The following is a 53,410-nucleotide window of genomic DNA, read 5'->3' as shown; positions in this document are numbered from 1 at the left end:
GCACCCGTGTTACCTCGAGCACCTTGAGGTCCGGTAGCGCCAGTAGCACCCGTGTTACCTTGAGCACCTTGAGGTCCAGTGGCACCGGTAGCACCCGTGTTACCTTGAACACCTTGAGGTCCAGTGGCACCAGTAGCGCCAGTGTTGCCTCTAGGTCCGGTAGCACCAGTAGCGCCAGTGTTGCCTCTAGGTCCGGTAGGTCCAGTAGGTCCTTTGCCGAACGAAGCTGAATTAACTAGGGTGGTTTGTAATTCGGCTATTAGTTTAAGGAGTTCTTGGAGTGTACACGGGTCAATTCGGAATAGTTTGGTAATGTATAGTAAATAATTAATTAGGTTTTGAAGTTCAATAAATACGGCGCTTGCTACGAAGTTTGGATTTTTTAATATAGTTATTAAATTTTTAATAATGGCCAATCCTTGTGCTTTCAGAGCGGAAGTGGCGTCTAGTGAACAGATGAATTTGCTTAGTAGTTGCAATGTATCTATTAGATCCTCTATGTTTTTTTGGGATGGATTAGCGAAAAGTTTTGGAATTATTTTTATTAAATCGTTAATGATTGCTCGAAATGTTCTAATTTGTGCTTTAGAAATTGGGATTGATGGGGTATTTGGGATTCGTCCGGCGCTACTTGGAAAGCATGGCTTGGAGTATTTATTTTCATTGTCGTTATAACGAGACATTAAATCTCTCCTTTCTAATGAGAATGTGAACGAAACTCATCATAGTAGATGCAAAAAATAGTTAAATGGTCATAATAAAATTGTTTGTTTAAAGAAAAAATAGAAAAAACGCCTTAATTTAAGGCGTTTTTTCTATTTTCTGCGTATTGATAATATCGTTTTAGTGAAATTTTTGATTTGAATCCAGCTAGTTTTATAATTTCTGACTCCGGAGTTTCTTTTTTTATTAAGTTTAAAATATAGGTGTTACGAAAGTGTTGTCCTGAGATTCCTTTTCGTAAATTAGCTCTAGCTACTTCGAGGCGAATCATTTTTTGGATAGCGATTTCTGTTAATCCTTTCGGCGCATCATTTTCGTATACCCATCTGTATGTTCCGCGATTAAAATCGAATGCGACAAACAGTGGGTCATTACTATGGTATTTTGGACGAACGGGTTCGGGAATGCTTTTGTAGTAAGTGTACAGTTGTTTTTTGTCTTCTTTCGTTAATGAAATTGTTCTTTCTACCCCTGCGGTTGCTGGGATAGATAATGTGTTAGTTTCAAAGTGAACGTGATGCATAGTTAATGCTGTAAGTTCCTGTAAGGATAAACCATAGTCGATTAATAAGTTTAAAATAGTGATATTACGATCCATTAATAAAGGGCGCACAGGACGTTGTTTTTCTGAAAGGCCTTCCAATGAAGTGACTATGTGTTTTAATCTTTTTTCTTCATCAGATGAAATGAAATCTTCGTTACGTAGTGTGCGATCTGGTTGAATGGAAATTTCCATATTCTTCAATGGATTGGGAATGTTAAGAAAATGATGCATTCTATTTAGTACAATAAATACACGGTGCATTGTTTTCTCTGAGTAGTGTCGATTCTTTTTTAAGTCGGAAAAGTAATCTTCATAGTCTTTTGTACAAAGTGTCGCCCATATATTACTGGAAGGGAGCTTTTTGTTTTTTTCTAACCAATGTCCGAAATCTTCGATGTCATAAACATAACGTTTAATGGTTGAAGGCTTTCGACCTTTATTCAATAAAAAAATAGAAAAGGCTTGTATTGTATCATGGAATTCCGTTGTTTCCATAGTCCCACCACCTTAATTATTTCTTATATTATAGCAAACTTTTCTGAAAATAGGCATTTGAAAGAGAGACTGGAATAATAATATTTGGTGAGTGGATAAAATGAGGTGATTGTATGGAACAATCGATGCGTAAGAAAAATAACAATCAAATTAATATTGTATTAAACCATCGAAAAAAAATTTCGTTACCGGCATCAGAAAATAAAGCAGTAATTTCAAGTGAAACCACTACTAAACATGAGATGTTGCAGAGAATTGAAGAAGAGATGGGAAAACTTGTTGGGATGGATGATATAAAAAAGATAATAAAAGAAATTTATGCTTGGATTTTTGTGAATAAAAAAAGGCAAGAGGTGGGGTTGAAGTCTGAGAAGCAAGTGCTTCACATGTTATTTAGGGGTAATCCCGGTACTGGGAAGACAACCGTTGCTAGAATGATAGGGAAATTGTTGTTTGAGATGAATATTTTATCGAAAGGGCATTTAGTTGAAGCTGAACGTGCTGATCTTGTAGGTGAGTACATCGGTCATACAGCACAAAAGACAAGGGATTTAATAAAGAAGGCTATGGGAGGGATTTTATTTATTGATGAGGCGTATTCATTAGCGAGGGGTGGAGAGAAGGATTTTGGGAAGGAAGCTATTGATACACTTGTGAAGCATATGGAAGATAAGCAACACGGCTTTGTATTAATTTTAGCTGGATATTCAAGAGAGATGAATCATTTTCTTTCATTAAATCCAGGGTTACAATCTCGTTTTCCGTTTATTATTGAATTTGCGGATTACTCGGTAAATCAGTTGTTGGAAATTGGGAAGAGAATGTATGAAGAGCGTGAATATCAGTTGTCGAAAGAAGCAGAGTGGAAATTTAGAGATCATTTACACGCGGTAAAGTATTCGTCACAAATTACATCGTTTAGTAATGGGCGATACGTACGGAATATTGTTGAAAAATCAATTCGCACACAAGCTATGCGATTGTTACAAGAGGATACGTATGATAAATATGATTTGATTGGGATATCAAGTATGGATTTGATGCTTGAAGAGGAGACGCACAGTACGTAAACTGTGCGTCTGTTTTTGGTGTATAAGTGTATTTACTCTTTTTTCGCTTTTTCTTGGTAAGATTTATGGAAGCGCTCCATTTTAGCGCTTTTTTCGTGTGCTGAATTAGGATCGTGTTCAATTTGACCTACTGAGCTTTTTTGAGCACCTTTATTAACGTGGTTTGTCATTTGTATTCACCTCACTTTAAAAATTAGTATAAACATTATGTGAAGAAAAACTCGTTAGAAAAGAAAAACCTCTTTACGATATGTAAAGAGGTTAGAGTGCTATTTATGCATTGAACGTTCATTTGTATCGATGCGTCGATGCGGTAAATGCCATTTGTAATGAATAGAAATCATGCGGAAGCAAACAATTAAAATGAATAAGGTGTATAGAGCCCAATCGCTAACGATAATTTTAGCGCCAATTAAGAAACCTGCTAAAATTGTCCAAAACGCATATACTTCAGCTCGAAGGACAAGAGGTTTTCTGCGAGCTAAAAGATCACGAATAATACCACCGCCGATGCCGGTTAAAACTGCAGCTACAATTGTAGCGCTAATTGGTAAATCTAGTTTTTGAGCATATAGTGCTCCTTGTACAGCGAATGCTGATAAGCCGATGGCGTCCGTGATGTTTTCCCACTTTTTCCAATGTCTAATTAATTTATTTGGAAAAAGAAAAATAATCGTCATTGATAAAAGTGCGATTTGGAATAACATGTCTTGTTGCCAAAATGCGACGATTGGATAACCGATTAATAAATTACGAAGGGCACCTCCCCCAAATGCGGTTGCCATTCCTAAAATATATACCCCGAAAATATCATAATCTTCTTCCATTGCAACAATGGCTCCGCTTAGTGCGAAGGCGATTGTGCCTATGATGCTAAAAATCTCCCATGCCATGAATTTTCTCCCCCGCTAACTAGATGAAATATGCTTCCTCTGCTATTATATTAGAAGGTTTAAATTTCGAAAAGGATGAGTGAACATATTTGATGGAAGAAAAAGAAAAAGTCATATTAGTTGGCTGTCAATTGTCGCAAGATGATGATGAAAAATTTATGCATTCCATGAAAGAACTTGCATCGCTAGCGAAGACTGCTCGAGCGGAAGTGTTAGTATCAACGACGCAAAAACGTCCGAAGTTCCATCCGGCGACTTATATAGGGAAAGGTAAATTAGAAGAGCTTGCTGCTTTAACTGAAGAATTAGACCCAGCTGTTATTGTATTTAATAACGAGTTAACACCGAGTCAAATTCGGAATCTATCTTCAGTGTTAGATGCGAGAGTAATTGATCGAACGCAATTAATATTAGATATTTTTGCGCAACGTGCGAAATCGAGAGAAGGTAAGCTTCAAGTAGAATTAGCTCAGTTGCAATATACAATGCCGCGCCTTATGGGGCAAGGTTTGTCTTTATCTCGTCTGGGTGGCGGGATTGGTACAAGAGGACCGGGAGAGACAAAACTTGAAACAGATCGTCGTCATATTCGATCGCGTATTGATGAAATAAAGAAACAACTTGCGGTTGTTGTGGAACATCGGAAAAGATATCGTGAGAGAAGAAAAGATAATAAAGTATTTCAAATTTCATTAATAGGATATACGAATGCAGGGAAATCCACGTTGTTTAATAGGTTAACGGAAGCGGATACGTTTGAAGAAAATTTATTGTTTGCAACGTTAGATCCGACAACGAGGAAGATGCCATTACCTTCTGGTTATACAGTGCTACTGACTGATACAGTTGGTTTTATACAAGATTTACCTACGTCACTAATTGCTGCTTTTCGTTCTACGTTAGAAGAAGCTGGTGAAGCGGATGTGATTTTGCATGTTGTTGATTCGGCAGACCCTAATTACGTAGGGCATGAGCAAACGGTAAAAGAATTATTGTCAGACCTTGAAATTAATCATATTCCTATTATTACGCTTTATAATAAAAAGGATAAGTTGCATCAAAATTTTATTCCATTTCCGAAAAGTGACTTCTTAATGACTAGTGCTTTTGAAGAAAGTGACTTATTACATATAAAAGAAGCGATAGAAAAACAGATGAAGGAAGAAATGGATCGTTATCAAGTGGAAATTCCTCCGAGTGAAGGTAAGTTGTTAATGCTATTAAAGACAGAGACGCTATTAACAAAGATGGAGTTTTTGGAAGGGAAATTTGTATATGATTGTACAGGGTATATATTTGCTCATTCATCGCTTAATGGGCAATTAAAGAGATTTTTAGTGGAAGAAGGAGAAAATAAAAATGATTGATCGTTTGAAAAATGGAGAAAAAATTGCTCCAATCGTAAAAGAAGTAGAGAGTCAGATTACAGAAGTACATAAACGTGCGGATGAAGTTATTGAAAGTAATCAGTTTCGTGTATTAGAAAGTTTTCGTAAACATAAAATTAGCGATTCGCATTTTATTCCGACGACAGGTTATGGTTATGATGATATTGGCCGTGACACGTTAGAGAAAGTGTATGCTGATGTATTTGGAGCGGAAGCTGGTCTTGTTCGTCCGCAAATCATTTCAGGAACTCACGCTATTTCAACAGCTTTATTTGGTATTTTACGTCCGGGAGATGAGTTGCTATACATAACGGGGAAACCGTATGATACGTTAGAAGAAATCGTTGGTGTACGCGGAAAAGGTGTAGGTTCATTTAAAGAATATAATATTGGCTATAATGCAGTTCCGCTTACTGAAGAGGGGCTTGTTGATTTTGAAGCTGTTGCAGCCGCGATTCATAGTAATACGAAGATGGTTGGTATTCAACGCTCGAAAGGTTATGCTACTCGTCCGTCATTTACTATTTCTCAAATTAAAGAGATGGTAGCGTTTGTTAAAGAAATTAAGCCTGATGTTGTTGTATTTGTAGATAACTGTTATGGCGAGTTTATTGAAGAGCAAGAGCCATGTCATGTTGGTGTAGATTTAATGGCAGGTTCGCTTATTAAGAACCCTGGCGGTGGAATTGTTAAAACTGGTGGTTACATTGTTGGTAAAGAGCAGTATGTTGAAGCGTGTGCATATCGTTTAACATCTCCAGGAATCGGTGCGGAAGCAGGAGCGTCTTTATACAGTCTGCAAGAAATGTATCAAGGTTTCTTCTTAGCGCCGCATGTAGCGGGACAAGCGCTAAAAGGTGCGATTTTTACAGCTGCATTTTTAGAAAAGTTAGGAATGAATACATCACCAGCATGGAATGCGCCAAGGACGGATTTAATTCAGTCTGTTCAATTTGACGATAAAGATCGTATGATAGCGTTCTGTCAAGCGATTCAATACGCATCGCCGATTAATTCTCACTTCACGCCGTATGCGAACTATATGCCAGGTTATGAAGATGATGTAATTATGGCTGCGGGAACGTTTATTCAAGGTGCGAGTATTGAATTGTCCGCTGATGGCCCGATTCGACCACCATATGTTGCATATGTGCAAGGTGGATTAACGTATTCGCATGTTAAAATTGCGATTTGTTCTGCAATCGATGCATTAATTGAAAAGGATTTATTAACAATTTCTTAAAGGGAAGCTGTCGATTTCGACAGCTTTTTTTCGTGTGAAAGTAATGATTTGTGCAATTAGAAAAAAGAATGAAAAAATGTATAAAAAAATCATGTAAGAAAAGCTAACATCTATTGACACTAAACATAACATGGTATAAAATGAGAAGCAGTTAAGGCGAAGGAGGAACTGAAACGATGAAAGAAGATAGACGTTCTGCTCCGCTGTTTCCTATTGGTATTGTTATGGATTTAACACAATTATCTGCACGTCAAATTCGCTACTATGAAGAGCATAATCTTGTTTCTCCAACCCGTACAAAGGGGAATCGTAGATTATTTTCATTTAACGATGTAGATAAGTTGTTAGAGATTAAAGATTTATTAGATCAAGGCTTGAATATGGCTGGTATTAAACAAGTGTTACTAATGAAAGAAAATCAAACAGAAGCAGTGAAAGTAAAAGAAGAAACGAAAGAAATTTCAAAAACTGAGCTTCGCAAAATACTTCGAGATGAACTACAACATACAGGTAGATTCAATCGAACTTCATTGCGACAAGGTGATATTTCAAGATTTTTTCACTAAAGATAACTGATTCTGAAGGCGATTAGAGGGACTAAGGAGGAATTTATAATGTCTAGATACACAAAAGAAGATATTTTCCGTTTGGCGAAAGAAGAGAATGTAAAGTATATCCGTTTACAATTTACGGACCTTTTAGGGGTAATTAAAAACGTAGAGATTCCAGTGAGACAATTAACGAAAGCTCTTGATAACAAAATGATGTTTGATGGATCTTCGATTGAAGGTTTCGTACGTATTGAAGAATCTGATATGTATTTATATCCTGATTTAGACACTTGGGTAATTTTCCCTTGGACTGCTGAAAAAGGTAAAGTTGCTCGTCTAATTTGTGACATTTACAATGCGGATGGCACTCCATTTGATGGAGACCCACGTAACAACTTAAAACGTGTGTTAAAAGAAATGGAAGCTTTAGGATTCTCAGATTTCAATCTTGGACCAGAGCCAGAATTCTTCCTATTTAAAGTAGATGAAAAAGGAAATCCAACATTAGAATTAAACGATAACGGTGGATACTTCGACCTTGCGCCGATGGATCTAGGGGAAAACTGTCGTCGTGATATCGTTCTTGAACTAGAAGAGATGGGCTTTGAAATTGAAGCGTCTCACCATGAAGTTGCACCAGGTCAACACGAAATTGACTTTAAATATGCAAATGCAATTCGCTCATGTGATGACATTCAAACATTCAAACTTGTTGTAAAAACAATTGCTCGTAAACATGGTTTACACGCAACATTTATGCCGAAACCATTATACGGTGTGAACGGTTCAGGTATGCACTGTAACTTATCATTATTTAAAAATGGAGAGAACGTATTCTTCGATCAAAACGGTGATTTACAATTAAGTGATGATGCTCGTCACTTCATCGCAGGTATTTTAAAACACGCACCAGCATTTACAGCGGTAGCAAACCCAACTGTAAACTCTTACAAGCGTTTAGTACCTGGATATGAAGCTCCTTGTTACGTAGCATGGTCTGCACAAAACCGTAGCCCATTAGTACGTATCCCTGCATCTCGTGGTATTAGTACACGCGTAGAAGTACGTAGTGTTGACCCAGCTGCAAACCCATATTTAGTAATGGCAACATTATTAGCGGCAGGTCTTGACGGAATTAAAAACAAATTAACTCCGCCAGCTGCAGTAGATCGTAACATCTATGTAATGACAAAAGAAGAGCGTGAAGAAGCGGGTATCGTTGACTTACCAGCAACATTAGCGCAAGCGTTAGTTACTTTACAATCTAATGAAATCGTATGTGGCGCATTAGGTGATCATTTACTTGAGCACTTCATCGAAGCGAAAGAGATTGAGTGGGATATCTTTAGAACTCAAGTTCACCAATGGGAACGCGATCAATATATGTCTCTATACTAAGAGAGAAAAAAGCCCTAATACTACGGTATTAGGGCTTTTTTATTTGTGGGCAACATAGGTGCTGGTGAAATAAATTGAATAGGTGTCCGCAAAATGCCCGGAAAAATCAAGGAGATTATTTAAAATGCTATTGTATTTCTTCGATATTGTATGTTTTGCTCAGTGTTTGATGTTGTGGGTGTGTTTGATAAATAAAATTGCAAAAATATAGTACCTTGCAATAAATAGTACCTGATGGTATATTATGGATATAATAGGTACTGTTTATTGAACGGTACTGAAATAAGAAAGGGGGGATTGTCCTTGAACGTTCAATTTAAAAAAGGTGTGTTAGAACTGTGTGTATTGGCGCTTGTAAAATGTAAGGATTGTTATGGTTATGAACTTGTTCAGCAAATTTCAAATAAATTTTTAATATCGGAAGGCTCTGTATATCCGCTATTACGTCGTTTAACGAAAGAGGAATATTTTCAAACATATTTAAAAGAATCCACGGAAGGACCGCCCCGTAAATATTATCAGTTAACAGAGCGAGGAGAGATGCAACTTACGTTATTAGTAACAGAGTGGCGTGATTTTGCTAAAGGTGTTCAAGAAATTATTGAAGGGGTGGAATGGGATGAGTAAAGAACGGTTTCTTAAAGAATTATCAAGTCATCTTAGAAAGTTACCAGAAGAAGAGCGACAAGATATTTTATTTGATTATGAAGAGCATTTTCAATTTGGGATAGAAGAGGGGAAAACTGAATCAGAAATAATAAAAGGACTTGGCTCTCCGAAGGTAATTGCGAAAGACTTGCTTGCTTTGTATCGCTTTGATGAGATGAAAAAAGATCCATCGACTTCAAATATAACAAGAGCTGTCATGGCAGCGGTTGGACTTAGTTTGTTTAACTTTATTATTGTGTTAGGCCCATTAATTGCAATTATAGCTTTTATATTTTCCTTTTGGGTGGGTGGTATTGCTAGTGTAGTGACACCATTTTTCGTTATTTTAAAAGTGTTCATGGGTACTTTTATATGGTTGGATCTTTTCGTTAGTATAACGTTTGTTGGAGTAGGTTTGTTGTTATGTATTGTAGCTTATTATAGTACGAAGTGGTTTAAAAGATTATGTGTGCGCTATGTAATATGGAACTTCAAAATGATAAAAGGGGAGTAGATGATGAAAAAAATATTATTAGTAGCTATCGCTTGTATCATTATTGGAGTAATAGGGATTTCACAAACATATAAAAAAGCAGTAGAAACTGTGGAGAAAGGAAATAAGGAAGAAGTTATTAAAAACGAAACGCTAAAAAATGTAGAAGTTAAGTTAGATGCTGGAGATATTGTTGTACAAAAATCTCCTGATTCCTCTTTTTATGTAAAGCAAACAGGAGACATAAGTAAACAGGAGATTCGTATTGCTGAAGATGGTGACACATTAAAAGTTATAGGGGAAATAGAAAAAGGTGTTTCATTTGATTTTTCATTTTACAATTTCGGATTTCAAGCGCCTGCATTGACTATATTAGTACCTGAACGTTCTTATCAAGAGATAAAAGTAAATTCATCCGCTGGACAAATAGAAATAAGTAATGTGAAAAGTGACCGCGTAAGTGTTGAAACACTAGCTGGAGAAGTGGATTTGAAACATGTAACAGCAAAGAGTGTGGAGGGATATACAAAAGCTGGTGAGGTGAATTTTAAAAAAGTAATAGGGAAAGCAACAGCCAAAACGGCTAGTGGGGATATAGATATTATTGATCATGATTCTAAATATGATTTAGAGGCAAGTTCAACCGCTGGAGATGTAGATATTACTTTATTGGAAAAACCACAAGATGCAGTTGTAACTGGGCAAAGCGCTGCCGGAGATGTGACAATTTTTAATGAAGAAAATAAAAATATAACGATCGGTAATGGAAGTAAAAAGATTAGCGGTAAAACCGCTGCTGGAGACGTTACTATTGAAACTCGTTAATAATTAATGTAATGTATTCTTTTGAGTGAACGGAAATCTATCAAAATATAAAAGAAGATAACGCCCTATATAAATAAGGGGATTATCTTCTTTTTATTATTTTTAATGTAAATCACGATATACGCCAATTACTTTTCCGATAACTGACACTTGTTTTAAAATGATAGGTTCTAGAGAAGCGTTTTCTGGTTGTAGACGGAAATGGTCTTTTTCTTTGTAGAAACGTTTAACAGTTGCTTCGTTATCTTCTGTTAAAGCAACTACAATTTCACCGTTGTATGCAGACTGTTGTTGGCGAACAACAACTAAATCACCATCAAAGATACCAGCTTCAATCATGCTATCTCCAGAAATGCGTAACATAAACACTTGATCTGCTCCAGCAACGATACTAGCTGGAAGTGGGAAGTGATCTTCTACACTTTCGACTGCTGTAATCGGTAAACCAGCAGTAACTTTTCCGACGATTGGAACTTGAATAACAGATTGTGTTTCTGTCTCCATTCGGTTGTCACCTAAAATTTCAATTGCGCGTGGTTTTGTTGGATCGCGTCGAATATATCCTTTTTCTTCTAGTCGTGATAAATGTCCGTGCACTGTAGAACTAGAAGCGAGGCCGACTGCTTGACCGATTTCACGTACGGAAGGTGGATATCCTTTTTCTTGTACTTTTAGCTTAATAAAGTCGAGAATGTCTTGCTGGCGTTTCGTTAACTTTTCCATGTTTTCTAACACCTCGTTTTCTTTCGTTTTTCTTATTAATAAGTATAACATGCGAAAAAACATTCTACAAACATAAGTTCGAACGATAGGGAGATTTATGATACACTAGAGGGAAAATAAAGCGAGAAAGAAGGGTTCAAAATGAATGCAATTGTTTATGCGCGTGTCAGTACAACAAAAGAAGCGCAAGAAACATCATTATTGCGTCAAAAGGATGAATTATTGCATTTAGCTGAGCGCTATCAAATGAATGTGATAAAAGTGATTGAAGAGCAGGCTAGTGGCTATACAATTGAACGTGATGGTATATTAGAAGTATTAGATACAATTCGAGATGAACAAGTTGATGTACTTTTAATACAAGATGAAACGCGTCTTGGTAGAGGGAATGCGAAGATTGCATTAATGCATTGTTTACATAAAGAAGGAATAAAAGTGTATACACATACGCATAATGGTGAATTACAACTTTCGGATTCTGACTCGATGGTGTTGGATATAATTGGAATTGTGGAAGAGTATCAAAGAAAGATTCACAATTTAAAAATTAAGCGTGGCATGCAAAGGGCGGTAGAGAAAGGATTTCGTCCGGAGAATAATTTGAAAAATCGTCATTTAAGTATAGGACGTGAGAAAAAAGAAGTGCCAATTGAGGAAATTGTACGTTTACGCCGGAATGAATTAACTTTTGAAGAAATTGCAGCAACACTTCGTGGTTTTGGTCATGATGTTTCAAAAGCAACTGTACATCGAAGATATGTAGAATATACAAAGCAATTGCTTGATAAAGAGGACTAACTATTGTATGATAATAATCAGTTTTGAGTAGAAGGGGGATTCGAGATGCCAAGTCACGAACTCATTGAACGCATTAACTTCTTAGCGAAAAAAGCAAAAGCTGAAGGCTTAACTGAAGAAGAACAACGTGAGCGCCAATCGCTACGTGAACAATATTTAAAAGGATTTCGTCAAAATATGTTAAACGAATTAAAAGGAATTAAAGTCGTTAACGAAGAAGGCACGGATGTTACACCGACGAAATTAAAAGCTCTAAAAAAGCAAGATAATGCAAAATTAAATTAAAAGATGGGCATAGCCCATCTTTTTTGATATTAATAGAAAGATACATGAGTAATAGCTTTCCAGTTGTAATACTACTTCAATCGTTTCAGTACATAGTGAATGATGAATTTAGACATATCTATTGATATGTCTTTTATTATGCGCTTGTTTAGAAGTTAATAAGTGAATAAACCGAATCTGTTGATCCGGTTCCAGTAGAAGTAATGATTACGAGAAGGGTGTGTATGTAGTATAAGCATATTGAGGAGAATATACGCGTGATGGTTATTTTAGAATTAGTAGGAGCAGGTGGAATTGATATGCTTTTCATTTTTATCCTGCTATTTGTGGGCAGTAAAACTCCCACCTCAAAATTCAGGTGGAGCAAAGAAGTTAGGTGGAAGCCCTGCTGCCCGTAAAAGCTCGATTGGTGAGGGCTAATAATCAGTGGGGGATGAACAAAACCCCCACTGATTAAAGTTTCACTTTATATTAAGCAAATGATCTCGTGGAGGTATTATTTTGATGACAATTATTATTGATCGTATTTCGGTTCAAAATGAGATTGTCTTAATGAGGATGTTCTTTATGTTCAGTTAGAGCGTTGTATTCATTTGTTTCGCAGAGTAATGGAAGATGGATGATATATTTTTTATTTGTGAATTTAATGTTTTTGCATAAAAATACAGATAATTCCCTTTCTTCCTAAAATAAAAACAGTAAAAAAGTATGTCATATTGAATACCCATACATTCCCGGAAACATTGATTTTTTTATAAAAAATCAAAAAAACATCAACATATTTGTCGATACATGTTGTATAATCTTGCGTGGGAAGCTATCATATAAATGTATAAAACGTTTACTAACATACGCGAAGGGAAGAATAGCATGTCACATTCAATCGAACAACTTTCTATCAACACGATTCGCACATTATCCATTGATGCGATTGAAAAAGCAAACTCTGGTCACCCAGGAATGCCAATGGGTGCAGCACCAATGGCTTATACATTATGGACTCAATTTATGAAACACAATCCAAATAACCCAACGTGGTTTAACCGCGATCGTTTCGTATTATCTGCAGGTCATGGTTCAATGTTACTATACAGCCTACTTCATCTATCTGGTTATGACTTAACAATGGATGATTTAAAGAACTTCCGTCAATGGGGAAGTAAAACTCCAGGACATCCTGAGTATGGTCACACAGCAGGTGTAGACGCAACAACTGGTCCACTTGGACAAGGTATTGCAACAGCTGTTGGTATGGCGATGGCTGAAAGACATTTAGCAGCAAAGTATAACCGTGATGCGTACAATGTAGTGGATCATTTTACATACGCTATTTGCGGTGATGGCGATTTAATGGAAGGCGTTTCTGCTGAAGCATCTTCATTAGCTGCACACTTAGGCTTAGGTCGTCTTGTAGTGCTATACGATTCAAATGATATTTCTTTAGATGGCGATTTAAATCGTTCATTCTCTGAAAGTGTAGAAGATCGTTATACAGCATACGGCTGGCAAGTTATCCGTGTTGAGGATGGAAATGATATTGAAGCAATTGCAAAAGCAATTGAAGAAGCGAAAGCTGACGAAAAACGCCCAACGCTAATTGAAGTAAGAACGACAATTGGTTTCGGTTCTCCAAACAAATCAGGAAAATCAGCTTCACACGGTTCTCCGCTTGGTGTAGACGAAACAAAATTAACGAAAGAAGCATATGCTTGGACTGCTGAACAAGATTTCCATGTAGCAGAAGAAGTATATGACAACTTCCGTAAAACGGTACAAGATGCTGGTGAGACTGCACAAGTTGCATGGAACACGATGCTAGGTGAATATGCACAAGCATATCCAGAATTAGCAAACGAGTTGCAAGCAGCAATGAATGGTCTTCTTCCAGAAGGTTGGGAACAAAGCTTACCAACTTATGAATTAGGATCAAAAGCAGCAACACGTAATTCTTCAGGTGCTGTAATTAATGCTATTTCAGAGTCTGTACCATCATTCTTTGGTGGATCAGCTGACCTTGCTGGTTCTAACAAAACATACATGAATAACGAAAAAGACTTCACAAGAGCTGATTACAGCGGTAAAAACATTTGGTACGGTGTTCGTGAGTTTGCGATGGGTGCAGCAATGAACGGTATTGCACTACATGGTGGTTTAAAAACTTACGGTGGTACGTTCTTCGTATTCTCTGACTACTTACGTCCAGCAATTCGCCTTGCAGCATTAATGCAATTGCCTGTAACGTATGTATTCACACATGATAGTATCGCTGTTGGTGAAGATGGTCCAACACATGAGCCGGTTGAACAATTAGCAGCACTTCGTGCAATGCCAAACGTTTCTGTTATTCGTCCAGCAGACGGTAACGAATCAGTTGCAGCTTGGAGACTAGCTCTAGAATCAACAAAAACACCAACTGCATTAGTGTTAACTCGTCAAGATCTTCCAACATTAGAAGGTGCAAAAGACGACACTTATGAAAAAGTAGCAAAAGGTGCATATGTAGTTTCTGCAAGCAAAAAAGAAACTGCTGATGTAATCTTAATTGCAACTGGATCTGAAGTAAGCTTAGCAATTGAAGCGCAAAAAGCTCTAGCAGCAGACGGCGTTGATGCAGCTGTTGTTAGCATGCCATCTATGGATCGCTTTGAAGCTCAAACTGCTGAGTACAAAGAATCTGTACTACCAAAAGCAGTAACGAAACGTTTCGCAATTGAAATGGGTGCTACAATCGGATGGCACCGTTACGTAGGTCTTGATGGAGATGTACTAGGTATCGATACATTCGGTGCTTCTGCTCCTGGTGAGAAGATTATGGAAGAGTATGGATTTACTGTAGAGAACGTTGTTCGTAAAGTAAAAGAAATGCTTTAATGATTTTAGAAAAATCTCTCCAGCATGGGGAGATTTTTCTATGTAGTTGAGTTTTTTCGACAGAAAAAGTTTTTTCTCTCTCCGTAGTCAGACAATCATTGCAAATTTTCTCTTATATAATGTAGGGAAAAGGTTGTCCAGATTGGGAGGGGAAAAATGAAAACGTATGAATTGTATTTAATTCAAGAGGATATTGCGAAAGCTTACTTTGGTCGTGAATATTTGTTTTTTGATTTATTTGCTCGATTTTCAGAATCTGGGTCCCTTTCGGAGAAAAAAGTATTATATAAACAAATGACGTATATTACGATGCCGTTACAAGTAATGAAAATTCATCATAAATTAGAACAAGCTTTGCGTGTTCTTGGCAAATATGAAAGAACGAATTATACTCATACGCTTTATACAGGAGCTGAATACGGCGAAATAGTCGTGAAATCACAATATATTCGAATGAATACTTCTGGAAATGTATCCATGGAAACAACTTTCTTTGAGGTGCTTAGAAAGTGTGAGTTAACATTTTTAGCGATGGATTATGAAAATAAAAAGTACGGCTGGTTAAATCCTCTCAAACAAGTACGAACATATGTGTAAAAAATGTCGAATAGTATCTTGTCTTATTGAAAAGGTTTTAGTACACTGTAAGGTAGACAACATGAAGGAGGAAAAGATATGCCAATGTGGTTAGGTATTCTAGTGGGCGTAGTAGCACTAGTAGCAGGCGTGGCGTTAGGATTTTTCATTGCCCGCAAATATATGATGAATTATTTACAAAAAAATCCACCAATTAACGAACAAATGCTAAAAATGATGATGATGCAAATGGGGCAAAAACCTTCCCAAAAGAAAATCAATCAAATGATGAGCGCGATGAACAAGCAACAAACGAAATAAGCGCTAAAGGGCACTCTTACCGAGTGCCCTTTTCTTTTGGATATAATAAGTGTTTAAAACTTTTAAAAATTCTGTGTTTTTGGTAAACTGAAAACATCGCTCATTTTAAGGGAGGAGGATAAATATGAAAGTGTTTTTTAATTTAGCTTGGTTTTTTAAGCAAGAAAAACGAGCGTACATAATCGGAATTATTATGTTATTTGGTGTCGCGCTTCTTGAACTTGTAGCGCCAAGAGTACTAGGGATTGTAGTAGATGAAATTAATAATGGAACATTAACGTCTGAAAAATTGTTGAACTGGGTTATTCTATTAGTAGTTGTAGGAATTACGATGTATATATTACGTTACTTATGGCGTATTATGATTTTTGGATCTTCTTTAAAACTAGCTCGTCAACTGCGAAAGAATCTATATGAACATTTTACTAAGATGAGCCCATCCTTTTATCAATCACGTCGCACAGGCGATTTGATGGCACATGCGACAAATGATATTCAGGCGATTCAGCAAACTGCGGGGTCAGGTGTTTTAACACTTGTTGATTCATTAGCTGTTGGAGGATGTGTACTCGTAGCGATGGGATTTACAATTAGTTGGAAGTTAACGTTATTAAGTTTAATTCCGATGCCAATTGTAGCTATTTCTACAAATTATTATGGAACTTTATTGCATAGAAGATTTCATAAAGCACAGCAATCGTTTTCTGAAATCAATGATAAAGTACAAGAAAGTATGAGTGGGATGAAGGTAATTCGCTCACTTGGACAAGAGAAAGAGGATTTACAAGCGTTTCGGAAAAAATCTGAAGATGTCGTACATAAAAATATGCTAGTTGCACGTATTGACTCGTTATTCGATCCAACGATTTCCTTAATTGTCGGATTTTCATTTTTGATCGCAATTTGTTACGGTTCATTATTAGTCGTACGGGGAGAATTAACTGTAGGGGAATTGGTAACATTTACAACATACTTAGGGACACTTGTATGGCCAATGTTAGCGTTTGGATGGCTATTTAATATTATGGAGCGTGGACGTGCTTCGTATGATCGTGTGGAGAAAATACTTTCACAAACTTCAGATGTAGTGAATAGGGACAATGCTATAAACACTATAGCAAGTGGTGATGTTTCGTTCGCTGTTGATTCGTTTTCTTATAAAAAAAATGAACTATTAAACTTAAAAGATATTTACTTTAATTTAAGAAAAGGTGAAACGTTAGGAATTGTAGGACGTACCGGTGCAGGGAAGACGACGTTGTTAAAATGTTTAATTCGAGAGTATGATCATTTTAATGGTGAATTAAAAGTTGGGGAGCGGGATATTCGAGATTTAACACTTCACGGTGTGCGTTCTGCAATTTCATACGTACCGCAAGATCACTTTTTATTTTCAGCGAGTATTGGGGAGAACATTGCTTTTGGAAAGGCCGATGCTACATATAAAGAAATTACCCGGGCTGCTGATATTGCTTGTATTCATAATGATATATTTCAATTTCCAGAAGGGTATGACACTGTAGTAGGTGAAAGGGGCGTTTCACTATCAGGAGGTCAAAAACAGCGAATCTCTATTGCGCGTGCATTATTAACAAATGCTGAAATTTTAATATTAGATGATTGTTTATCAGCCGTAGATGCAAAAACAGAAGAAACTATTTTAACTGCATTGAAACGAGAAAGGGCAGAGAAAACGACGATTATTACTGCCCATCGTTTAAGTGCTATTCAGCATGCAAATCTTATTCTTGTTATTGATGAAGGTAGGGTTATGCAGCGAGGGACACATGAGCAATTAATGAAAGAAAATGGTTGGTATAAAGAAATGTACGAAAGCCAGCAGTTAGAGGCATTAGTAGAGAAAGGAGGCGTATGATGGCTGAGAAAAAACGGAGTGATTTAAGAAGGTTGCTTTCTTATATGAGGCCTTATAAAGGGTTATTAGCGTTAGCATTTTTATTTCTAGTTGGTGCAACTGTAACTGAAATGATGGGTCCTTTTTTAATTAAACAATTTCTTGATGAACACTTAGTGCCAGGTAACTTTGAACAATCAGCACTTGTAACTCTATTTGTAGTGTATATTATTGCTCATTTGTTAAAAGTATTATTTACTTATTTAGACTTATTGTACTTTCAAAATATCGCTTTTAAGATTGTCCAAGATATGCGAGTTGAAGTGTATGAACATGTTCAAAAATTGTCATTAAGCTTCTTTGATCGTACGCCGATTGGTACGCTCGTATCCCGCATAACGAATGATACAGAAGCGATTAAGGATTTTTATGTTAGTGTACTATCAACATTCGTGAAAAATGTAGTCTTTTTAGTAGGGATTTTAGTAGCGATGTTTTTATTAGATGTAAAATTAGCGCTATTTTCGCTCATATTAATTCCGATAATGTTTGCAATTATGGTGTTGTATCGACGGAAAAGTGCAGCTTTTTATTTAGAGGTACGTAATCAGCTGAGTGTATTAAATGCAAAGTTAAATGAGTCCATTCAAGGTATGAATATTGTTCAGGTGTTCCGGCAAGAAAAGCGGATGAGAAAAGAATTTGAAGAAGTGAACAATAAACATTTTAGTGCTGGACGTCGTACATTGAAACTAGATGCATTACTTTTACGTCCAGCAACAGATCTTGTTCATATTGTAGCAATTGCGTTAGTACTTGGTTTATTCGGAATCGATGCTTTAAAGAGTCCTGTTGAAGTAGGGGTTTTATATGCTTTCGTTAACTATATTCATCGTTTCTTCCAGCCGGTCAATGAGATGATGATGAAACTATCCTTCTTCCAGCAAGCGCTTGTTTCATCATCGCGTGTATTTCATTTAATGGATGATAAAGATTTAGCTCCTGTTCAAATGGGGAGTGAACAGCCACGAGTAGCTAACGGGGAAATTCAGTTTAAAGATGTTACTTTTTCATATGATGGAAAGCGTGACGTTTTAAAAAATGTATCTTTTCACGTAAAGCCAGGGCAAACGGTTGCTTTCGTAGGGCATACTGGTAGCGGAAAGAGTACGATTATGAATTTATTAATGAGATTTTACAATATTAAATCAGGAAATATTGTAATAGACGGAGTAGATTTAGAAAAGTTTGAAGAACAAGAAATTCGAAAGAAAATTGGCCTTGTGCTGCAAGATGCATTTTTATTTGCTGGAAATGTAAAGCAAAACATTCGTATGTATAATGAAGAGATTACGGATGAAGAGATAGAGGAAGCGGCAAAATTTGTGCAAGCGAATACGTTTATTGAAAAATTACCAGAGCAGTATGATACAGAAGTTGTCGAAAGAGGAGCTGCATTTTCTAGTGGTCAAAGGCAATTAATTGCTTTTGCTAGAACGATAGCAACCAATCCGAAAGTATTAGTGTTAGATGAAGCGACGGCAAATATTGATACAGAAACAGAGGAGGCTATCCAAACGGCATTGCAGCAAATGCGAAAAGGCAGAACAACGATAGCGATTGCACACAGATTGTCTACAATCCAAGATGCGGATCAAATATTTGTTATGCATGAAGGGGAAATCATAGAAAGAGGAACACATCAGGAGTTACTTAGTAAACAAGGGCTATACTATAATATGTATTTATTGCAAAATAAAGGGAGTTTACAAAAGGCCTTGTAATTACAAGGCCTCTTTTGAGATGTTAAAAGTGTATTAATGGAGTTTATGATGGACGGTGTAGTTTCAATTCCACTTTCTTCTTAAACATCTCGACAAAATAAATATATTAGAACTTTATTACTATAGCATAAACGTCGTGTCCACTAACTTAAGTTGTACATATTGTATACGGAATAAAAAATTTGATAGGAGCTTTTATATGCAAAATAGATCCAGTTCAAATGTTACGTTTATCGATGTGTCTCATTGGGAAGGGGACATTAATTGGAATGCTGTGAAGTCATCAGGTATTCCAGCGGCGTATGCAAAAGCGACGGAAGGCGTGAACTGTATTGATCCTACTTTCGTTCAAAATGTACAAGCTGCAAGAAATGCGAATGTATTAATCGGTGCATATCATTTTGCGCACCCAGAACAAAATGATGCCATTTCAGAAGCGAAATATTTTGTGAATATATTACAGAGTAATCAGACGGACTTAATTCCTGTTTTAGATTTAGAATCGCCAACGGATACTAGCAATAGTAGTTTAACGGGTGCGACTATATCGAATTGGGCAAGAAGTTTCGTGAATTATGTGAAACAAGCTACTGGGAAAAATGTAATGTTATATACAGGAGTTTGGTATATTAGTGAATTTGGAATTAACGGGTTAAGTGACATTCCACTTTGGATTTCCAGATATTCTAGTACACCGCCTGCTGATGCTGGCGGATGGACAGAGTGGACAGCATGGCAGTACACAGATTCTGGTCAAATTTCAGGTGTGGGAAATTGTGATGTATCAGCAGCTGTTTCATTAGAAGCTTTACAAGAAAATGGAGCAAGTGGTGGAGGTAATGTTTCCGCGCCTAATAATGCAACACCAGTATATGGAGTTGCTGTAATTAATGGAGATAATGTGAATTTACGAAGTGGACCATCTTTACAGTCTAGTGTAATTCGCCAATTGAATCGTGGCGAATCATATGAAGTTTGGGGAGAACAAAATGGATGGCTCTGCTTAGGGACAAATCAGTGGGTATATAATGATTCAAGTTATATTCAGTATAAACATTATGTGGCAACTATTACTGGCGATAATGTGAATCTGCGAGACGCTCCATCATTAAACGGGAATGTTATAAGACAGTTACATCATGGTGAATCATATCGAGTATGGAGTAAGCAAGATGGATGGCTTTGCTTAGGGACAAATCAATGGGTATACTATGATTCAAGTTATATTCAATATGGTGTGTAATAAAGTAAAACTTTAATTGATGAGGATTGTCCACACTGATTATTGGACAATTGACCAATACCAATGGGTTTTTACCAGCAGTTTTACTATAAAAAGGTATCTTACTTGAGATGCCTTTTTATAAAAAATATATAATTTTTACAAAGTGTATATTAAAAGCATAGTATAATATAATCGAAATATTTATAAAAATAATCGGACGTGAAATAAAGGAGAAAAAATATGGAGTATGTGCTAATAGGTGGAATTTTAATATTATTAGCTGCAGTGTTTGTACTGTTTTATAAAAATAAACAGTTAGAATCAGAGAGCCAGCAAGTAGAATTTGAAAAGAAACAAGCGATTGAAACGTATGAAAGTGAAATTGCAGCTACGATTACAGAGCATAAAGAACAACAAAGTACTTTAAAGAATATGGAACAGAAAAAATATAATGATTTACAAGTTAGTACAGCTAGAGAACTTGAAAATATGCGTATGATGAAAAATCAACTAGCTGTTCAACATAGTAAAGAACGTAGTGAAATGCAAGATAGGCATAGTAATGACCTACATATGTTTCAAAATTTAATTGCGGATTTACGAGAGTATACCAAAAATGGTGCTGAAGTGAATACACATGAAACATTACATTATATGAAACGAGGTTTTGTTGAGCAAGGAATCATACTAGAAGATGAGTTTCATATTGTGCCGAATATCTTTATGAGAAGTAATAAAGATAGACATAAACGTGACGTAAACGATAATCGAATCCATCATCTCATCTTATGTAAAACTGGTATTTATCTACTGGAGACGAAAGAATGGACAGGGAAATTAATCCATGGCTTAACGAGAGAAAATGCAGGTATATATTCATTTATGATTGAGGAAATTGGCAAGTATCAACATGAAATTGAAAAAGAAGAGACATTTGAATTTATTACGGATGGAACTTCATTAACTTTGCAAGTACGAAATGAAGGGAATCCAGCGTATAAAGCGAAAATACTATCTCAAACTTTATATAATTGTTTGGAAGAAATGCAAGTAGATATTGTAAAGGAAAAAATAAAACCGATTGTATATTTTGAAAATGAAAGTGGAAAAGAAGTTATTGATCTTTCTAATGAAGAATTGCCGAGATTTAAAGATAGAGAGCAAATTGTAACGTTTTTCAGAAATGAAGTTTTAACAAGTAAAGTAATATATACTGCTCAAGAACTACGAAAGATTAGAGATATGATTGGCCAGATGAATTATGTTGCGAAGTGAAACTTTAATTAGCAGAGCTGTTATATGTAGCACGACTTCCACCTAACATAGTAAGGCTTGAAGTGGGAGTTTCACTGCCTGTAAATAGCGGGATAAAGTAGGTGAGTTAGGTGGAGAAAGGTAAAAGCTCTATATTGTGGGGAATATTGTACATTTATTTTTGTTTGTATATATTAATGTATCTTGTGTTTATCTTTGTTATTGATATGGTTCATGTGTCATTGAGTGTAACGAGTATTTTTGTAGTAGCAATGCCTTTTATTCTACTAGTTATTATTCAAAAGGCTGTTTTACATGTATCAGCAGGACGTGATAAAGATAAGAAACAGCTGTTCATTGTAATGATGGTTGCTCTCATTCCATTGATAGTATGCACTTTACAATTAAGTTTAAATAAATACACTTCAAACTTTAATCAGGATCGGTGGTTAAATGATGAGGAAAAACGGGTATATATGATAGATGACTTATTAAAGCGGCATAAATTGATAGGGAAATCAAACGAGGAAATCATAAAATTGTTAGGGGTCCCTACGAAAACAAGCAGTTTGGAAACGGGAATTACTACACTATACTATCTTGGGAATGAACGTAGTTTCATTCCTATAGATAGTGAATGTCTTGTTTTGCAATTTGATAAAGATGGTAGAGTTATAGAGTATAAGGTACAACGAGATTGAAATAGTGAGAGGAGAAGCTATATCTTTTATAGCTTCTTTTCTATATTCCAATATAGAAAAAACAGGCAAATAGTAGTCATTCCTATCTATACGAATGAGATAGAGTTTGTTATATTGTAAATGGTTATTTAGTTTAGAAGTTTACTAGATAGTATTAAATTTTTTAGATTAGGGAGGGAAGTTAACACGAATTTCGATATAAGCGTGTTAAATAATTATTATGAAAAAAGGATTTTATAATGTTTTAGCTGCATCAATTGTATTTAGTATGGTGACGATTCCAACTTTTTCCTATGCTGACACAGTAGAAAAGACCGTAACAATTTCAACTGACGAACAAGCTTTAAAAAGTATTGAAAACCATATGAAAGATGAAGATGGGCGTGGAGAGGACAAAGGAGTAACAACTGAAGCGCAAGGAGATTTTCTTGTACATATAATAAGTTCAGCATCTTTATTTGATTCTGCTGATTTACAAAAAGCGACAGGTGTGCAGCTTTCTAATCAAGTAGTGAAAGCCGAAAAACGAAAAGGGAACGCTTACTATGTTGAAACATCATCTGGAGCTGGATGGATACAAAGTAGTGAAGGAAATGTAGAGGTTAAGGAAGTTTATCGCTTGGCAAACGAAAAGTTAGTAATTAATGAAGAGACAGCTACATATTCCGCACCATTTAATTCATATAAAGATGAGAAAGTGTTACAACCGCAAACAATTATTGCAATTGGACAAGTTGGAGAGTGGTTCCAAGTCCAAATAGATAATGAGGTGAAATGGATTTATGCACCTTCAGCAAAATTTGAAGGGACAAAGGCCTCGCTTATTCAAGACACAACACCAACACGTACAAAACGTGCAGCTGTTATGTATGCAGCGCCATCAGCAGAGAAAACAACGAATATTTACGGTGTACCATTAAAGGAAATGATTGTACCAACAGGAAATGAAAATATTCGTCCAGGCAATGCGATGAAACCAAAATACATTACAATTCATGAGACAGATAATTATAGTGTCGGAGCAAATGCTAGAAACCATGCACAATATTTATACAGTCAAGCAACAGGAACGACTGATCGTTCAGCATCTTGGCATTTTACAGTAGATGATAAAGAAATTTATCAACATCTACCATTAAATGAAAATGGTTGGCATGCTGGAGATGGAGCAGAAGGAACTGGTAATAGAGAATCAATTGCAATTGAAATTGCTGTCAATCAAGATGGTGATTATAATAAAGCTGTGGAAAATGCTCGCAAACTAGCAGCCTATTTAATGGGGGAATTAAATATTCCTTTAGAAAATGTGAAAAAACATCAATTTTGGAGTGGAAAGAATTGTCCGGCTATTATGATAAAGAATAATGCATGGGAACCATTCTTACAGGGAACAAAAGCTTATTATGATGCAAATCATAAAGATGATATTACAGGTGGTTGGTATGAAGCGGATATTCGTGAATTAGATAAAAGAGGTATTATGGTTGGAGATGGAAAGGGTTCTTACTGGCCAGAACGCCTTGTAACACGTGGTGAATTTGCGAATTTAGTTTCAAGATCATTGCAATTACCAGAGGGGAAATCGAATTTCAAAGATTTAAGCACAGCTCATTCATCACTAGTAGATGGTATTAATCGTGCAGCTAGTGCTGGGATTATAAGTGGACGAGGAAATGATATATTTGCTCCGAATGATACGATTAAACGTGATGAAGCTGTCATTATGATTGATCGTGCATTGCAATACAAAAATATAAAAGGTAGTTTAGTTTCATTACCATTTACGGATCAAAATTTAGCGTATGATAAACAGGCAGTTCAGCGTGTTTATGGATTAGGTATCGTAAAAGGGAATGAGAATAATGAGTTTATGCCAAAAGGTTCTGCAACACGTGGGGAATCCGCAGCATTTATTAATAGGATGTTAAAAGTAATAGAGAGTAAATAATGGAAAGGCATTCGCTTTGGCGAGTGCTTTTTTATTTTTCAATATGTTATAGAAAGGGGATGTGAATTTTGACTGGAATAAGGAATGAAAGTGGAGGTGATGCATATATTTAGAGGCATTGGGTAGTTTTTTGTATAAAATGAAAAGGAGGTAGGACGGTGAAATCAATACCGACTGAAGTCCTGAGTAAGGAATTGATGGAAAGAGAAGGGGTTATATCTATTACAGTGATGGAATTTGAAAAGATAGAAGTGGCCGGAGTAGTTGTTTCTGGTCCCGCTGTTATTTTGATTAATCAAGAGTAAGTACATATTATTAATATAGAAAAAGTAGAAAGAGCATCCATTTAGGATGCTTTTTGTTTGTATAGAAGTGCGCATGTGATAGATAATTGGAATATTGGAGGGGGAATATGTGGCAATTATTATAACAATGTTATTAATGGGAGTTTTATTAGGGTTTGTCGGAGCAGGAGGAGCAGGATTTATCATCGCGATACTCACTTTAGTATTCCATATCCCTATTCACGTTGCTCTTGCAACATCTCTAACTGCTATGGCATTTACGACATTATCTGGGGTAGTAAGTCATTATAGAGAAGGGAATGTTGTGTTTGTAATAGGCGGAATTGTTGGGGGATTTGGAGCGATTGGTTCCTTTATTGGTTCGAAGTTTGGTTCGCTAATACCAGCGAATCTTCTACACTGGTTTACAGCGGGAATGTTATTTTTATCTGCAATTTTTATGTTTATTCGATTAATTATATTTCAAAAAAAGGAACGGTCGTCTTTAAAAGGGCATAACGAACTTTCGAAAGATAACTTGATTAAATGTATATGTCTCGGACTGGTTACTGGAATGTTAGCTGGTTCATTTGGGATTGGTTCAGCACCCTTTATCCAACTTGGATTAATAGTTCTATTAGGATTAACAATTCAGCAATCTGTAGGGACGACAATGCTTGTTATATTACCAATCGCAATTGGAGGTGGGCTTGGATATAGTTCGGAAGGGTATTTAGATTATGTATTATTAGTACAAGTTTTAATCGGGACAATGTTAGGGGCATATATAGGAGCTAAGTTTACAAATTATGCACCTCGGATGCTTTTAAGGTTTTCAATGATTATGACACCGATACTAGCTGGATGTATGTTGTTAGTAGAGTAAAGAAAACTATTAATATATTTTACGAATGAATTATGTAAGTAATTCATATTTCCCATATAAAAGAATTTGTTTTAATATAATGAGTGTAAAGTTCGAGTATTCGAAGTATTACTTGAATTATATCCCTATCCCTTTTCTAAAAAATGCGAACAAGTTTTGCCCTATTCTATTCAATAGTTTATTGTATAGAAATATATTGTTCGATGACCATTATGGAACGTACATAATGGGTAAATCCCGATCCTTAAAGAGGATGCCCCTAATCTTCATGTGAAAATATGATCGGATAAGAAAGCTGGCCAATTTATGGTCAGCTTTCTTTTTGTTCAATGAGTAATTCTTCTTTAATTTCTGTTTGCAATAATAAAGTTTTTCCGAAGCGCCGTGTGCATTCAGCCCGTACCTTTTGGATTGCTAGTAGCTGCGAAGTGGCGGGTACTGTGACGATAGCCTGCCGAGGTTTTCGATTTTCTTCACAAAAAACACATTCCACAACATATTTAGAAATCATAATTTCATCCTTCCTGTTTGAATTTCTAAGAAGGGACTGCTCATGAAGTTGATGTAATCTTTCGTCATCGTTTTACTTTATTCCTCTTTTTTCAAGGATATATATAGAAAGATCGAAATTTAGTATGGGGGGAGATAGGATGAAAAGATGGATTGGTACGGCAGCTATATGTATGAATGAAAAGAATGAATTTTACAAGGAAAAGTAGATGAAGAAAAACGATGGACTGTGCCAAGCGGGGGACAAGAAGAGAGAGAAACACTTGAGGACTGCTGTGCTCGTGAAGTGTGGGAAGAAACGGGTTATGAAGTAAAAATTATAGAAAAACTATGTGAAAAGAAAGGGATAACATATGGGGTGCCAGTTCATGTGCATTACTATATTGTAAAGTTAATAGGCGGTAACATGAAAATACAAGACCCTGATGAGTTAATACATGAAATAGCTTGGAAAGGAATTGATGAAGTAAAAGAATTATCTTTATCTTTTCCAGAGGACCAGGAGCTTTTAAATAAATATATAAATAAAAAAGCAAGTGTTTAAACACTTGCTTTTTTTAGTGTAACCAAGATAAAAAAAGCGGAACGATAACTAAACTAGCTCCAGCTGTTAAAAGCATTGATAAACTTGCAATTGTACCTTCTATAGGACCGATTTCAAATGCTTTTGATGTTCCGGTTCCATTCGCGCTAGTACCTAGCATTATACCTTTTGCGAGCGCTGTTTTAATACGGCATATGCGTATGAGCGTAGGACCGAGTAACGCTCCAGTTAAGGCAGTTAATACGACGAAAACCGCTGTTAATTGTGACATGCCGCCAATCATTTCTGAAATAGCCATTGCAATAGGTGTTGTTACAATGTGCGGTGCTAAACTTTGTTCTATTGTAGAGTCAATTTGAAAAAAATTAGCTAGTAGTGCTGAAGTAATAACTGAAAGAAAAGAACCGACAATGACATTAATTAAAATAGCAGTGCCATGTTTTTTTAATAGATCAAAATACTTATAGATTGGCCACGCGAAAGCAACCGTTGCAGGCTTTAATAATTCTGTTAGCCAATGACTACCAGATTCGTAGGTTTCGTATGGTGTATCTAATCCGAGCAATAAAGTAATTAAAATGATTGGGCATACAAGCAGGGGAGAAAGTAAGCTCCAATTCCAGCGTTGATACATTTTTTTAGATACCCAATATGTGAATAGTGTTAATAGCAAACAAAGAAAGCCGATCATTGTGTTGATCCTTTCCGCTTTAATAGCAATTCTGTTAATAGTCCTGTTACGAGAGTGACACAAAGTGTACTAATCACGATAATTAAAATGAGATCGATTCCATACTGTGATAATGTATCTTTGTAACGAATGACAGCGACTGCAGAAGGGATGAAAAATAAAATAAGTTCTTTTAATAAAAAGTCTGCACCGTCTTGTATCCATTCTTTTTTCACTATGTTAAATTTTAATGAGATTAATAATAGAAAAATACCGATTATACTTCCTGGAACTGGGAGGTGTGCCTGTTTTGCAATCCATTCACCTGTCCAAGCGAAACAAAATAATAATAATATTTGTCCGCTTAACTTCCACCATTTCATACAGTAACCACCTCTTTCTTTTTTTACATAAAAATTGTAAAAAAGAATTAACAATTTCTACTATACGTTCATTCGAAATATTTGTCTAATATATAAATTATATGTTATTAATATATTAGATGTATTAATCGAAAGTGAAAAGGGTGTCCAAAATGGAATTACGGCATTTGCAATATTTTGTTGTAGTGGCAGAGGAATTACACTTTGGACGAGCAGCTGCTCGTTTACAAATGACACAACCACCGCTTAGTCAACAAATTCAGCAATTAGAAAAAGAAATGGGAGTTATGTTATTTTCAAGAACGAAGAGAAAGGTTGAATTAACAGAAGCAGGAGAAATGTTTTTAAAAGAAGTAAAAAAAGCGTTTGAACAAATTGAAAAAGCAGTAGAAGTTGCACAAAGTGCGCAAAGGGGAGAAGTTGGATCACTTTCAATTGGTTTTGTAGGTGCGGCAATATATGATATTTTACCGTCAATCGTCAGAGAGTATAGAAAGAAATTTCCGAGAGTGTCTGTAGCATTACATGAATTGTCAACACCGGATCAGGTGCATGCACTTCATGATAATCGAATTGATATTGGATTTTTACGTCCGCCAATTCCAACGCAATTACTTGAGTTAGAACCAATTCAAAAACTTTCGTGTACGTTATGTTTACCAAAGGCACATCCGCTTGCTGAAAAGGACGAAATACATATCGAAGATTTAAGGGATGAACCGTTCGTATTTATTACGAGACCAGTATGGCCAGCGTTATATGATACAATTCTATCACTTTGCCGTGATGTAGGTTTTAGTCCGCACATTGTACAAGAAGCAACGGAGTATCAAACTGTCATGGGTCTTGTAGCAGCAGGTATTGGAATTACGGTAATACCTGTATCAGCAAATAAATTGTATAAAACAGAAGTTGTATATAAGGAACTATGCGATTCTAATTTTGTAGCAGAAATGTCGGTGGCTTACAAAAAAATGAATAGTAATCCAGAGCTGTTAGAGTTCTTAAAAATTGCAAGAGAGAAAAAAAGGATTGAAGTGGAAGATGAGAAGGGTGAGCAGTAATCATGACGGAGAAGGGATTTAATTAAGATACACAAAACTACACCTTGTTAAACAATAAAGCGGAAATGCACCTAAATTGCATTTCCGCTTTATTGTTTTTTTAGCTCGATACTAAATAGATAAACATGTTCGTTTTCTTTTAAGAGTAGATCAATACCCGTTTCTTCATCAATTGTAGGGACGCTTATAGTTTCTTTATTTGTTGGGATTACAGCGGCTAAAATCGTTTTTTGATTGTATTTTACGTTTTTAGTAGATTGAATTGTAGTAGTTGCAGAACTATTTACGATTGGAGGGGACTCTTCAGGAACAAGCGTTGAACCACCGTCGATATTAATATACCATTGGCCTTTTTCTTGTACATCTTTATCAAATTGGAGATGTGGTGCTATGCATGAAAGCCTTATGTTCTTTTCTGAAAAATGTGATGAAGCTATGTTAGCAATTTCTTTTACTTTTTTACCATTTTGATAATAGTCAATTGTAGCATGGAGTTCATCTTTATTATTTTTGATTGTAACGTTATAAAACATTCTATTTCCTTCTCCTATAGGAGTCATTTGTAAAATATCAGATTGCTCTTTTGTTAACTTATATGGTTTAACAGTGGCACCTTCATTGTTTTTTAGTGGGATACAACTAGTGAAAAGTAACAAAGAAAGAATAAACAGTAATTTTACACGCATATAACCCCTCCTTTTTACAAATATAGTATATAAATGGTTTTATTCCTATTTTATTTTCTAGGACTAAAGGCTTAGTAAAGATTCCGATTGAAGTGCGATGTTTAAAATGTCATATTTTTATACACTAGTATTATAGAAGGAGTATGTTATGAAGTGAGGTAGGGGAAGAAATTTATGTCTTTATTTCGGTTGGCGAGAAAAAATATACAAAAATTTGCTATCAGAAGGTCAAAACAATTTATGTGGATTGCTATGAATACAATGGTTTGTTTTTTTATGATATCATTCCGGTTCAATGAAGATGTAATAAGTAAAGCGGAATATACACCTATATTTGTAAAGTGGTTTTATGCAATGTTTCTATTTGTAATTTTTTTGTGTATGTTCATTACTTATAAAATGACAGCCTCTCTTTTACAGAGTAGGAGAGAGGAGTTTAGATCGTATGAAGTAGTGAATATGAAGAGAAAAGAAATGTTATGTTTATTATGCCAGGAGCAATTATTAACTTACGGAGGAGCTTTCATTTTCGGATTAATTCATGGTATGTTATTTCTGAAATTATTTATTATTATTTTTATGAAAGTAGTAGGAATCCAAGGAGTAACAAATGCACCAATTACGTTATATGCGATAATGGTAACAGCAGTTGTTATGATAACCGTCATTATAATATCGATGTGGCAATGTTGTAGATTTATACAAAGGTTAAAAAGTGAAAAGTCATATGAAACGAGGAGAAAGGCATGAGAAATCATGGCTTTTTCTTCATTTTACACATGTTATTAATCATGATACAGTGGGAAGAACTGAAAAAAAGAGTTAAGAAGAAAGGTTGTATGGAATGATAAATGAGCAAGCGATCGTAAAAGTTGATCGATTAACAAAGCGAATTGGTTCAAAGACGTTAGTAGAAAATATTAGTTTTGAAGTGAAAAAAGGTGAAGTAGTTGGCTTATTAGGACCAAATGGTGCTGGGAAAACGACATTAATGCGAATGATGGTTGGAATGATTCGTATGACAGAAGGAGAAGTATGGATTGATGGTCAATCTGTAAAACAGCAATTTGAAAAAACTGCTGCGAAAATTGGTGCTGTAATTGAGACACCGGAATTTTATCCTTTCTTAAGCGGCTATGAAAATTTAACATATTTCGGAAGAATGAATGGCAATGTGACCGAAGAACGTATCGATGAAGTAGTGCAATTGCTAGGGATGGGACAAGTAATTGATCGTAAAGTAAAAGCATATTCACTCGGTATGAGACAGCGTTTAGGAATTGCTCAGGCGCTTATTCATGATCCAGACGTATTAATACTAGATGAACCAACGAACGGATTAGATCCTAGTGGTATACATGAAATGCGGATGTACATAAAGAAAATTGCACATGAACAAGGAAAGGCGGTTCTTGTATCTAGTCACTTACTTTCAGAAGTAGAATTAATGTGTGACAGAGTTATTATTATTCAGCACGGAGAATATGTCGCAACACAAAATATTCAAAGTGACAAAAAGGAAGAAACGGAAAAAATACATATACGTGTAGATGATGTGAATAAAGCGAAAGAAGTTTTAGAATACGATGTTTTAGTAGAAGAAAACGAATTAGTTATAAACGTGAAAGATGAAGAAATTCCAAATATTATTCGTACATTGATGGAGAAAAACATTCAAGTTTATCGTGTATATGAAGAAAGAAAAACGCTAGAAGAGCAGTTTTTAGAATTAACAGGGGGAAAAGATATTGTTTAATTTAGTTTATAACGAGTTGTATAAAATATTTAAGCGAAAGCGAACGATTATTCCTTTTGCAGTTATTGCAGTATTAATTGTTGGATTAGGATGGGTTACTGTCAAGTATTTAGAGCCAGAAACAAAAGGGTGGAAAGTGGATTATACAGAACGTACTGTAGAAATTGAGAAAAAACTCGGCATGAAAAAAGCGGATATTTTAGCAGAAAAGTCAGGGGACGAGCTTGTAAAGGAATATCAGCTTAAAATGAAGCATTTAGATACGGACATAGCACCGTCAAGTAGTTCACCGCTTTCATTTATGAGAGATACAGGTTTTATCGTATTTCCAATTTTGCTTCCGTTTATTCTCGTGTATGCAAGTACAATTTTTGCGAATGAATATAGCTGGGGAACATATAAGTTTTTAACGATCCGTCCGGCAAATCGATTTAAAATTTTAACAGCAAAATTTTTAGCGATCGTGTTATTTGCAGCGTTATTGTTTATATTTAATATGATTTTCTCAGCTTTATGTGGACTTGTTATTTATAAATTCCAACAGCCTGCATGGAGTGAATTTATTTTCCGAGATGGAAATATAATAAAACAAAACATTTTTATGGAAGTAAGTAAGTATTATGTTTTATCGTGGTTGCCAACTATTGTGTACGCAGCGTTTGCGTTTATGATTTCTGTTTTAACGAGATCTAGTGGCGGCGCAATTGGTATTTCGCTATTTCTTGCTTTATCAGGAAATATTGCGTTAATAGCAGCAACTAGATATGAATGGGCGAAATATTTATTGCCAGCAAACACAGATTTATATAGTATTTCAAAGAATGGAAGCTTTATTGATGGAGTAACATTCCCATTCGCTTCTTGTATACTTCTTCTGTATTTAATTGTATTTCTAGGGATTTCTTATACAGTATTTATAAAACGAGATTTAACCGCATAGGCAAAAGCCGTTAAGGATTAACTTAACGGCTTTTTGTATGTGCTAATTGATGAATAGCCTCTTCGGCTAATAAGGAGAAATACTCCGCGCTAATAGGTAATGCTTTTTCATCTACTGTAAAAGATGGATGATGCCATTCATGTGTACCACTTGTTCCCATAAAGACGAATGAACCTGGTGTTTTTTGTTGGTAAAAAGAAAAATCTTCTCCGGCCATTGATGGTGTAGGAGAGATAACGTTTAGATTCATTTGCTCTGCAATTTGAATAGAAAGATTAGTGAGTGTTTTATCGTTATGAACAGCAGGAGGACCTGGGTAAAATCGGAATTTTGTTTTTACACCTAGTGCATCAGAAACCCCTTTAATAATACGCTCCATTAATGCTGGAATCTTTTCACGTGTTTCAGCTTGGAATGTACGTACAGTTCCTTCTAACGTAGCTTTTTCAGGAATAACGTTCCACGTGTTTCCTGAATGGATGTTTGTAACACTAACAACTGCATTATGAGATGAACTTATATTTCGACTTACAATTGTCTGCAGTGCCATAACAATTTGAGAGGATGCGACAATAGGGTCTACGCCAGCATCTGGTACAGCTGCATGTGTACCAACTCCGTGAATTTCAATTTCAAATCGATCAACTCCGGCCATTAGTGGCCCATCTTTAATACCGATTGTACCTACTGGTAAATCAGGTTTATTATGCATACCGAAAATAGCTTGTACGCCACATAAATGTCCAGCTTCAATAACTTTGCAAGCACCATTACTGCTTTCTTCAGCTGGCTGGAATATAAAGCGTACAGTTCCGTTAAGAGAAGATTCTTTTTCCTTTAATAAATAAGCTGCACCAATAATAGCGGCCGTATGAAAATCATGCCCGCAAGCATGCATTTTACCCTGTATTTTTGAAGCGTATGGAAGGCTTGTTTCTTCCTGGATAGGAAGAGCATCGATATCAGCACGAATCGCTACAACTGGTCCATTTTTATTACCAGAAATTTCAGCGATAATCCCTGTTTCTAAGTTGGAATCCATAATAGTGATATCGGCCTCTTCTAACCAATTTTTTATCGCTTTTGTTGTTTCAAATTCTTCGTATGATAGTTCTGGATTTTCATGTAAATGCCGACGAATAGAAATAAGTTTTTCTGTTAATTGATCTGGAATAGATGCCACTTATTATGCCCTCTTTCTTAAGTGAAGTATTTATATTAATTATACAATAATAAAAGAGAGGATTCTCAAATGAAAATCCTCTCTTGTTTATCCCCGATTGGTTTAACTAATAATCAGTGGGGATGAACAAAACCCCCACTGATTAAAGTTTCACTTTATGCTGCAACTTTTTTATGAGTATGCTGTTTTCTATGACGGCCACGCATTGCATATGCAATTTGCGGGATTGCGATACCGATTAAAATAAGTGATACACCGAACCATTGTGAAGATAGTACAGCTTCTTTTAAAACGAATACAGACATAATAGTTGTAACTGGTAGTTCTGCTGCACCAAGAATAGTCGCTAATCCAGAACCGATTTTTGGAATGCCAATTGTAAAGGCAATAGACGGAATAACGATACTAAATATTCCTAATCCTAAGCCATATTTCCAAAGCCCTTGAGAAATGGCACCGTTCATAATAAATGTTGGTGGGAATACGAGCATTACTAAAGTTAAAGCACCAGCCATTAAAAGAACACCGCGCGGTAATGAAGGCACTTCAACAGCAACTTTTCCGCTCACGAAAATGTATGTTGCGAATGTAACGGCAGATAATAAGCCTAAAATGATTCCAGTCGTATCGAAATCACCTGCTGATTTTTCTAGTAAACCACTTGATAAAAATGTACCTACAAGTAAGAAAATAACCGAAATAACTTTTTCTCTTGAAGGTAATGTTTTCGTTGCGACTGCTTCAATGATAATCCCAACCCAAACGAATTGGAATAAAAGTATAATTGCAATAGAAGCTGGTACAGTTTTTAATGAAGCGTAATAAAAAATTCCAGTGAAGCTTGCCGATGTTCCTGCAACGAATAAAATTAACGCTTGTTTTAATGGAACACGGTGTCTAGAAAATAGAAGTGTAATAGTAAGCAAAATAATCCAACCGAACAAATATTGGCTACCAATTACCTCTCCGAGTGAAAATCCTTCTGCATATGCAAGCTTAACAAAAATAGCTAAAATCCCATAACTACACGCTCCTAATAAAACTAAAAGAGAATAACGAAGCATGAAAAATTCCTCCCATCTATATGAAATTGTTCCGTAACGGACATATATAACTAGAGGGAAGTATACAAAATTAAAAATAAAGGGTCAACTGAAAGAAAAGTGCGACATTTTATAGAATAATAATAAAAGTATGATATTTATGCATAATCTTGAAATTAATAATAATTAAAGTATTGTAAAATCAGCGTTACATTGTATAAAGACAGCATTTGAAAAAAATATTTTTTCAGGTCAATATGTGTGAAGTTGATTGTAATTTGCTAAGTATTTGAGAAACTGTGATACCTTTGTTATGTTAGTAACAACTAGAAAGAGCTTCATAATTCAATTGAGATTGTTCTATATAATAGAAGGAAATGAAAACGTTTTATTAGAAACTGTTTGAAAGAGTAGTTTTTCTTATTATCACGTTGTTAAAGTGAGTTCACGAATTGTTCATAGTATTTTTATGTGTTTTTGCTACAATATGTAAGGAGAGGAGTGGAATCATGCAAGATATTAGTATTTTTTTAGCGTTTGGCGCTGGGTTTTTATCATTTATTTCCCCATGTTGCTTACCGCTTTACCCGGCATTTTTATCATACATAACAGGTATGTCGGTTTCTGAATTGAAAGAAGAAAATGCAATGCTTCGCAAAAGAAGTATGATACATACAGCGTTTTTCTTACTTGGTTTTTCAATTATTTTTATTGCGATTGGATTTGGTACAAGTTTTATCGGAGGCATCTTTACGGATTATAAAGATTTAATTAGACAGTTAGGTGGTATATTTATCATCGTGTTCGGTCTTATAATTGTCGGTGTGTTTAAGCCGAAGTTTTTAATGCAAGATCGTAAATTTACTTTTAAGAATCGTCCGAGTGGTTATTTTGGTTCAGTTCTAATTGGATTGGCATTTGCTGCAGGGTGGACACCATGTACTGGCCCTATTTTAGTGTCTGTAATTGGATTAGCTGCAACAAATCCAGAATCGGCAATGATTTATATGATTGCTTACATACTTGGATTTGCTATCCCGTTTTTCGTACTTTCATTCTTTATTACGAAAATGTCTTGGATTAAAAGAAATAGTATGGCTTTCATGAAAATAGGAGGATACATTATGATTGTCATGGGGATATTCTTATATTTTAATTGGATGACGAAAATTATCGTATATTTCTCAAGTTTATTTGGTGGTTTTACCGGTTTTTAGTATTATTCTGTGAAAATGTTGGAAATACTAACGGAAAAGCATATAATGAAAGTATATTTTGCATATAGCCACAAAAAAGGATGAGAAAATATGAACATAGTTCTTTTATCAAGTATCGTTGCTGTTTGTATGGCTGTCGGTGCGATGTTTATTCGTTTAAAAGCAGCTAAGAAACCCGCAACATTGAAAAAAATTATACTTCCACCATTTTTTATGAGCACGGGAGCATTGATGTATGTTTTTCCTGAATTTCGATTAACTCCAGCGGAAATGTTAGAAGCTATTGGCGTTGGTTTGTTTTTCTCTATTTTTCTTATTAAAACATCTAAATTTGAAATTAGAGGGCAAGAGATTTATTTGAAGCGTTCAAAAGCATTTGTTTTTATATTAATTGGATTACTTGTAGTGCGAATTGTATTTAAAACATACTTAAGCCAATCTCTTGATTTAGGACAACTTAGTGGCATGTTCTTCTTACTTGCGTTTGCGATGATTGTGTCATGGAGAATTGCGATGTACCGTTCCTTTACGAAATTACAGAAGGAAATGGAAAAAGAAGACGGTTTTTATAATGAAAAAGATATGAAGCTAACTTAAAACTGTATATGTATTAAATAAAAAGACAGCGCCAAAAACGCTGTCTTTTTATTTATATTGTTAACATCCTCTGTTCCAACCGCGACGTATAAAACATTCACCATTAAAAAAACAATTTAAGTTTGGTGAGACGAATGGACCGATAAACGGAATGATGTTAGGTTCTGAAGTCTCATCAACAGGAATTGGTGGTTTAGTAGGGTCTGGTCTGAGTGTATATCTAACTCACGCAGTATTTCGGATAAGGCCATTTTGTGGCTCGCTTGTTACTTGTACGATGAAGCGAACGATAACGGATTCCCCTGGATTGACAGTTTCAATAAGAATACCAATAGCTGGATTACTTCCAGGACGTAATACGCCGTTTACTGTTACTGAATCCTGATAGAAAGTAACTTCAGGAGGTAGTGAGTCGGTAATGAGTAAATTATTTGCTGGTATAGTGCCATTGTTAGTGAAGGTAAGTGTATATGTTATGAAGTCACCAAGCTGGGCGCTATTTACATTTGCAGTCTTAATAAATGTGTTTGGCTCATTCGGGTTTACTTCTATCGTAATTGGTGTTGTTATCGTTGTCGTTGTTGTGACGGGTGGTCTAGTAGGATCAGGCTGAGAAGTATACGTAACTGATGCGATATTTGTAATCATTCTATTAGTTGGGAGTGTAATAACCTGTACTTGGAATGAAATAGTTACTGATTCTGATGGATTCAAGGTTCCAACTGGAATTCATAATGGTGATACGGATGCGCCTGCAGATATATTTGTTTTAAATGGTAGAGCACTTTCAGGACCTAACAATGCAAATCCTAACTTTTTTGCTTCACAAGTCAATAATTATTTAGGAAATTTAGATACAGTCGGAGGTTTTGGGGATAGAAATATGCTGATTGGAACAGTTGCAACGAATCGACGTGCTGAGTTTGATGTGACTAATGATGTCCCTGCTAATGGAGTATTGACAGCGGGGACAACTTCTACAACGGTTAATATTCCAAATACATTTGATTATATTTATGCCGGTGTGGTTGGATTACAAATAGATTTAGCGGAAGCTAGATTAACAGCCGTAAAATCAGTAACTGTAAGTTGAAAAAGATTGCCATAAGCTAGCAATCTTTTTTTTACGAAGGGTATTTTGTTAGTAAAGATTGATAATTAGAATAATCAATCTTTTTTTCTTGTAGTTTTTTAACTAAAAATTTATGATCACGCTTTGGTGTGGCGATAATATATCCTTTAATAATTAAATCTTGTGTAATTTTAGAGGCATTTTCTTGTAATGCTAGTTCCCCAATTTTACCAGCAATTTTTGATTTAGCAACATCACGAAATAGTTCAGGAACAGGGCTTACGAGTTCTTCTAATAATTGTTTCTGCTCGTTATCCCATAAGTGTCGTGTTTGATCAATGTAGTGTGCTTCCCAATCTAAAATAGACATACCGTCTTCTTTCGGTAATCGTTTTAAAAATTTTCTGAACATAAAGTATCCACCGATAGACATAAGTCCTAATAAAATTACAGTCCATAATACAATGAACCAACTGAACCATCCTTCGAGCAAGTATATCCCCCCTTAATGATTGCGGTTTTCTTTTATTCATATTATAAACAGTGAGATTCATAGAAAGCAAGAACGCTTGGTCAATTTGACCAAGCGTTATAGTTTAAACGAAGTATAGTTGTTCAACACATAAATTATTATTATCGTCTTCAACGTACTCAATAATAAGTGTGCCAACTTTACGATCTTTATCTTCAGTTGTGAAAATAGAGTAAGAAGTAAAACGCGCTGTTGATAGGCCGCTTATATGTGTAGGTAAAGAAATGTAGTCGTTATCGCGGAAGAATTCCATTAGTTCAATATCTTCAAATTCTTTTCGGTCAACTTGTTTGTTTGTATAGCGGCGTTGAAGTTGTTTTAAAGATGCATTCCAAGAAATTGCTTTTGTGTCGTATACCATTGTTCTATCTCCTTACTGTATGTAATTATTAAGAACATATGTTCTAATTTAGTATACTCTTTTTATAAGAAAAGGGAAAGCAAAAAATAATGTAAGCTTGGATTTCCAAGCTTACATTATTTTGCGTCCGTCATAATCTCTATTTTTTATTATAAGTTACATAAGAATAAGAAACAAGGTGATATATATTATGTTGATAGTTTTCAAAATTCTGTATATTATCAATGTATTATAAGAAAAGGGAATGAGAGGGATGGTATACGTAATTTCACTTCAAGGACCGATGGCAAGTGGAAAAACAACATTGGCCAAAAGCTTAGAGCGATGTGGGCTTTCAGTTATATATGAAAATCCTTATCAAATTGTAGAAAAGCGAAAAAATTAAATTTGGATATGTGTACAAAAGAGGGATTTATTACAAATCAAAAAATGTTTATTGAAGCAAAAATAAAAGAGTTTCAAAATGTGAAAAGTTCAGTCGTGATTTTTGATCGTGGGCCAGAAGATATTGAATTTTATACACTCTTTTATCCGAAAGTGATAGGGAAAGAGTGGGATATAGAAACAGAATTAAAAGATGAATTGTATAAATTAAGAGAATGCCGTTCGGATGCAATTTTTTATTTAGACGTTTCGAAAGAGAATGTATATGATAGAAAAAATAATGATATGACAAGAAATCGAAGTACTTTTGAGGAACAATTTAAATTAGTAGAAACTGAAAAAGAATGGTATAAACAATTTCCTGTAACTTGTGTGGACACGAATACATTAACAGTGGATGAATTAGAAGCATATTTTATGGGCTGGTTAAAGGAGAAAGGACTATGAAAAAAATATTATTATTCGTATACCCAACATTTGCGGAGTTTGAAATTACAGTAGCAACAGCATTGCTGAAAAAGAAATATGAAATCATTACTGCGGGTTTAACAAAAGAATTGATTATAAGTGAAACAGGCTTGCAAGTACAACCGCATATAGAATTAAGTGAAGTGCGTGTAGTAGAATATGAGGGGATTATTATTCCAGGCGGAGATGCAATACATATGAAGGATGCGGAAGTACTCTTTTCAGTCATCCGTCAATTTCACGAACAAGAAAAATTAGTAGCTGCTATTTGTGCTGGACCGTATGCGCTAGCAAAAGCAGGCTTATTCAAAGAAATCTCGTATACAGTGACTATCGATTATAAAAAAATAGATTGTTTTCCAGTAGAAAATTTTGTGTATGAAGAAGTTGTGCGACACTCAAATATTATTACAGCACAAGGACATGCTTTTGTACCATTCGGAATAGCAGTTGCTTCTTATTTTGGAGTAGCGAACGAACATAATACAAATTTTTATGGTGGCAAGGGCAATATGATGATGGAGAATCTTTTACCGGAAAACGTGTAAAAGCTAGCATTTGCTAGCTTTTTTCTTTTTTACATTGATAAATCGCTATCGTTTTCGGATCGCGCCATATACCGTTGTGAAATGATAATTCATTTTCTATTTCTTCTTTTAGCCATTCCTTCATTTCAGTGTGAAGATATATATTATCAGGTATATTCAGGGACGGAAACATGCTAGAAATATAGTTTATAATTGGAGAGGCATGATGGAAAACGAGTGCATTATGAATAATTGTTTCTTCAACAGTTGAAAAAACAGATTGTAGTATCTCTTTACCATTTTCTGAACAAAATGGAGCTACCGCTACTGATGTTTTTGGTAAGTCAAATGCGTCTAGCATGCTGTTACACATTTCAACTATACGAGGCATTGAAACTTTGGAATTTGTTGTAGCTAAAAGTGCGCCGCCGGGACGAATTACTTTATGGAATCCTTGAATTGTTTTTTCGACATCTTTCATGTGGTATAGCATATGCCTTGCGATTACCCAGTCATAACAATTAGCGTCGAAAGGAAGTTTACTAGCATCGCCCAGTTTCCATTCAATTATTTTATTCTTTATTGCAGCTTCAGAAAGCATAGTTTCCGATTGATCAAAGCCGGTTAGATGTCCTTTATGACCGTTTGTTTGTAAAAGGGAAAGGAATTTTCCATTAGCGCATCCGACCTCTAATATTTTTTCTTCTCCTTGGAGTTGTAAATGTTCCATGACGACTTCATCTACATTCACTCGTTTCTCTTCAAAATGTTTATGCGTATTGATACGTGTTTGTAAATGGTTGCTTACGCTGTATTGGCGTTTTACATCATTCATTTTTTCACATTCCACCTTTATGCAAAATTGCTGGATTGCATGTGTTAATACGTCTGTTTTATTTAAACTTTCGTAATGGAGTGCTGCTTCAAATCTTTCAAGTAATTTTTCTTCAATTCGAAAATGAATATCTTTTCGCTTCGCCACTGAAATTTCGCTCCTTTGCATCTGTTAGTGAGACTATAGCACGCTTGAAAAATTTATGTAAATAATTTGTGTACACAAATTGAGAAGATGAAAAAATTGTTTGAATATTATTTTAAACTATTGACGATTTAACCGTTTTCATATATTCTTAAATTAAGTAATATTCAAATAATTCAAAAGAAATGAGAGAGTCACATGCTTCTTCAAGGAACACATCGAATTGGTCGTATGGCCATGCTGTTGGCACTTGCGGATGAGAATGAAAGCCCTGTATTATCTATTCCAAAAGGTTGGAAGTATTGTACGGGGAAAGTGGGTTCTATGAATTCGCAAAAGGTTGTAGCAGCAATGGAAACAGCGGCGAAAAGCACCCAAGTTATTGAAACAGACGTTTACAGAGAAACACATGCACTTTATCATGCAATAATGGAAGCATTGTACGGAGTGACGAGAGGTCAAATTCAGTTAGCAGACGTTCTTCGTACAGTAGGACTTCGCTTTGCGATTGTGCGCGGTAGACCATACGACGGAAAAAAAGAAGGCGAATGGGTTGCTGTTGCATTATATGGAACGATTGGTGCACCTGTAAAAGGATCTGAGCATGAGGCGATTGGTTTAGGAATTAATCACATATGATTTGCCCATAGTCTATTAGTTAGAAGGGGGCCTTACTTTTTTAGGACAGAAGTCTGTCTTAAAAAGATAAGGTCCCCTTTTGCCTTTATAAGGAGGAAAAAGAATGATTACGCTAACAGGACACACATTGACAGTTGAAGAAATGAAGAGGTTGTTACTTGAAGGTGAAGGTGTAACAGCTTGCCCAACTAGTATGCAAAAGGTGGCAGAGTGCCGCGAAGTTGTCGAGAAAATTGTAGAGGACGGAAAAGTTGTTTACGGTATTACAACTGGTTTTGGAAAGTTTAGTGATGTGCTTATTCAAAAAGATGATGTAAAGGCACTTCAGCACAACTTAATTCAATCACATGCATGCGGGATAGGCGACCCATTTCCTGAAGAAGTATCACGCGGTATGTTAATTTTACGAGCGAACACGATGCTTAAAGGAGTATCTGGTGTTAGACCGCTTGTTGTAAATATGCTTCTTGAGTTTGTAAATCGTAAAATTCACCCAGTCGTTCCGCAACAAGGTTCACTTGGTGCGAGTGGCGATTTAGCACCTCTATCTCATCTTGCTCTCGTTTTATTAGGGGAAGGTGAAGTGTTCTACAAAGGAAAACGAGTTCATGCGATGGTCGCTCTTACAGAAGAAGGACTTGAACCTATTGAACTTGAAGCAAAAGAAGGTCTTGCGTTAATCAATGGTACACAGGCGATGACAGCGCAAGGAGTTCTTTCTTATATAGAAGCTGAAGCAACGGCTTATCAATCTGAATTAATCGCTTCTATGACAATTGAGGGATTGCGCGGCATTATTGATGCATTTGATGAAAATGTTCATAAAGCGCGTGGTTATAAAGAGCAAGTAGAAGTAGCCAGCAGAATTCGTGACATTCTTCATGATAGTAAATTAACAACAAAGCAAGGAGAACTTCGGGTACAAGATGCATATTCACTTCGTTGTATCCCACAAGTACACGGTGCTTCTTGGCAAGTTTTAAATTACGTGAAAGAAAAATTAGAAATTGAAATGAATGCAGCGACAGATAACCCACTTATTTTTGATGGCGGGGAAAAAGTAATTTCAGGTGGTAACTTCCACGGACAACCGATTGCATTTGCCATGGACTTCTTAAAAGTTGGAATGGCAGAACTTGCAAATATTTCAGAGCGTCGTATTGAACGCTTAGTAAATCCGCAATTAAATGATCTACCACCATTTTTAAGTCCAGAGCCAGGACTTCAGTCTGGTGCAATGATTATGCAATATGCAGCGGCTTCACTCGTTTCAGAAAATAAAACGTTAGCACATCCGGCGAGTGTAGATTCAATTCCATCGTCAGCTAACCAAGAAGATCACGTGAGTATGGGGACAATCGCTTCACGTCACGCACATCAAATTATTCAAAATGCAAGACGCGTTCTTTCTATTGAGATGATTTGTGCGATGCAAGCAGCAGAATATCGCGGTATTGAAAACATGAGTACAGTAACGAAAACGTTCTATCATCAAGGCCGTCAGCAAGTACCTTCTATTACAAATGATCGCATATTCTCAACGGATATTGAAAATATCACGCATTGGTTAAAAACGAATTATTCGATAAAAGAAAGATTGGATGTAAACGCAGCACTATAAAACAAGAAAAGGGAGAGATTGAAATGGAAAAAGTACAACAAACAATTCGTGCGGCAAGAGGTACTGAGTTACAAACGAAAGGGTGGGTTCAAGAAGCTGCACTTCGTATGTTAATGAACAATTTAGATCCTGAAGTTGCTGAAAAACCAGAAGAATTAGTTGTATATGGTGGAATTGGCCGTGCAGCTCGTAACTGGGAAAGCTACAATGCAATTGTTGATTCATTAAAAACGTTAGAGAGCGATGAAACGTTACTTGTTCAATCAGGAAAACCAGTTGCAATTTTTAAATCACATGAAGATGCACCTCGCGTTCTGTTAGCGAACTCAAACTTAGTACCAAAATGGGCGAACTGGGATCACTTCCGTGAACTGGAGAAAAAAGGTCTTATGATGTACGGCCAAATGACAGCTGGTAGCTGGATTTACATTGGAACACAAGGGATTTTACAAGGAACATATGAAACATTTGGTGAAGCGGCACGTCAACATTTCGATGGATCATTAAAAGGTACAGTAACACTTACTGCTGGTTTAGGTGGTATGGGTGGTGCGCAACCTCTTGCTGTAACGATGAATGGCGGTGTTGTGATCGCTATTGATGTAGATAAGCGTAGTATCGATCGTCGTATTGAAAAGAGATATTGTGATCTGTATACAGAATCATTAGAAGAAGCATTAACTATTGCAAACGAGTATAAAGAGAAGAAAGAGCCAATTTCAATTGGGTTGTTAGGAAATGCAGCAGAAATCTTACCTGAGTTAGTGAAGCGTAATATTACGCCAGATTTAGTTACGGATCAAACATCTGCTCATGATCCATTAAACGGTTATATTCCAGTAGGTTACACGTTAGAAGAAGCAGCGAAACTTCGTGAAGAAGATCCAGAACGTTACGTACAATTATCAAAAGAAAGTATGAAAAAACATGTAGAAGCAATGCTTGCTATGCAAGAAAAAGGCGCGATTACATTTGATTACGGAAATAATATTCGCCAAGTTGCTTTTGATGAAGGTTTGAAAAATGCATTCGATTTCCCAGGATTCGTTCCAGCATTTATCCGTCCGTTATTCTGTGAAGGAAAAGGACCGTTCCGCTGGGTAGCGCTTTCTGGTAATCCAGAAGATATTTATAAAACTGATGAAGTAATTTTACGTGAGTTTGCTGATAACGAGCATTTATGTAACTGGATTCGTATGGCTCGTCAACAAGTTGAGTTCCAAGGTCTTCCATCACGTATTTGTTGGCTTGGTTATGGTGAGCGCGCAAAATTTGGCCGCATCATTAATGAAATGGTGGCAAATGGCGAATTGTCAGCACCGATCGTTATCGGTCGTGACCATTTAGATTGCGGATCAGTAGCATCTCCAAACCGTGAGACAGAATCGATGAAAGACGGCAGTGATGCAGTAGCAGACTGGCCAATTTTAAATGCATTAATTAACAGTGTAAACGGTGCGAGCTGGGTATCTGTTCACCACGGTGGTGGCGTTGGTATGGGTTATTCACTTCACGCTGGAATGGTTATTGTTGCAGATGGAACAGAAGCAGCAGCAAAACGTATTGAGCGCGTATTAACTTCTGATCCTGGAATGGGTGTTGTCCGTCACGTAGATGCTGGATATGACTTAGCTGTTGAAACAGCGAAAGAAAAAGGCGTTAACATTCCGATGATGAAATAAGGAGGAGAAAACATGCTGGACACTTTACTAATAAATATCGGTCAATTACTAACAATGGATCAAGAAGATGGCTTGTTAAGACGGGAAGCGATGAACACGCTTCCTGCTATTGAAAACGGCGTAGTTGGAATTGAAAACGGCGTAATTACTTTCGTTGGAACAGCGGAAGAAGCAAAAGGGCTTCAGGCGAAAGAAGTTATTGATTGCGGCGGGAAAATGGTTTCTCCTGGTCTTGTTGATCCGCATACTCATCTTGTATTTGGTGGATCTCGTGAAAATGAAATCGCGCTGAAATTACAAGGAGTTCCGTACCTAGAAATTTTAGAACAAGGCGGAGGTATTCTTTCAACTGTAAATGCAACGAAGCAGGCGTCGAAAGAAGAACTTGTTCAAAAAGCGAAATTTCATTTAGACCGTATGCTATCTTTCGGTGTGACAACTGTAGAAGCGAAGAGTGGTTACGGATTAGATGATGAGACAGAATGGAAACAATTAGAGGCAACTGCGCAATTACAAAAAGAACATCCAATCGATTTAGTTTCCACATTTTTAGGTGCTCATGCAGTTCCGAAAGAGTATAAAGGTAGATCAAAAGAATTTTTACAATGGATGTTAGACTTACTGCCAGAAATGAAAGAGAAGCAATTAGCTGAATTCGTCGATATTTTCTGCGAAACAGGTGTGTTCTCTGTAGAGGAATCAAAAGAATTTTTATTAAAAGCGAAAGAGCTTGGCTTTGATGTGAAAATCCATGCAGATGAAATCGACCCTCTTGGTGGTGCGGAAGCAGCAGCTGAAATTGGTGCAGCATCAGCGGACCATTTAGTTGGCGCTTCTGATAAAGGAATTGAAATGCTTGCAAACTCTAATACAGTAGCGACTTTATTACCAGGAACGACTTTCTATTTAAATAAAGAAAGTTTTGCACGTGGACGCAAAATGATTGATGAAGGTGTAGCGGTTGCTTTAGCTACAGACTTTAACCCAGGTAGCTGTCCAACTGAAAACATTCAGCTTATTATGAGCATTGCGATGTTGAAACTGAAAATGACACCAGAAGAAGTTTGGAATGCCGTAACAGTTAACTCTTCTTACGCAATTAATCGTGGTGATGTAGCTGGGAAAATTAGAGTTGGTCGTAAGGCGGATTTAGTTTTATGGGATGCTTACAATTATGCTTACGTACCGTACCATTACGGCGTAAGTCATGTAAATACAGTATGGAAGAACGGTAATATCGCATATACAAGAGGTGAACACTCGTGGAGCACGGCCACTATTTAAAGAAAAATGCAAAATTTATTGATCGTGAAGTAACGAAATGGAGTGAGATGATTAAAGATTGGGAGGAAGGCGTAGAAATATTCGGTGCAGCCTTAATTGGTGCACCCCTTTCTAAACCATCTATTAGTCATTCAGGGGCATGTTTTGCACCGAAAACAATTCGTACGATGTTAGATGCATATAGCACGTACGCAATTACAGAAGAACACGATATGAAAGAAAGTGTTCTTCATGATTGCGGTGATATTACGATGCATGTGACAGATTTAAAAGAAAGTCATAACCGAATTGCGAAAACAGTTGGTCACTTGACGAAAGTAAACCCGAAAATGATACCGATCGTTCTTGGTGGTGACCACTCGATTAGTTTCCCGAGTATAACAGGTTTTGCAAATAGTAAAGGAAAGGTCGGTATTATTCAATTTGATGCCCATCATGATTTACGCAATTTAGATGATGGTGGTCCATCAAATGGTACACCGTTCCGTAGTTTACTAGAAAATGATGTGATTACAGGAAAACAACTCGTTCAAATCGGAATTCGTAATTTTTCAAATGCACGTACGTACCATGAATATGCAAAAGAGCATGGCGTGACAGTGTATACAATGAAAGATGTAAGAGAGCGAGAAATAAAAGATCTTATTTCAGAAAGTATTGAAGTATTAAGAAAACAAGGTGTGACTTCTATTTATATTTCTCTTGATATGGACGTATTAGACCAAGCGTTTGCGCCAGGCTGTCCAGCAATTGGTCCTGGTGGAATGGATAGTACAACTTTACTTGATGCAATTGAATTCCTTGGTAAAGAGCCACTCGTTCAAGGGATGGATATAGTAGAAATTGATCCAACTCTTGATTTTAGGGATATGACGAGTAGAGTAGCTGCGCAAGTGATTATGAGTTTTCTTTTAGCGCGAGAAACGATTAGTAAACAGGTTAGTATATAAGCGAAGAATTGTGCGTGTGAAGTTTTGAAGTAACCGCTTTTGTCTTTCATGTTGCACATTATATAAAAATACATCGCTACTTATATGTAGTGATGTATTTTTTGTTTTACAAGGTATATAAAATTGGAGGAAAAGGTAACAAAAATGCGGGTTTTTTAGTGTTTCTGTACAGATTGAATTTTTATGTGTAAATAAATTGACATGGAAAATATTTTTGTGATATTATAAAAATTTTGCTAAAAAAATAAATGTGTGTTATGCTTGAGAAGGTTACCATATATGGAGGTGGATTATTTGTTTCAAATTGGCGATAATATTGTTTATCCAATGCACGGAGCAGGTATAATTAAAGCCATAGAAGAAAAGGAAATTTCAGGAGAAAAACAACAGTATTATGTTATAAAAATGTCGGCTAGTAATATGGAAGTAATGATTCCTATGGGGAAAATATTGAATTCAAATATACGACCAGTTACAACTCTAAAGGCATTAACACACATAATAGATGTTTTTCAACATGGAGAATCAGATAGATTACTTACGTGGAAACAAAGGTATAAATTGAACACTGATAAAATAAAAACGGGTAAAATACAAGAAGGTGCTGAAGTTGTACGTGATTTATTACGTATGCAGAAAGAAAAAGCACTTAATGCAAGCGAAAAGAAAATGTTAGATAACGCACATGAATTTTTGATTAGTGAACTGGGATTAATTGAAGGTATCACAGAAAATCAAATAAAAAGCTTTTGTTAAGATTCATTGTAGATAATGTATTACATCCCAAAAAAGATCTTGAATTTTTTGGGAATATAATTATAGAGAATCAATCATTTCAAAGACATTCAACTCTTTCAAACCACTTTTAGAGCATTAACCTCTTTTGTTATTACTACAATCTAATCCATTTTTATTTTTTAATTTCTTTTACGAATGTTCGAGGTTTAATTAAATAACTCGATAAAATAGTTACTTGATTTTTGCAATCCTGATTCACACTGGCACGGACGAGGAGCCGTAAGGATGAAAGAGAGGTAGGGCTTTCATTGTTTTAGGTATATAAGTTATTATTTTTAGAAGAATACTGAACCACTCCCACTTCTATTGTTAAGAGATTTTCCATATGTGAGGAGATAATAATTGTTTATTTTCTTTATGTAAAAGAGATAAACGAATTGTTAGCCTTATATGGTCAACTAAAAAAGGTTTCCTAATTAGGAAACCTTATTAATTTTTGTTTTTATCATTCTGTTTGTTTAATATTCGAATTTATAATGGCAAAGACGTATAAATTGACGTTACTATCTAAAAGTAAGTATGATGCGATTGTAGTAAGAATTTTTTAGGGGGAAGAAAAATGACAAGTTCAAATAATAAAGCAGCGAGTATTTATGAAGGAACAAATATAAACGCTTGGGGCTCTTTTGAAAATATTGAAAAGACGAAGTTGTTTGATCCGATTCAAATAGGTTCTTGGTCTCTTCGTAATCGTATAGCAATGGCACCGATGACGAGATGTTTCGCGGATAATGAAACAGGAGTAATTGGTGCTGATGTAGTCGAATACTATAGAAAACGTGCTGCTGATGGATTGGGATTAATTATTACAGAAGGAATTGTTATTAGTCCGAGAGCAAAAGGGAATCCAGGAGTACCAGGTATTTACACACAAGCGCAAGTCGATTCTTGGAAACCTGTTACAGAGGCAGTACATAAAGAAGGCGGAACGATTATTGCTCAAATATGGCATGTTGGCCGTATGAGTCATCACGAAATAATTGGTGGTCAAATGCCACAAGCACCGTCTGCAATTGCTGCGGAAGGGAATGTTCCGCGTTTTCGTAAACCGTTTGATACACCAGAAGCAATGACGTTAGCAGAAGCAAAAGAAGTTATCGGTCAATACGCACAAGCTGCGAAGAATGCGATAGAAGCTGGGTTTGATGGAGTAGAAATCCACGGTGCACACGGATATTTAATTGATCAGTTTACTTATGAGTTTGCGAATAAGCGTACTGATCAATACGGGGGAGACTTAAAGCAAAGGTTAACGTTTATGAAAGAAGTAACGGAGGCTGTAATAGAAGTGGTTGGAGCTGATAAAACACTTCTTCGCTTCTCTGCTTTCAAAGGTGATAATCCTACTTATATGTGGGAGAACCCTGAGCTTGCAATTGAAACGTTTGTAAATATGTTCAAAGAAGTTGGATTAACGATGATTCACCCTTCAACGATGAATTATACGCAAGTTATTGCTGACGAAATGAATTTTCATCAATTAGTAAGAAAGTATTGGGATCGTACTATCGTAGGAGTAGGTAATTTAAATCCGAAAGAGGCAGAAGAAGCACTGCAAGAAGGAACAATTGATGTAGCGGCATTTGGAAGACCATTAATCGCTAATCCGGATTTTGTTCATCGAATTAAAAATGCTGAAAGTTTAGTTGAATATGATGCGAAAGAGCATCTTGCTACGTTAATTTGAATAAGGATAAAAGGAGAACACATGAAGTGTTCTCCTTTTATTATGGAATTTCATAGGGGGAAGCGGGATGAGTGAAACTCTACTCGTTATTATTAGTATATTGCTCTTTTGGATGTTACTTTTAATTGTCTTTTTTATTATTACATTTTTTATAAAAAAACGGACGCACCATTCTATATTAAAACTGCATCCATACTTAGGAAGAATGCGCTATTTACTTGAAAAGATAGGACCGGAATTCCGGCAATACTGGTTTGATCATGACACGGATGGAAAACCTTTTTCACGTTACGATTTTCAAAGTGTTATGTTCTTAGCGAAATATCGTTCTGAAATACTTGGTTTTGGATCGAAACGAGATTTTGATGCATCTGGCTATTATATTGCTAATACATTGTTTCCGATTTTAACAGATGAATTAAGTGTAAATCTCACGAAAGAAAGTGAGGGGAAAAAGTATGTAATTCATAAAGAAGGATTATTTTCAAGAAGAGAGAAATTGACAGCGGATACAACAAATCTTTGGTTATATGAAGATGACGATGCAATTATAGTTGGTGAAAATCGTAAATACCCATGGAAGCTACATGGAATGTTTGGAGCATCAGCGACATCTTACGGTGCGATTGGAGAGAATTATATTTTAGCTAGCGGTTTTGGTGCGAAAATGGCAGGTGGATCGTGGATTAATACTGGAGAAGGGGGTGTAATTCCAGAACATTTACATACAGGTGCGAATATCGTTGCACAAATTGGTCCAGGGTTATTCGGATACCGTGATGAAGACGGGAATTTTTCAATGGAGAAATTTATGGATAAAGCGAAAGAAAGTAATATTAAGGCGTTCGAGTTAAAATTTGGGCAAGGTGCTAAAATACGTGGTGGCCATCTAGAGGGACAAAAAGTAAATGAGAAAATTGCTTCTGTTCGGAACGTACGAGAAGGGGAGACGATTAATTCACCGAATCGATTTTCATTTTTAAAAAATGCAGCGGATACACTTTACTTTATTCAAAAGTTGCAAGAAAACGGTGGTAAGCCAGTCGGGATGAAAATCGTAATTGGACAGCAGAAGCCTCTGGAAGATTTATTAAAAACAATGAGTGAATTAAATATTTATCCAGATTTTATTACAATTGATGGTTCAGAAGGTGGATCGGGTGCTACGTATAAATCGATGGCAGATAGTATGGGACTTCCGCTTATACCCGCATTACTTACATTTATTGATACAGCAAATCATTTTGGTGTTCGGGATAAATTAAAGGTGTTTGCCTCTGGGAAATTAGTCACACCAGATAAGGTGGCGATTGCTTTAGCTATCGGTGCAGATGCCGTAAATTCAGCACGTGGATTTATGATGGCGAGTGGCTGTATTATGGCACTTCAATGTAATTCAGGACAATGCCCATCGGGGGTTGCAACTACAAATCCACACTACCAAAAAGCATTAGATCCGTATGAGAAAAAATGGCGAGTAATGAACTATGTTATTAGTATGAGATATAGTTTGTTTTCATTAGCGGCAGCAGCAGGGGTAAAGAGCCCACGCCATTTAACAAGAGAACATATTGTATTTAAAGATGAGATGGGGAGGGTAGTTGTTCTGTCGGAATTGTTTCCTGCTGTAAGTGAGAAGTAAATATATAGTAGAACAAAAAATATTGGTAAAAGTCATACATTTGTATGGCTTTTTTGATTATAGTAGTATGGGTATTAGTTATCAGAATATTGCTTTTGATGAAAAAGTGAAACGATATACTCATTGACAATAAAAACTAATTAGATTATAATAAATCTCGAATTCAAGATAAATTTTAAGGGTAGTCAAAACAATAAAAAATTATTTTAAATAATGTTAAACTAAGTATATTGTAAGAACTGTAATTTTTTTGTAAATTATCTCGAATTCGAGATAATTTCTGAGCTGAATGAAATGTGTTAGTTCTTTAGAGAAATACCTCAATTTTGAAAAAGATAGTATTGCGGATTGAACTTTATCATATGGACAAAATGAATAATGAAATTTAGCGAATAAACGTTTTTTGTAATGAAATAAAAAAGGAGTGGAAGAAATGGGAAAGAAAACAATGGGAATCCATCATATTACAGCAATTGTAGGACATCCACAAGAAAATGTAGACTTTTATGCTGGTGTATTAGGGTTACGTTTAGTGAAACAAACAGTGAATTTTGATGATCCAGGTACGTACCATCTTTATTTTGGTAATGAAGGAGGAAAACCTGGAACAATTATTACATTTTTCCCATGGGCAGGTGCTCGCCAAGGAATTATTGGAGACGGTCAAGTAGGAATTACTTCTTATGTTGTGCCAAAAGGTGCAATGGAGTTTTGGGAAAATAGATTAGAAAAATTTGATGTTTCGTATACAAAGATGATTCGATTTGGAGAACAGTATATAGAATTTGATGATCCACATGGTTTGCATATAGAATTAGTTGAAAGAGAAGAGGGCGAATTAAATAATTGGAATTTTGGAGAAGTCACACCAGAAGTAGCAATTAAAGGATTTGGCGGAGCTGTTCTTTTATCTGCACAACCTCAAAAAACAGCTGAATTATTAGAGCATGTTATGGGTCTTGAGAAAATTGGAGAAGAGGGTGAATTTGTTCGATTCCGTTCTTCTGCTGATATTGGAAATATTATTGATTTAAAATTATCAACAATCGGACGCGGTCAGATGGGCGTTGGTACAGTTCATCATATTGCTTGGAGAGCGAGCGACGATGCTGATCAACTAGATTGGAGAGAACATGTATCTCGCTTTGGGTACGGTGTAACTCCTGTGCAAGATCGAAATTATTTTAATGCGATTTATTTTAGAGAACACGGGGAAATTTTATTTGAAATTGCAACAGACCCTCCTGGTTTTGCCCATGACGAATCTTTAGAGACGATGGGTGAGGATTTAAAGTTACCGGAGCGATATGAAACACATAGAAAACAGATTGAACAAACACTTTTACCATTTGAAGTGAGAAATTTAGACTAAAGTGATTGGAAGGGGAAAAGAATTATGATGAAACATGTTTTTCAAAAAGGAAAAGATACGTCAAAACCAGTATTGTTATTACTTCATGGTACAGGTGGTAATGAGTTAGATCTATTACCGCTTGCAGAAAGAATTGATCCAAAAGCTTCTGTATTAAGTGTTCGTGGAAATGTATTAGAAAATGGTATGCCTCGTTTCTTCCGCCGATTAGCAGAAGGTATTTTTGATGAAGAGGATCTTGTTTTCCGTACTAAGGAATTAAATGAATTTTTAAATGAAGCAGCAAAAACATATGAATTTGATAGAGATAATATCGTAGCTGTTGGGTATTCAAATGGAGCAAATATTGCAGCGAGTTTATTATTCCATTATGAAAATGCATTAAAAGGTGCTATTCTTCATCATCCAATGGTCCCAAGAAGAGGGATAGAACTTCCTAATTTAGTAGAGAAAGCGGTGTTTATTGCTGCTGGAACAAATGATCCAATTTGTTCACCTTCTGAGTCAGAGGAATTGAAGATGCTATTAGAAAACGCAAATGCTAATGTAACAATGCATTGGGAAAATAGAGGGCATCAATTAACGATTGGTGAAGTAGAGAAGGCAACAGAATGGTATGAAAAAATGGTTTCACAGGCATAAATGATAGACTAAAACGGGTATAAAATCTTTATGATTTTATACCCGTTTTTTGTTGTAATTTAAGGGATTAAAAGAGAATAGGAAAACTATGTTAAAATATAAAGAAAAGTAAAGGGGTTCCTGTTTGTTAATGAGCAGGAGTGTGGATTTTTCTAATAATGAGGGGGAAACTATTAGATGGAAAACTACGAAAATGAAGAAATGCTAACGGGAGGGAATGTTTCAAACGTATATCGTTCGGAAGATACTGTTCGACGAGAATTAAAGAAAGGCAGTACGAAAATTCATAAGCTATTAAAACATTTGGAAAACAAAGGTTTTAGTTATGCACCAAAGTTTTTAGGTATTGATGATAAAGATAGAGAGATATTATCATTTATTGAAGGGAAAGCCGG

The 53,410-nt window shown here is 35.8% G+C and carries 53 protein-coding genes and 5 pseudogenes (1 of these 58 running past the window's edge); 43 read left to right on the top strand and 15 right to left on the bottom strand.

What is annotated here, in order from left to right; all coding sequences use genetic code 11:
- Together BAU27_RS09975 and BAU27_RS09970 are read right to left on the bottom strand one after the other, a co-directional pair.
- A partial coding sequence (locus BAU27_RS09975; RefSeq protein WP_139254633.1) for a collagen-like repeat preface domain-containing protein occupies positions 1–683 on the bottom strand: 683 nt, incomplete at its 3' end.
- Between the two features lie 113 nt (positions 684–796).
- Positions 797–1,762, bottom strand: a complete 966-nt coding sequence (locus tag BAU27_RS09970; protein WP_071747731.1) for a tyrosine-type recombinase/integrase — start codon at positions 1,760–1,762, stop codon at positions 797–799.
- A 113-nt stretch (positions 1,763–1,875) separates the two neighbouring features.
- On the opposite strand from BAU27_RS09970, the gene spoVK reads away from it, so the two are divergent.
- Positions 1,876–2,832 (top strand): stage V sporulation protein K, encoded by a 957-nt coding sequence (spoVK, locus tag BAU27_RS09965; RefSeq protein ID WP_000438191.1) that lies wholly within the window; start codon positions 1,876–1,878, stop codon positions 2,830–2,832.
- 32 nt (positions 2,833–2,864) lie between these two features.
- Here the strand turns inward: spoVK and BAU27_RS32290 are convergent, their stop codons facing one another.
- Together BAU27_RS32290 and BAU27_RS09955 are read right to left on the bottom strand one after the other, a co-directional pair.
- Entirely contained in the window at positions 2,865–3,002 is a 138-nt protein-coding gene (locus BAU27_RS32290; protein ID WP_071747730.1) for a hypothetical protein, read from the bottom strand.
- 99 nt (positions 3,003–3,101) lie between these two features.
- Positions 3,102–3,725 carry a trimeric intracellular cation channel family protein gene (locus tag BAU27_RS09955; RefSeq protein ID WP_071747729.1) on the bottom strand — a complete coding sequence of 208 codons (624 nt, stop codon included), beginning with the start codon at positions 3,723–3,725 and terminating at the stop codon, positions 3,102–3,104.
- Between the two features lie 92 nt (positions 3,726–3,817).
- On the opposite strand from BAU27_RS09955, the gene hflX reads away from it, so the two are divergent.
- The 7 genes from hflX (at position 3,818) to BAU27_RS09920 (ending at position 10,271) form a co-directional block, all read left to right on the top strand.
- Positions 3,818–5,092 carry a GTPase HflX gene (gene hflX / locus BAU27_RS09950; RefSeq protein WP_071770789.1) on the top strand — a complete coding sequence of 425 codons (1,275 nt, stop codon included), beginning with the start codon at positions 3,818–3,820 and terminating at the stop codon, positions 5,090–5,092.
- Complete coding sequence (locus tag BAU27_RS09945; protein WP_071770788.1) at positions 5,085–6,356, top strand: methionine gamma-lyase family protein; 1,272 nt, start codon at positions 5,085–5,087, stop codon at positions 6,354–6,356. The genes hflX and BAU27_RS09945 overlap by 8 nt, the downstream gene beginning before the upstream one ends.
- 176 nt (positions 6,357–6,532) lie before the next feature.
- Complete coding sequence (glnR, locus tag BAU27_RS09940) at positions 6,533–6,922, top strand: transcriptional repressor GlnR (protein WP_000656783.1); 390 nt, start codon at positions 6,533–6,535, stop codon at positions 6,920–6,922.
- A gap of 48 nt (positions 6,923–6,970) precedes the next feature.
- A complete protein-coding gene (gene glnA, locus BAU27_RS09935) occupies positions 6,971–8,305 on the top strand; it encodes a type I glutamate--ammonia ligase (RefSeq protein WP_071770787.1) in 1,335 nt (444 codons plus the stop codon).
- A gap of 303 nt (positions 8,306–8,608) precedes the next feature.
- Positions 8,609–8,932 (top strand): PadR family transcriptional regulator, encoded by a 324-nt coding sequence (locus BAU27_RS09930; protein ID WP_071770786.1) that lies wholly within the window; start codon positions 8,609–8,611, stop codon positions 8,930–8,932.
- A complete protein-coding gene (locus BAU27_RS09925) occupies positions 8,925–9,467 on the top strand; it encodes a DUF1700 domain-containing protein (RefSeq protein WP_071770785.1) in 543 nt (180 codons plus the stop codon). Before BAU27_RS09930 ends, BAU27_RS09925 begins: the two co-directional genes overlap by 8 nt.
- Positions 9,468–10,271, top strand: a complete 804-nt coding sequence (locus BAU27_RS09920; RefSeq protein ID WP_083595936.1) for a DUF4097 family beta strand repeat-containing protein — start codon at positions 9,468–9,470, stop codon at positions 10,269–10,271.
- Positions 10,272–10,373: 102 nt separating this feature from the next.
- Here BAU27_RS09920 and lexA read toward each other — a convergent pair whose 3' ends face one another.
- Positions 10,374–10,994 carry a transcriptional repressor LexA gene (lexA, locus tag BAU27_RS09915; RefSeq protein ID WP_071747734.1) on the bottom strand — a complete coding sequence of 207 codons (621 nt, stop codon included), beginning with the start codon at positions 10,992–10,994 and terminating at the stop codon, positions 10,374–10,376.
- A gap of 141 nt (positions 10,995–11,135) precedes the next feature.
- Between lexA and BAU27_RS09910 the strand changes: the two genes are divergently transcribed.
- The 13 genes from BAU27_RS09910 to BAU27_RS09850 all read left to right on the top strand — a co-directional run bounded on the left by BAU27_RS09910 (position 11,136) and on the right by BAU27_RS09850 (position 25,782).
- Positions 11,136–11,792 (top strand): YneB family resolvase-like protein, encoded by a 657-nt coding sequence (locus BAU27_RS09910; protein ID WP_071747725.1) that lies wholly within the window; start codon positions 11,136–11,138, stop codon positions 11,790–11,792.
- 45 nt (positions 11,793–11,837) lie between these two features.
- Positions 11,838–12,077, top strand: a complete 240-nt coding sequence (locus BAU27_RS09905) for a DUF896 domain-containing protein (RefSeq protein ID WP_001139098.1) — start codon at positions 11,838–11,840, stop codon at positions 12,075–12,077.
- A gap of 870 nt (positions 12,078–12,947) precedes the next feature.
- Positions 12,948–14,948, top strand: a complete 2,001-nt coding sequence (gene tkt / locus BAU27_RS09900) for a transketolase (RefSeq protein WP_071770784.1) — start codon at positions 12,948–12,950, stop codon at positions 14,946–14,948.
- Between the two features lie 156 nt (positions 14,949–15,104).
- Complete coding sequence (sirA, locus tag BAU27_RS09895) at positions 15,105–15,545, top strand: sporulation inhibitor of replication protein SirA (RefSeq protein WP_000860649.1); 441 nt, start codon at positions 15,105–15,107, stop codon at positions 15,543–15,545.
- A 78-nt stretch (positions 15,546–15,623) separates the two neighbouring features.
- Complete coding sequence (locus tag BAU27_RS09890; RefSeq protein ID WP_001132292.1) at positions 15,624–15,845, top strand: YneF family protein; 222 nt, start codon at positions 15,624–15,626, stop codon at positions 15,843–15,845.
- A gap of 124 nt (positions 15,846–15,969) precedes the next feature.
- On the top strand, positions 15,970–17,721 hold the full coding sequence (locus tag BAU27_RS09885; RefSeq protein WP_071770783.1) for an ABC transporter transmembrane domain-containing protein: 1,752 nt from the start codon (positions 15,970–15,972) through the stop codon (positions 17,719–17,721).
- Positions 17,721–19,484 (top strand): ABC transporter ATP-binding protein, encoded by a 1,764-nt coding sequence (locus BAU27_RS09880; RefSeq protein WP_071770782.1) that lies wholly within the window; start codon positions 17,721–17,723, stop codon positions 19,482–19,484. The genes BAU27_RS09885 and BAU27_RS09880 overlap by 1 nt, the downstream gene beginning before the upstream one ends.
- A gap of 199 nt (positions 19,485–19,683) precedes the next feature.
- On the top strand, positions 19,684–20,727 hold the full coding sequence (locus BAU27_RS09875) for a GH25 family lysozyme (RefSeq protein WP_071770781.1): 1,044 nt from the start codon (positions 19,684–19,686) through the stop codon (positions 20,725–20,727).
- A 222-nt stretch (positions 20,728–20,949) separates the two neighbouring features.
- Positions 20,950–21,984 (top strand): nuclease-related domain-containing protein, encoded by a 1,035-nt coding sequence (locus BAU27_RS09870; RefSeq protein WP_071770780.1) that lies wholly within the window; start codon positions 20,950–20,952, stop codon positions 21,982–21,984.
- 110 nt (positions 21,985–22,094) lie between these two features.
- On the top strand, positions 22,095–22,664 hold the full coding sequence (locus tag BAU27_RS09865; RefSeq protein ID WP_071747719.1) for a hypothetical protein: 570 nt from the start codon (positions 22,095–22,097) through the stop codon (positions 22,662–22,664).
- Between the two features lie 220 nt (positions 22,665–22,884).
- Entirely contained in the window at positions 22,885–24,612 is a 1,728-nt protein-coding gene (locus tag BAU27_RS09860; protein ID WP_071770779.1) for an S-layer homology domain-containing protein, read from the top strand.
- Positions 24,613–24,770: 158 nt separating this feature from the next.
- Positions 24,771–24,917 (top strand): BC1881 family protein, encoded by a 147-nt coding sequence (locus BAU27_RS09855; RefSeq protein WP_000836278.1) that lies wholly within the window; start codon positions 24,771–24,773, stop codon positions 24,915–24,917.
- A 109-nt stretch (positions 24,918–25,026) separates the two neighbouring features.
- Complete coding sequence (locus BAU27_RS09850) at positions 25,027–25,782, top strand: sulfite exporter TauE/SafE family protein (protein ID WP_071747717.1); 756 nt, start codon at positions 25,027–25,029, stop codon at positions 25,780–25,782.
- Between the two features lie 310 nt (positions 25,783–26,092).
- Here BAU27_RS09850 and BAU27_RS09845 read toward each other — a convergent pair whose 3' ends face one another.
- A complete protein-coding gene (locus BAU27_RS09845) occupies positions 26,093–26,293 on the bottom strand; it encodes a DUF3903 domain-containing protein (protein ID WP_071770778.1) in 201 nt (66 codons plus the stop codon).
- 139 nt (positions 26,294–26,432) lie between these two features.
- On the opposite strand from BAU27_RS09845, the pseudogene BAU27_RS09840 reads away from it, so the two are divergent.
- Positions 26,433–26,836, top strand: a pseudogene (locus BAU27_RS09840) (NUDIX domain-containing protein).
- A gap of 13 nt (positions 26,837–26,849) precedes the next feature.
- Here the strand turns inward: BAU27_RS09840 and BAU27_RS09835 are convergent.
- Positions 26,850–27,527 (bottom strand): LrgB family protein, encoded by a 678-nt coding sequence (locus BAU27_RS09835; protein ID WP_071747714.1) that lies wholly within the window; start codon positions 27,525–27,527, stop codon positions 26,850–26,852.
- Complete coding sequence (locus BAU27_RS09830) at positions 27,524–27,889, bottom strand: CidA/LrgA family holin-like protein (protein WP_000872360.1); 366 nt, start codon at positions 27,887–27,889, stop codon at positions 27,524–27,526. The genes BAU27_RS09835 and BAU27_RS09830 overlap by 4 nt, the downstream gene beginning before the upstream one ends.
- Positions 27,890–28,041: 152 nt before the next feature.
- On the opposite strand from BAU27_RS09830, the gene alsR reads away from it, so the two are divergent.
- Positions 28,042–28,953, top strand: coding sequence for an acetoin biosynthesis transcriptional regulator AlsR (alsR, locus tag BAU27_RS09825; protein WP_071770777.1), 912 nt, complete (start codon positions 28,042–28,044; stop codon positions 28,951–28,953).
- An 89-nt stretch (positions 28,954–29,042) separates the two neighbouring features.
- Here the strand turns inward: alsR and BAU27_RS09820 are convergent, their stop codons facing one another.
- Positions 29,043–29,639 (bottom strand): histidine kinase, encoded by a 597-nt coding sequence (locus tag BAU27_RS09820; RefSeq protein WP_071770776.1) that lies wholly within the window; start codon positions 29,637–29,639, stop codon positions 29,043–29,045.
- A 174-nt stretch (positions 29,640–29,813) separates the two neighbouring features.
- On the opposite strand from BAU27_RS09820, the gene BAU27_RS09815 reads away from it, so the two are divergent.
- From BAU27_RS09815 to BAU27_RS09805, 3 genes are all read left to right on the top strand, one after another.
- Positions 29,814–30,389, top strand: a complete 576-nt coding sequence (locus BAU27_RS09815; RefSeq protein ID WP_071770775.1) for an FtsX-like permease family protein — start codon at positions 29,814–29,816, stop codon at positions 30,387–30,389.
- A 94-nt stretch (positions 30,390–30,483) separates the two neighbouring features.
- Entirely contained in the window at positions 30,484–31,395 is a 912-nt protein-coding gene (locus tag BAU27_RS09810; RefSeq protein ID WP_071747710.1) for an ABC transporter ATP-binding protein, read from the top strand.
- A complete protein-coding gene (locus BAU27_RS09805; RefSeq protein WP_071770774.1) occupies positions 31,388–32,335 on the top strand; it encodes an ABC transporter permease in 948 nt (315 codons plus the stop codon). Before BAU27_RS09810 ends, BAU27_RS09805 begins: the two co-directional genes overlap by 8 nt.
- Positions 32,336–32,357: 22 nt before the next feature.
- On the opposite strand, the gene BAU27_RS09800 is transcribed toward BAU27_RS09805, so the two are convergent.
- Positions 32,358–33,518 (bottom strand): M20 peptidase aminoacylase family protein, encoded by a 1,161-nt coding sequence (locus BAU27_RS09800; RefSeq protein WP_071770773.1) that lies wholly within the window; start codon positions 33,516–33,518, stop codon positions 32,358–32,360.
- A gap of 155 nt (positions 33,519–33,673) precedes the next feature.
- Positions 33,674–34,582 (bottom strand): EamA family transporter, encoded by a 909-nt coding sequence (locus BAU27_RS09795; protein ID WP_071747707.1) that lies wholly within the window; start codon positions 34,580–34,582, stop codon positions 33,674–33,676.
- Positions 34,583–34,904: 322 nt separating this feature from the next.
- Here BAU27_RS09795 and BAU27_RS33350 point away from each other — a divergent pair.
- The 3 genes and pseudogenes from BAU27_RS33350 to BAU27_RS09780 all read left to right on the top strand — a co-directional run bounded on the left by BAU27_RS33350 (position 34,905) and on the right by BAU27_RS09780 (position 36,375).
- Positions 34,905–35,054, top strand: a pseudogene (locus BAU27_RS33350) (peptidase T).
- A 16-nt stretch (positions 35,055–35,070) separates the two neighbouring features.
- The gene (ccdA, locus tag BAU27_RS09785) at positions 35,071–35,778 is read left to right on the top strand and encodes a cytochrome c-type biogenesis protein CcdA (RefSeq protein WP_071747706.1); all 708 of its coding nucleotides are present in this window, start codon (positions 35,071–35,073) and stop codon (positions 35,776–35,778) included.
- 90 nt (positions 35,779–35,868) lie between these two features.
- Complete coding sequence (locus tag BAU27_RS09780) at positions 35,869–36,375, top strand: CcdC family protein (protein WP_001028439.1); 507 nt, start codon at positions 35,869–35,871, stop codon at positions 36,373–36,375.
- Between the two features lie 60 nt (positions 36,376–36,435).
- On the opposite strand, the pseudogene BAU27_RS09775 reads toward BAU27_RS09780, so the two are convergent.
- Positions 36,436–37,104 (bottom strand): annotated as a pseudogene (locus BAU27_RS09775) (DUF7507 domain-containing protein); the annotation flags it as partial.
- Positions 37,105–37,108: 4 nt separating this feature from the next.
- On the opposite strand from BAU27_RS09775, the pseudogene BAU27_RS32865 reads away from it, so the two are divergent.
- Positions 37,109–37,468: pseudogene (locus BAU27_RS32865) on the top strand (hypothetical protein); the annotation flags it as partial.
- 31 nt (positions 37,469–37,499) lie between these two features.
- On the opposite strand, the gene BAU27_RS09765 reads toward BAU27_RS32865, so the two are convergent.
- Positions 37,500–37,940: a DUF2621 domain-containing protein gene (locus BAU27_RS09765; protein ID WP_071770772.1), complete on the bottom strand. Its 441-nt coding sequence runs from the start codon at positions 37,938–37,940 to the stop codon at positions 37,500–37,502.
- A gap of 103 nt (positions 37,941–38,043) precedes the next feature.
- Complete coding sequence (locus BAU27_RS09760) at positions 38,044–38,340, bottom strand: hypothetical protein (RefSeq protein WP_000262392.1); 297 nt, start codon at positions 38,338–38,340, stop codon at positions 38,044–38,046.
- 253 nt (positions 38,341–38,593) lie between these two features.
- Between BAU27_RS09760 and BAU27_RS09750 the strand changes: the two are divergent.
- Both BAU27_RS09750 and BAU27_RS09745 read left to right on the top strand, forming a co-directional pair.
- A pseudogene (locus BAU27_RS09750) lies at positions 38,594–39,171 on the top strand (AAA family ATPase).
- Entirely contained in the window at positions 39,168–39,740 is a 573-nt protein-coding gene (locus BAU27_RS09745) for a DJ-1/PfpI family protein (RefSeq protein WP_071770771.1), read from the top strand. The pseudogene BAU27_RS09750 and the gene BAU27_RS09745 overlap by 4 nt, the downstream one beginning before the upstream one ends.
- A gap of 13 nt (positions 39,741–39,753) precedes the next feature.
- Here BAU27_RS09745 and BAU27_RS09740 read toward each other — a convergent pair whose 3' ends face one another.
- Positions 39,754–40,701, bottom strand: coding sequence for a class I SAM-dependent methyltransferase (locus BAU27_RS09740; RefSeq protein ID WP_071747702.1), 948 nt, complete (start codon positions 40,699–40,701; stop codon positions 39,754–39,756).
- A gap of 195 nt (positions 40,702–40,896) precedes the next feature.
- Here BAU27_RS09740 and hutP point away from each other — a divergent pair, with 195 nt between their 5' ends.
- The 11 genes from hutP to BAU27_RS09685 form a co-directional block, all read left to right on the top strand.
- Positions 40,897–41,337 carry a histidine utilization transcription antiterminator HutP gene (gene hutP / locus BAU27_RS09735; RefSeq protein ID WP_000926520.1) on the top strand — a complete coding sequence of 147 codons (441 nt, stop codon included), beginning with the start codon at positions 40,897–40,899 and terminating at the stop codon, positions 41,335–41,337.
- A 103-nt stretch (positions 41,338–41,440) separates the two neighbouring features.
- Entirely contained in the window at positions 41,441–42,958 is a 1,518-nt protein-coding gene (gene hutH, locus BAU27_RS09730; protein ID WP_071747701.1) for a histidine ammonia-lyase, read from the top strand.
- A gap of 23 nt (positions 42,959–42,981) precedes the next feature.
- Positions 42,982–44,640 carry a urocanate hydratase gene (gene hutU, locus BAU27_RS09725; RefSeq protein ID WP_071770770.1) on the top strand — a complete coding sequence of 553 codons (1,659 nt, stop codon included), beginning with the start codon at positions 42,982–42,984 and terminating at the stop codon, positions 44,638–44,640.
- Positions 44,641–44,652: 12 nt separating this feature from the next.
- A complete protein-coding gene (gene hutI, locus BAU27_RS09720) occupies positions 44,653–45,924 on the top strand; it encodes an imidazolonepropionase (protein WP_071770769.1) in 1,272 nt (423 codons plus the stop codon).
- On the top strand, positions 45,903–46,874 hold the full coding sequence (hutG, locus tag BAU27_RS09715) for a formimidoylglutamase (protein WP_071770768.1): 972 nt from the start codon (positions 45,903–45,905) through the stop codon (positions 46,872–46,874). Before hutI ends, hutG begins: the two co-directional genes overlap by 22 nt.
- A 294-nt stretch (positions 46,875–47,168) precedes the next feature.
- A complete protein-coding gene (locus tag BAU27_RS09710) occupies positions 47,169–47,630 on the top strand; it encodes a CarD family transcriptional regulator (RefSeq protein WP_000486322.1) in 462 nt (153 codons plus the stop codon).
- A gap of 601 nt (positions 47,631–48,231) precedes the next feature.
- A complete protein-coding gene (locus tag BAU27_RS09705) occupies positions 48,232–49,359 on the top strand; it encodes an alkene reductase (RefSeq protein ID WP_071747697.1) in 1,128 nt (375 codons plus the stop codon).
- A 67-nt stretch (positions 49,360–49,426) separates the two neighbouring features.
- Positions 49,427–51,001, top strand: a complete 1,575-nt coding sequence (locus tag BAU27_RS09700) for an FMN-binding glutamate synthase family protein (RefSeq protein WP_071770767.1) — start codon at positions 49,427–49,429, stop codon at positions 50,999–51,001.
- Between the two features lie 433 nt (positions 51,002–51,434).
- On the top strand, positions 51,435–52,373 hold the full coding sequence (locus BAU27_RS09695) for a ring-cleaving dioxygenase (protein ID WP_071770766.1): 939 nt from the start codon (positions 51,435–51,437) through the stop codon (positions 52,371–52,373).
- Between the two features lie 27 nt (positions 52,374–52,400).
- Positions 52,401–53,015: an alpha/beta hydrolase gene (locus BAU27_RS09690; RefSeq protein WP_116733507.1), complete on the top strand. Its 615-nt coding sequence runs from the start codon at positions 52,401–52,403 to the stop codon at positions 53,013–53,015.
- Between the two features lie 177 nt (positions 53,016–53,192).
- A protein-coding gene (locus BAU27_RS09685; RefSeq protein ID WP_071770765.1) for a phosphotransferase crosses the window boundary here: on the top strand, positions 53,193–53,410 show its 5' portion. It continues 574 nt past the right edge of the window; the window shows 218 of its 792 coding nt (coding positions 1–218); its start codon is at positions 53,193–53,195; the stop codon falls past the right edge of the window.

This window comes from Bacillus sp. NH11B (genome assembly GCF_001884205.1).
Classification (GTDB): Bacteria; Bacillota; Bacilli; order Bacillales; family Bacillaceae_G; genus Bacillus_A; species Bacillus_A proteolyticus.
The sequence above is the reverse complement of the archived record's forward strand: the minus strand, read 5'-3'. Positions and strand labels throughout refer to the sequence as shown.

Bases quoted from the DNA above. Each gene is read 5' to 3' on its own strand.
- BAU27_RS09695 (WP_071770766.1), top strand. From the start codon at position 51,435: ATGGGAAAGAAAACAATGGGAATCCATCATATTACAGCAATTGTAGGA.
- sirA (WP_000860649.1), top strand. From the start codon at position 15,105: ATGAAAACGTATGAATTGTATTTAATTCAAGAGGATATTGCGAAAGCT.
- BAU27_RS09905 (WP_001139098.1), top strand. From the start codon at position 11,838: ATGCCAAGTCACGAACTCATTGAACGCATTAACTTCTTAGCGAAAAAA.
- BAU27_RS09920 (WP_083595936.1), top strand. From the start codon at position 9,468: ATGATGAAAAAAATATTATTAGTAGCTATCGCTTGTATCATTATTGGA.
- BAU27_RS09890 (WP_001132292.1), top strand. From the start codon at position 15,624: ATGCCAATGTGGTTAGGTATTCTAGTGGGCGTAGTAGCACTAGTAGCA.
- BAU27_RS09870 (WP_071770780.1), top strand. From the start codon at position 20,950: ATGGAGTATGTGCTAATAGGTGGAATTTTAATATTATTAGCTGCAGTG.
- spoVK (WP_000438191.1), top strand. From the start codon at position 1,876: ATGGAACAATCGATGCGTAAGAAAAATAACAATCAAATTAATATTGTA.
- BAU27_RS09700 (WP_071770767.1), top strand. From the start codon at position 49,427: ATGAGTGAAACTCTACTCGTTATTATTAGTATATTGCTCTTTTGGATG.
- hutU (WP_071770770.1), top strand. From the start codon at position 42,982: ATGGAAAAAGTACAACAAACAATTCGTGCGGCAAGAGGTACTGAGTTA.
- glnA (WP_071770787.1), top strand. From the start codon at position 6,971: ATGTCTAGATACACAAAAGAAGATATTTTCCGTTTGGCGAAAGAAGAG.
- BAU27_RS09795 (WP_071747707.1), bottom strand. From the start codon at position 34,582: ATGCTTCGTTATTCTCTTTTAGTTTTATTAGGAGCGTGTAGTTATGGG.
- BAU27_RS09910 (WP_071747725.1), top strand. From the start codon at position 11,136: ATGAATGCAATTGTTTATGCGCGTGTCAGTACAACAAAAGAAGCGCAA.
- BAU27_RS09970 (WP_071747731.1), bottom strand. From the start codon at position 1,762: ATGGAAACAACGGAATTCCATGATACAATACAAGCCTTTTCTATTTTT.
- BAU27_RS09820 (WP_071770776.1), bottom strand. From the start codon at position 29,639: ATGCGTGTAAAATTACTGTTTATTCTTTCTTTGTTACTTTTCACTAGT.
- BAU27_RS09880 (WP_071770782.1), top strand. From the start codon at position 17,721: ATGGCTGAGAAAAAACGGAGTGATTTAAGAAGGTTGCTTTCTTATATG.
- hutI (WP_071770769.1), top strand. From the start codon at position 44,653: ATGCTGGACACTTTACTAATAAATATCGGTCAATTACTAACAATGGAT.
- lexA (WP_071747734.1), bottom strand. From the start codon at position 10,994: ATGGAAAAGTTAACGAAACGCCAGCAAGACATTCTCGACTTTATTAAG.
- BAU27_RS09830 (WP_000872360.1), bottom strand. From the start codon at position 27,889: ATGAAATGGTGGAAGTTAAGCGGACAAATATTATTATTATTTTGTTTC.
- tkt (WP_071770784.1), top strand. From the start codon at position 12,948: ATGTCACATTCAATCGAACAACTTTCTATCAACACGATTCGCACATTA.
- hflX (WP_071770789.1), top strand. From the start codon at position 3,818: ATGGAAGAAAAAGAAAAAGTCATATTAGTTGGCTGTCAATTGTCGCAA.
- hutH (WP_071747701.1), top strand. From the start codon at position 41,441: ATGATTACGCTAACAGGACACACATTGACAGTTGAAGAAATGAAGAGG.
- BAU27_RS09955 (WP_071747729.1), bottom strand. From the start codon at position 3,725: ATGGCATGGGAGATTTTTAGCATCATAGGCACAATCGCCTTCGCACTA.
- BAU27_RS09875 (WP_071770781.1), top strand. From the start codon at position 19,684: ATGCAAAATAGATCCAGTTCAAATGTTACGTTTATCGATGTGTCTCAT.
- BAU27_RS09845 (WP_071770778.1), bottom strand. From the start codon at position 26,293: ATGATTTCTAAATATGTTGTGGAATGTGTTTTTTGTGAAGAAAATCGA.
- BAU27_RS32290 (WP_071747730.1), bottom strand. From the start codon at position 3,002: ATGACAAACCACGTTAATAAAGGTGCTCAAAAAAGCTCAGTAGGTCAA.
- BAU27_RS09815 (WP_071770775.1), top strand. From the start codon at position 29,814: ATGTCTTTATTTCGGTTGGCGAGAAAAAATATACAAAAATTTGCTATC.
- BAU27_RS09780 (WP_001028439.1), top strand. From the start codon at position 35,869: ATGAACATAGTTCTTTTATCAAGTATCGTTGCTGTTTGTATGGCTGTC.
- BAU27_RS09810 (WP_071747710.1), top strand. From the start codon at position 30,484: ATGATAAATGAGCAAGCGATCGTAAAAGTTGATCGATTAACAAAGCGA.
- BAU27_RS09760 (WP_000262392.1), bottom strand. From the start codon at position 38,340: ATGGTATACGACACAAAAGCAATTTCTTGGAATGCATCTTTAAAACAA.
- BAU27_RS09860 (WP_071770779.1), top strand. From the start codon at position 22,885: ATGAAAAAAGGATTTTATAATGTTTTAGCTGCATCAATTGTATTTAGT.
- glnR (WP_000656783.1), top strand. From the start codon at position 6,533: ATGAAAGAAGATAGACGTTCTGCTCCGCTGTTTCCTATTGGTATTGTT.
- BAU27_RS09705 (WP_071747697.1), top strand. From the start codon at position 48,232: ATGACAAGTTCAAATAATAAAGCAGCGAGTATTTATGAAGGAACAAAT.
- BAU27_RS09690 (WP_116733507.1), top strand. From the start codon at position 52,401: ATGAAACATGTTTTTCAAAAAGGAAAAGATACGTCAAAACCAGTATTG.
- BAU27_RS09925 (WP_071770785.1), top strand. From the start codon at position 8,925: ATGAGTAAAGAACGGTTTCTTAAAGAATTATCAAGTCATCTTAGAAAG.
- BAU27_RS09835 (WP_071747714.1), bottom strand. From the start codon at position 27,527: ATGATCGGCTTTCTTTGTTTGCTATTAACACTATTCACATATTGGGTA.
- hutP (WP_000926520.1), top strand. From the start codon at position 40,897: ATGCTTCTTCAAGGAACACATCGAATTGGTCGTATGGCCATGCTGTTG.
- alsR (WP_071770777.1), top strand. From the start codon at position 28,042: ATGGAATTACGGCATTTGCAATATTTTGTTGTAGTGGCAGAGGAATTA.
- BAU27_RS09885 (WP_071770783.1), top strand. From the start codon at position 15,970: ATGAAAGTGTTTTTTAATTTAGCTTGGTTTTTTAAGCAAGAAAAACGA.
- ccdA (WP_071747706.1), top strand. From the start codon at position 35,071: ATGCAAGATATTAGTATTTTTTTAGCGTTTGGCGCTGGGTTTTTATCA.
- BAU27_RS09945 (WP_071770788.1), top strand. From the start codon at position 5,085: ATGATTGATCGTTTGAAAAATGGAGAAAAAATTGCTCCAATCGTAAAA.
- BAU27_RS09745 (WP_071770771.1), top strand. From the start codon at position 39,168: ATGAAAAAAATATTATTATTCGTATACCCAACATTTGCGGAGTTTGAA.